The 57,671-nt window shown below is 74.3% G+C and carries 43 protein-coding genes (2 of these 43 only partly in view); 20 read left to right on the top strand and 23 right to left on the bottom strand.

The features are described 5' to 3' along the window. On the bottom strand, positions 1 to 851 hold the 5' end (the start) of the coding sequence (locus DEJ43_RS03850; protein WP_071891139.1) for a DEAD/DEAH box helicase. It extends 1,723 nt beyond the left edge of the window; only the first 851 of its 2,574 coding nucleotides appear in the window; it begins with the start codon at positions 849 to 851; the stop codon falls past the left edge of the window. A 70-nt stretch (positions 852 to 921) separates the two neighbouring features. Between DEJ43_RS03850 and DEJ43_RS03845 the strand changes: the two genes are divergently transcribed. Then, the gene (locus DEJ43_RS03845) at positions 922 to 1,713 is read left to right on the top strand and encodes a metal-dependent hydrolase (protein ID WP_015031998.1); all 792 of its coding nucleotides are present in this window, start codon (positions 922 to 924) and stop codon (positions 1,711 to 1,713) included. A gap of 64 nt (positions 1,714 to 1,777) precedes the next feature. Here the strand turns inward: DEJ43_RS03845 and DEJ43_RS03840 are convergent, their stop codons facing one another. Continuing rightward, positions 1,778 to 3,559, bottom strand: coding sequence for an ABC transporter ATP-binding protein (locus tag DEJ43_RS03840; protein WP_071891136.1), 1,782 nt, complete (start codon positions 3,557 to 3,559; stop codon positions 1,778 to 1,780). After that, positions 3,556 to 5,388 carry an ABC transporter transmembrane domain-containing protein gene (locus DEJ43_RS03835; protein ID WP_041662066.1) on the bottom strand — a complete coding sequence of 611 codons (1,833 nt, stop codon included), beginning with the start codon at positions 5,386 to 5,388 and terminating at the stop codon, positions 3,556 to 3,558. The genes DEJ43_RS03840 and DEJ43_RS03835 overlap by 4 nt, the downstream gene beginning before the upstream one ends. Before the next feature lie 277 nt (positions 5,389 to 5,665). Here DEJ43_RS03835 and DEJ43_RS03830 point away from each other — a divergent pair, with 277 nt between their 5' ends. Then, the gene (locus DEJ43_RS03830) at positions 5,666 to 7,282 is read left to right on the top strand and encodes a peptide-N4-asparagine amidase (RefSeq protein WP_041662065.1); all 1,617 of its coding nucleotides are present in this window, start codon (positions 5,666 to 5,668) and stop codon (positions 7,280 to 7,282) included. Positions 7,283 to 7,334: 52 nt separating this feature from the next. Here the strand turns inward: DEJ43_RS03830 and DEJ43_RS03825 are convergent, their stop codons facing one another. From DEJ43_RS03825 to DEJ43_RS03815, 3 genes are all read right to left on the bottom strand, one after another. Continuing rightward, positions 7,335 to 8,750 (bottom strand): Gfo/Idh/MocA family protein, encoded by a 1,416-nt coding sequence (locus DEJ43_RS03825; RefSeq protein WP_015031994.1) that lies wholly within the window; start codon positions 8,748 to 8,750, stop codon positions 7,335 to 7,337. Positions 8,751 to 8,982: 232 nt separating this feature from the next. Then, complete coding sequence (locus DEJ43_RS03820; RefSeq protein WP_015031993.1) at positions 8,983 to 11,907, bottom strand: FAD-binding and (Fe-S)-binding domain-containing protein; 2,925 nt, start codon at positions 11,905 to 11,907, stop codon at positions 8,983 to 8,985. Between the two features lie 40 nt (positions 11,908 to 11,947). Next, positions 11,948 to 12,436 (bottom strand): MarR family winged helix-turn-helix transcriptional regulator, encoded by a 489-nt coding sequence (locus DEJ43_RS03815; RefSeq protein ID WP_015031992.1) that lies wholly within the window; start codon positions 12,434 to 12,436, stop codon positions 11,948 to 11,950. A 90-nt stretch (positions 12,437 to 12,526) separates the two neighbouring features. Between DEJ43_RS03815 and DEJ43_RS03810 the strand changes: the two genes are divergently transcribed. Both DEJ43_RS03810 and mltG read left to right on the top strand, forming a co-directional pair. Beyond that, entirely contained in the window at positions 12,527 to 14,386 is a 1,860-nt protein-coding gene (locus tag DEJ43_RS03810) for an ABC transporter ATP-binding protein (protein WP_015031991.1), read from the top strand. A gap of 305 nt (positions 14,387 to 14,691) precedes the next feature. Beyond that, a complete protein-coding gene (gene mltG, locus DEJ43_RS03805; protein ID WP_071891131.1) occupies positions 14,692 to 15,549 on the top strand; it encodes an endolytic transglycosylase MltG in 858 nt (285 codons plus the stop codon). Between the two features lie 6 nt (positions 15,550 to 15,555). Here the strand turns inward: mltG and DEJ43_RS03800 are convergent, their stop codons facing one another. Genes DEJ43_RS03800 through DEJ43_RS03780 form a run of 5 tightly spaced genes read right to left on the bottom strand, consistent with a single transcriptional unit; the run spans position 15,556 to position 20,586 of the window. Further along, positions 15,556 to 16,686, bottom strand: a complete 1,131-nt coding sequence (locus tag DEJ43_RS03800; protein ID WP_078508599.1) for an NAD(P)-binding domain-containing protein — start codon at positions 16,684 to 16,686, stop codon at positions 15,556 to 15,558. Between the two features lie 56 nt (positions 16,687 to 16,742). Further along, positions 16,743 to 17,954 (bottom strand): LLM class flavin-dependent oxidoreductase, encoded by a 1,212-nt coding sequence (locus tag DEJ43_RS03795; protein ID WP_015031988.1) that lies wholly within the window; start codon positions 17,952 to 17,954, stop codon positions 16,743 to 16,745. After that, positions 17,951 to 19,018 carry an ABC transporter substrate-binding protein gene (locus DEJ43_RS03790; RefSeq protein WP_071891128.1) on the bottom strand — a complete coding sequence of 356 codons (1,068 nt, stop codon included), beginning with the start codon at positions 19,016 to 19,018 and terminating at the stop codon, positions 17,951 to 17,953. Before DEJ43_RS03790 ends, DEJ43_RS03795 begins: the two co-directional genes overlap by 4 nt. A gap of 3 nt (positions 19,019 to 19,021) precedes the next feature. Next, positions 19,022 to 19,753, bottom strand: coding sequence for an ABC transporter ATP-binding protein (locus DEJ43_RS03785; protein WP_041662061.1), 732 nt, complete (start codon positions 19,751 to 19,753; stop codon positions 19,022 to 19,024). Continuing rightward, entirely contained in the window at positions 19,726 to 20,586 is an 861-nt protein-coding gene (locus DEJ43_RS03780) for an ABC transporter permease (protein WP_015031985.1), read from the bottom strand. The genes DEJ43_RS03785 and DEJ43_RS03780 overlap by 28 nt, the downstream gene beginning before the upstream one ends. 518 nt (positions 20,587 to 21,104) lie before the next feature. Here DEJ43_RS03780 and DEJ43_RS03775 point away from each other — a divergent pair. From DEJ43_RS03775 to DEJ43_RS03755, 5 genes are all read left to right on the top strand, one after another. Continuing rightward, the gene (locus DEJ43_RS03775; protein WP_015031984.1) at positions 21,105 to 21,965 is read left to right on the top strand and encodes an ABC transporter ATP-binding protein; all 861 of its coding nucleotides are present in this window, start codon (positions 21,105 to 21,107) and stop codon (positions 21,963 to 21,965) included. Continuing rightward, complete coding sequence (locus DEJ43_RS03770; RefSeq protein ID WP_015031983.1) at positions 21,962 to 22,939, top strand: iron-siderophore ABC transporter substrate-binding protein; 978 nt, start codon at positions 21,962 to 21,964, stop codon at positions 22,937 to 22,939. Before DEJ43_RS03775 ends, DEJ43_RS03770 begins: the two co-directional genes overlap by 4 nt. A 4-nt stretch (positions 22,940 to 22,943) precedes the next feature. Further along, the gene (locus DEJ43_RS03765; RefSeq protein ID WP_015031982.1) at positions 22,944 to 25,010 is read left to right on the top strand and encodes an iron ABC transporter permease; all 2,067 of its coding nucleotides are present in this window, start codon (positions 22,944 to 22,946) and stop codon (positions 25,008 to 25,010) included. A gap of 115 nt (positions 25,011 to 25,125) precedes the next feature. Then, on the top strand, positions 25,126 to 25,674 hold the full coding sequence (locus DEJ43_RS03760; RefSeq protein WP_015031981.1) for a nitrobindin family protein: 549 nt from the start codon (positions 25,126 to 25,128) through the stop codon (positions 25,672 to 25,674). A gap of 4 nt (positions 25,675 to 25,678) precedes the next feature. Beyond that, positions 25,679 to 27,781 carry a prolyl oligopeptidase family serine peptidase gene (locus tag DEJ43_RS03755; RefSeq protein WP_015031980.1) on the top strand — a complete coding sequence of 701 codons (2,103 nt, stop codon included), beginning with the start codon at positions 25,679 to 25,681 and terminating at the stop codon, positions 27,779 to 27,781. Here DEJ43_RS03755 and DEJ43_RS03750 read toward each other — a convergent pair. Continuing rightward, entirely contained in the window at positions 27,729 to 28,712 is a 984-nt protein-coding gene (locus DEJ43_RS03750; RefSeq protein WP_015031979.1) for a helix-turn-helix domain-containing protein, read from the bottom strand. The genes DEJ43_RS03755 and DEJ43_RS03750 overlap by 53 nt on opposite strands. Before the next feature lie 148 nt (positions 28,713 to 28,860). Between DEJ43_RS03750 and DEJ43_RS03745 the strand changes: the two genes are divergently transcribed. The 6 genes from DEJ43_RS03745 to DEJ43_RS03720 all read left to right on the top strand — a co-directional run bounded on the left by DEJ43_RS03745 (position 28,861) and on the right by DEJ43_RS03720 (position 34,910). Beyond that, the gene (locus DEJ43_RS03745) at positions 28,861 to 30,273 is read left to right on the top strand and encodes an aminopeptidase P family protein (protein ID WP_015031978.1); all 1,413 of its coding nucleotides are present in this window, start codon (positions 28,861 to 28,863) and stop codon (positions 30,271 to 30,273) included. 168 nt (positions 30,274 to 30,441) lie between these two features. Then, on the top strand, positions 30,442 to 31,692 hold the full coding sequence (locus tag DEJ43_RS03740) for a sialidase family protein (protein ID WP_418361350.1): 1,251 nt from the start codon (positions 30,442 to 30,444) through the stop codon (positions 31,690 to 31,692). Positions 31,693 to 31,749: 57 nt separating this feature from the next. Next, a complete protein-coding gene (locus DEJ43_RS03735; RefSeq protein WP_015031976.1) occupies positions 31,750 to 33,081 on the top strand; it encodes a DUF418 domain-containing protein in 1,332 nt (443 codons plus the stop codon). A gap of 41 nt (positions 33,082 to 33,122) precedes the next feature. Further along, positions 33,123 to 33,563 carry a nuclear transport factor 2 family protein gene (locus tag DEJ43_RS03730; protein ID WP_015031975.1) on the top strand — a complete coding sequence of 147 codons (441 nt, stop codon included), beginning with the start codon at positions 33,123 to 33,125 and terminating at the stop codon, positions 33,561 to 33,563. 187 nt (positions 33,564 to 33,750) lie between these two features. After that, a complete protein-coding gene (locus tag DEJ43_RS03725) occupies positions 33,751 to 34,185 on the top strand; it encodes an STAS domain-containing protein (RefSeq protein WP_015031974.1) in 435 nt (144 codons plus the stop codon). Positions 34,186 to 34,241: 56 nt separating this feature from the next. Further along, positions 34,242 to 34,910, top strand: coding sequence for an isochorismatase family protein (locus DEJ43_RS03720; protein WP_015031973.1), 669 nt, complete (start codon positions 34,242 to 34,244; stop codon positions 34,908 to 34,910). Here the strand turns inward: DEJ43_RS03720 and DEJ43_RS03715 are convergent. Further along, positions 34,900 to 35,721, bottom strand: a complete 822-nt coding sequence (locus tag DEJ43_RS03715; RefSeq protein WP_078508857.1) for an NADPH-dependent F420 reductase — start codon at positions 35,719 to 35,721, stop codon at positions 34,900 to 34,902. The genes DEJ43_RS03720 and DEJ43_RS03715 overlap by 11 nt on opposite strands. Here DEJ43_RS03715 and DEJ43_RS03710 point away from each other — a divergent pair. Beyond that, a complete protein-coding gene (locus DEJ43_RS03710; protein ID WP_015031971.1) occupies positions 35,720 to 36,106 on the top strand; it encodes an STAS domain-containing protein in 387 nt (128 codons plus the stop codon). The genes DEJ43_RS03715 and DEJ43_RS03710 overlap by 2 nt on opposite strands. 183 nt (positions 36,107 to 36,289) lie before the next feature. Next, positions 36,290 to 36,637 carry an ArsR/SmtB family transcription factor gene (locus DEJ43_RS03705; protein ID WP_015031970.1) on the top strand — a complete coding sequence of 116 codons (348 nt, stop codon included), beginning with the start codon at positions 36,290 to 36,292 and terminating at the stop codon, positions 36,635 to 36,637. Positions 36,638 to 36,683: 46 nt separating this feature from the next. Here the strand turns inward: DEJ43_RS03705 and DEJ43_RS03700 are convergent, their stop codons facing one another. The 6 genes from DEJ43_RS03700 to DEJ43_RS03675 form a co-directional block, all read right to left on the bottom strand. After that, positions 36,684 to 37,931: a cytochrome P450 gene (locus tag DEJ43_RS03700; protein ID WP_015031969.1), complete on the bottom strand. Its 1,248-nt coding sequence runs from the start codon at positions 37,929 to 37,931 to the stop codon at positions 36,684 to 36,686. Continuing rightward, positions 37,928 to 39,565: an FAD-dependent monooxygenase gene (locus DEJ43_RS03695; RefSeq protein ID WP_015031968.1), complete on the bottom strand. Its 1,638-nt coding sequence runs from the start codon at positions 39,563 to 39,565 to the stop codon at positions 37,928 to 37,930. Before DEJ43_RS03695 ends, DEJ43_RS03700 begins: the two co-directional genes overlap by 4 nt. A gap of 2 nt (positions 39,566 to 39,567) precedes the next feature. Then, positions 39,568 to 42,774, bottom strand: a complete 3,207-nt coding sequence (locus DEJ43_RS03690) for a ferritin-like domain-containing protein (RefSeq protein ID WP_015031967.1) — start codon at positions 42,772 to 42,774, stop codon at positions 39,568 to 39,570. After that, on the bottom strand, positions 42,771 to 44,291 hold the full coding sequence (locus tag DEJ43_RS03685; RefSeq protein WP_015031966.1) for a flavin monoamine oxidase family protein: 1,521 nt from the start codon (positions 44,289 to 44,291) through the stop codon (positions 42,771 to 42,773). The genes DEJ43_RS03690 and DEJ43_RS03685 overlap by 4 nt, the downstream gene beginning before the upstream one ends. A 22-nt stretch (positions 44,292 to 44,313) precedes the next feature. After that, the gene (locus DEJ43_RS03680) at positions 44,314 to 45,981 is read right to left on the bottom strand and encodes an FAD-dependent monooxygenase (protein WP_145953692.1); all 1,668 of its coding nucleotides are present in this window, start codon (positions 45,979 to 45,981) and stop codon (positions 44,314 to 44,316) included. Positions 45,982 to 46,199: 218 nt separating this feature from the next. Beyond that, positions 46,200 to 47,105 (bottom strand): helix-turn-helix transcriptional regulator, encoded by a 906-nt coding sequence (locus DEJ43_RS03675; protein ID WP_078508595.1) that lies wholly within the window; start codon positions 47,103 to 47,105, stop codon positions 46,200 to 46,202. A 49-nt stretch (positions 47,106 to 47,154) separates the two neighbouring features. Here DEJ43_RS03675 and DEJ43_RS03670 point away from each other — a divergent pair, with 49 nt between their 5' ends. Beyond that, positions 47,155 to 47,589 (top strand): DUF2000 domain-containing protein, encoded by a 435-nt coding sequence (locus DEJ43_RS03670; RefSeq protein ID WP_041662057.1) that lies wholly within the window; start codon positions 47,155 to 47,157, stop codon positions 47,587 to 47,589. Positions 47,590 to 47,800: 211 nt separating this feature from the next. Continuing rightward, positions 47,801 to 50,998, top strand: a complete 3,198-nt coding sequence (locus tag DEJ43_RS03665) for a helix-turn-helix transcriptional regulator (RefSeq protein WP_015031962.1) — start codon at positions 47,801 to 47,803, stop codon at positions 50,996 to 50,998. On the opposite strand, the gene DEJ43_RS03660 is transcribed toward DEJ43_RS03665, so the two are convergent. Both DEJ43_RS03660 and DEJ43_RS03655 read right to left on the bottom strand, forming a co-directional pair. Next, positions 50,980 to 52,749: a serine/threonine-protein kinase gene (locus tag DEJ43_RS03660; RefSeq protein ID WP_069202194.1), complete on the bottom strand. Its 1,770-nt coding sequence runs from the start codon at positions 52,747 to 52,749 to the stop codon at positions 50,980 to 50,982. The genes DEJ43_RS03665 and DEJ43_RS03660 overlap by 19 nt on opposite strands. A 29-nt stretch (positions 52,750 to 52,778) precedes the next feature. Further along, on the bottom strand, positions 52,779 to 54,599 hold the full coding sequence (locus DEJ43_RS03655) for a hypothetical protein (RefSeq protein ID WP_145953691.1): 1,821 nt from the start codon (positions 54,597 to 54,599) through the stop codon (positions 52,779 to 52,781). 265 nt (positions 54,600 to 54,864) lie between these two features. Between DEJ43_RS03655 and DEJ43_RS03650 the strand changes: the two genes are divergently transcribed. Continuing rightward, positions 54,865 to 56,925: a SpoIIE family protein phosphatase gene (locus tag DEJ43_RS03650; protein ID WP_071891125.1), complete on the top strand. Its 2,061-nt coding sequence runs from the start codon at positions 54,865 to 54,867 to the stop codon at positions 56,923 to 56,925. A gap of 60 nt (positions 56,926 to 56,985) precedes the next feature. Here DEJ43_RS03650 and DEJ43_RS03645 read toward each other — a convergent pair whose 3' ends face one another. Together DEJ43_RS03645 and DEJ43_RS03640 are read right to left on the bottom strand one after the other, a co-directional pair. Continuing rightward, the gene (locus DEJ43_RS03645) at positions 56,986 to 57,381 is read right to left on the bottom strand and encodes a TOBE domain-containing protein (protein ID WP_015031957.1); all 396 of its coding nucleotides are present in this window, start codon (positions 57,379 to 57,381) and stop codon (positions 56,986 to 56,988) included. A 46-nt stretch (positions 57,382 to 57,427) separates the two neighbouring features. Then, positions 57,428 to 57,671, bottom strand: partial view of an Lrp/AsnC family transcriptional regulator gene (locus DEJ43_RS03640; RefSeq protein WP_015031956.1) — the 3' portion only. 236 nt of this gene lie beyond the right edge of the window; the window shows 244 of its 480 coding nt (coding positions 237-480); the start codon falls outside the window, past its right edge; it ends in the stop codon at positions 57,428 to 57,430.

Here is a 57,671-nt window from a genome sequence, read left to right as displayed (position 1 = left end):
TCGGCGATCTTGTCCTTCTCCTCGCGCGTGCACATGTTGATGCTCATCAGCGACTGGGCGCGCTCGACGGCCTGCGCCTGCGTGAAGTGCACGATGTAGACGGGCGCCTGCTTGGTCTCCAGGAGCTCCGTCAGGGTGTCGGTGATCGGGGTGAGCCGGTACTCGTACGAGAGCGGCACCGGCCGGGTCGCCGAGCGGACCACCGAGGTCGGCCGGCCCGTGCGCCGGGTCAGGTCCTTCTCGAACATCGACACGTCGCCGAGGGTCGCCGACATCAGGACGAACTGCGCCTGGGGCAGTTCCAGGATCGGGATCTGCCAGGCCCAGCCGCGGTCCTGCTCGGCGTAGAAGTGGAACTCGTCCATCACGACCTGGCCGATGTCGGCGTACTTGCCGTCCCGCAGCGCGATCGAGGCCAGCACCTCGGCCGTGCAGCAGATCACCGGGGCGTCCGCGTTCACGGAGGCGTCGCCGGTCAGCATGCCGACGTTCTCGGTGCCGAAGAGCTTGCACAGGTCGAAGAACTTCTCCGACACCAGGGCCTTGATCGGCGCGGTGTAGAAGGTCACCTGGTCGTTGGCGAGGGCGGTGAAGTGCGCACCCGCCGCGACCAGGGACTTGCCCGATCCGGTCGGCGTGGACAAGATCACGTTGGCCCCGGAGACGACCTCGATCAGCGCCTCTTCCTGGGCCGGGTAGAGCGTGATGCCCCGGTCCTCGGCCCAGGAGGAGAAGGCCTCGAAGAGGGCGTCGGGGTCGGCGGTCGGCGGCAGCTGATCGATAAGGGTCACGCCCCCATCTTGCCTGGATTCCGTCCGGATGAGGGAACCGGCCACCGGATCGAAGATCACGAACGATAGGCTCGTCCGTCGACCGGTCGTCAACTGAGCGCCGGCAGGGGAGAAACGGGGCGGGCCAACCATGATGGGACCGGCGCACTCGCTGTCCGGAGCGGCGGCCTGGCTGGGTGTCGGAGCGGCCGCGGCGGCCGCCGACCGCCCCATGCCGTGGCCGGTTCTCGTCGTCGGCGCGCTCATCTGCGCGGGCGCGGCCCTCGCTCCCGATCTGGACCACAAGTCGGCGACGATCTCGCGCGCCTTCGGACCGGTGTCCAAGGGCCTGTGCGAGATCGTCGACAAGCTGTCGTACGCCGTCTACAAGGCGACGAGGTCCTCCGCCGACCCCCGCAGGTCCGGCGGCCACCGCACCCTCACCCACACCTGGCTGTGGGCGGTCCTGATCGGCGTCGGAGCCTCCGTCGCGGCGGTCACCGGCGGCCGCTGGGCGGTGCTCGCGATCCTCTTCGTGCACCTGGTCCTGGCCGTCGAGGGCCTGCTGTGGCGGGCCGCCCGGATGTCCAGCGACGTCCTGGTCTGGCTGCTGGGCGCGACCAGCGCGTGGATCCTGGCCGGCGTCCTCGACAAGCCGGGCAACGGCTCCGACTGGTTCTTCACCGGCCCCGGCCAGGAGTACCTGTGGCTGGGCCTGCCGATCGTGCTCGGCGCCCTCGTCCACGACATCGGCGACGCCCTGACGGTCTCCGGCTGCCCGATCCTCTGGCCCATCCCCGTCGGCCGCAAGCGCTGGTACCCGATCGGCCCCCCGAAGGGCATGCGCTTCCGGGCCGGCAGCTGGGTCGAGCTGAAGGTCCTGATGCCCGCCTTCATGCTCCTGGGCGGCGCGGGCGGCGCCTCGGCCCTCGGGTTCTTCTAGGGCTGTCCCCGAACGGGCCGGGCCGGGGCGTCGCACGACGCCCCGGCCCGGCCCGTTCCGCGGGTCATCCGTGCCACGACCTCCACAGCGCCGCGTACGCCCCGTCCGCCGCCACCAGTTCCGTGTGGCTGCCGAGCTCGCTGATGCGGCCCGACTCGACCACCGCGATCAGATCGGCGTCGTGCGCGGTGTGCAGCCGGTGCGCGATGGCCACGACCGTGCGGCCGTCCAGGACCCGGCCGAGCGAGCGCTCCAGGTGCCGGGCCGCCCGCGGGTCCAGCAGCGAGGTCGCCTCGTCCAGGACCAGGGTGTGCGGGTCCGCGAGGACGAGCCGGGCCAGCGCGATCTGCTGGGCCTGCGCGGGGGTGAGCGACCGGCCGCCCGAGCCGACCTCGGTGTCCAGGCCCTCGTCGAGGCCCCGGGCCCAGACCTCCGCGTCCACCGCCGAGAGCGCCGCCCACAGCTCGGTGTCGGTCGCCCCGGTCCTGGCCAGGAGCAGGTTGTCCCGGAGCGAGCCCACGAAGACGTGGTGCTCCTGGTTGACCAGGGCCACGTGCTCGCGGACCCGCTCCGCGGGCATCCGCGCGAGCTCGGCGGCACCGAGGGTGACCGAGCCGGTGCGCGGGGCGTAGATGCCCGCGAGCAGCCGCCCGAGGGTGGACTTGCCGGCGCCCGAAGGGCCGACCAGGGCGACCCGGGTGCCGGGCGCCACCTTCAGGGACACCTCGTGCAGCACGTCGACGCCCTCGCGGTAGCCGAACCGGACCTCGTCCGCGCGCACGGCCCGGCCCTCCGGCCGTACCTCCGTGTCGCCCGCGTCCGGCTCGATGTCCCGGACGCCGACGAGCCGGGCCAGCGACACCTGCGCGACCTGGAGCTCGTCGTACCACCGGAGCACGATCCCGATCGGGTCGACCAGCATCTGCGCGAGCAGCGCGCCCGTGGTCAGCTGCCCCACGTCGATCCAGCCCTGGAGCACGAACACCCCGCCGAGCAGGAGCACCGAGCACAGCACCGTCGTGTGGGTGATGTTGACGACGGGGAAGAGAACCGAGCGCAGGAAGAGGGTGTACCGCTCCCACGCGACCCATTCGGAGATCCGCCGGTCCGACAGCGCGATCCGCCGCGCGCCGAGGCGGTGCGCCTCGACGGTGCGGCCCGCGTCGACCGTCTCGGCGAGGGCCCCGGCCACCGCCGCGTACCCCGCCGACTCCGAGCGGTACGCCGAGGGCGCCCGCCGGAAGTACCAGCGGCAGCCCACGATCAGCAGCGGAGCCGCGAGCAGCGCGGCCAGCGCGAGCGGCGGGGCCGTGACCGCGAGGCCGCCGAGCAGCAGTCCCGCCCACACGAAGCCGATGGCCAGCTGGGGCACGGCCTCGCGCATGGCGTTGGAGAGCCGGTCGACGTCCGTGGTGATCCGGGAGAGCAGATCGCCCGTGCCCGCCCGCTCCAGGACGCCCGGCGGCAGCCCGACCGCGCGGACCAGGAAGTCCTCCCGCAGGTCGGCGAGCATCTCCTCGCCGAGCATCGCGCCGCGCAGCCGGACCATCCGTACGAAGACGGTCTGGACGAGCAGCGCGGCCGCGAACAGGCCGACCGTGCGCTCCAGATGGAGCTCCCGCGCACCCGCGGCCAGCTCGTCCACCATCGAACCGAGCAGGTACGGGCCGGCCATCGAGGCGATCACGGCGATCGCGTTCACCCCGACGAGCAGCGCGAACGCCCGGCGGTGGCGGCTCAGCAGCGCCCGCACATAGGCGCGGACGGTCGCGTCCGCGGCGACGGGCAGCGTCGTCGCCGTCGTCGGGGCCGCCGGGTCGTACTCCGGTGCCGCCAGGCCGATCATGCCGATTCCCCTTCCAGTGCTTCGAGTTCGCCGACCGGACCGAGCCCGTCGACCGCGTCGGCGCGCGGCCGCGCCGCGGCGAGCTCCTCCTCGGTCTCGCGGGTGACCACCGCGCGGTAGCGGGGCTCCGTGGCGAGCAGCTCGCGATGGGTGCCGACCGCGACCGCCTGGCCCTCGTGGACCAGGACGACCCGCTCGGCGCGGTCCAGGAGCAGCGGCGAGGAGGCGAGGACCACGGTGGTCCTGGTCGCGCGCAGCTCGCTGACGCCGACGGCGACCCGGGCCTCCGTGTGCGCGTCGACCGCCGAGGTCGGCTCGTCGAGGACGAGCACCTCCGGGTCGGTCACCAGGGAGCGGGCGAGCGCCAGACGCTGGCGCTGGCCGCCGGAGAGCGACCGGCCCCGCTCGGTGATGCGGGTGCGCATCGGATCGCCGTCGGTGTCCACCGACGCCTGCGCGAGCGCGTCGAGGACGTCCTCGCAGCGGGCGGCCGCCAGGGCCTGCTCGGGGAGCACCACGCCGGAGCGGGGCACGTCGAGCAGCTCCTGGAGGGTGCCCGAGAGCAGGACCGGGTCCTTGTCCTGGACGAGGACGGCGGTCCGGGCGTCCTCCAGCGGCAGTTCGTCGAGCGGGACCCCGCCGAGCAGGACCGAGGTGTGGCCCTCGCCCGGTTCGGCCGGGTGGCCGCCGAGCCGGTCCGCCAGCCGCCCGGCGACGTCCGGGTCGCCGCAGACGACCGCGGTGAGGCGGCCGGCCGGAGCCAGCAGCCCGGTCAGCGGGTCGTACAGGTCGCCGGAGGCCTTGCGGTCCCCGTCCGCGGCGGTGGGGCCGTCCGTCCGGGCCAGGCCGAGGACCCGGGCGGCCCGCTTCGCGGACGGCCGCGAGAAGGAGTACGCCATGGCGATCTCCTCGAAGTTGCGCAGCGGGTGGTACGTGAGGGCCACCGCGCTGTAGACGGTGACCAGTTCACCGACGCCGATCCGGCCGTCGAGCGCGAGCCGCGCCCCGTACCCGGCGACGACGATGAGCAGGATGCCGGGCAGCACGACCTGGATCGCGGAGATCAGCGCCCACATGCGGGCACTGCGCACGGCGGCCCTGCGGACCTCCTGGGAGGCGGCGCGGTAGCGGCCGAGGAACAGTTCCTCGCCGCCGATGCCGCGCAGCACCCGCAGCCCGGCGACGGTGTCGGAGGCCAGCTCGGTGGCCTTGCCCGCCTTCTCGCGCTGGATGTCCGCCCTGCGGGTGGCGCGGGGGAGGAGCGGCAGTACGGCGAGGGCGAGGACCGGGACGCCGACGGCCACGACGATGCCCAGGGTGGGCAGGTAGACGACGAGGCCGACGCAGATGACGACGAGCACGACGGCGCCCGCGGCGAACCGCGACAGGGCCTCGACGAACCAGCCGATCTTCTCGACGTCGCCGGTGGAGACGGCGACGACCTCGCCCGCGGCGACCCGCCGGGTCAGGACGGAGCCCAGTTCGGCGGTCTTGCGGGCCAGGAGCTGCTGCACCCGGGCGGCGGCGGTGATCCAGTTGGTGACGGCGGTGCGGTGCAGCATCACGTCACCGGCCGCGATGGCCGCGCCGAAGGCGACGAGCAGGACCGCGGCGAGGCCGAGCCGCCCGCCGTCGTGGTCCACGACGGCCTGGACGGCGAGGCCGATGCCGATCGGGAGCGCGGCGATGCCCAGGTGGTGCAGGAGTCCCCACAGCATGGACTTCACCTGCCCGCCGAGCTGCTGACGGCCGAGCCAGACGAGGAACCGGGTGCCCGAGCGGACATCGGGGACCCCTGGGTCGGCGTAGGGAAGGTCTTGGATCTGCATGGCGTCCCAGGGTCTCCGGGTCTTGTCTGGGGGAAACGTCTTGTCCGGGCGAATCGTCTCGTCCGGGGGAAAGCGTCGTGTCCGGGGGAATCGCGCGCCGGGGGTGTGCGGCGGCCGGGGGTGCGACAGGGTGTGCGGCGGCTGGGGGAAACCGTGCAAGGTTCGCTTTTTCCCCCAGGGGGCGGCAATCGATTTTCCAGCCGGGGGAACAGATCGCGCCATGTCCGCTCATCGTCCTCTGGACCGCACGGAACGCGGCGCGGTTCACTCTCGCCCCATGAGATCACTCAAGATCATGAGCATGCTCAGCGGACTGGTGCTCGCCGCGGGCGCGCTCCTCACCGCCCACCCGGCCGCCGCCGACGGCCCGAACGGCCCCACGCCGCCGGCCGAGTTCACCAGCGACTGGCACGACCCGGTCACCGCCGCCCCGCCCGTCGAGACCCCCGGCACCCGCAGCTGCACGGTGACCCTCGCCGCCGCCCAGTTCCGCGACTTCACGCCCTACCAGGGCACTTACACCCCGCCGAAGGAGTGCGGCACCTCCTGGAACAAGGTCGTCCTGCGCCTCGAAGGCAGCGTGAAGGGCCGCCAGTACGACCGCCTCGGCCATCTCTCCGTCGGCGGCGTGGAGATCCTCCGCACCTCCACGCCACAGCCCTCGCCCGACGGCATCACCTGGTCGGTCGAGAAGGACGTCACCCGGTACCGCGACACCCTCAGCCGTCCCGGGCCCGTCGAGATGCTCATCGGCAATGTCGTGAACGAGACGTACACCGGCGTCCTGGACGTCCGCGTCACCCTGACCTTCCACACCGCCCGGGGCCGGGTGAAACCCGCCGCCGGTACGCCCGACCGGGTGATCCCGCTGGCCGGCTCCACCCTCACCACCCCGCGCAACACCGAACGCCTCCTCGCCGAGGTGTACGCCACCGGATCCGGCGGCGGCTGCGAGGAGTACTGGTACCTCTCCGTCCCCGACGCCGCCCCCTACTCCTGCCGGGCCACCGACGGCCCCCACCGGGAGGTCCGGGTCTCCGTCGACGGACGCCTCGCGGGCATCGCCGCCCCCTTCCCGACCGTCTGGACCGGCGGCTGGTCCAACCCCTTCCTCTGGTACGTCACCCCCGGCCCGCGCGCCTTCGACGTCCAGCCGATCGTCTACGACCTCACCCCCTTCGCCGCCCTCCTCAACGACGGCCGCGCCCACCGCGTCGAGGTCACCGTCGCCGGGGTGCCCGCCGGACAGACCGGCTGGTCCACCCCGACCAACGTGCTGCTCTGGCAGGACGCGGGCAGCCGGGTCGTGACCGGCGGACTCGACCGCCACGAGGAGACCGCCCCGCGCAACTCCTCCGTCCACACCCCCGGCACCGGCGGCTCCCTCCACCGCCTCGACACCGACGCCGCGCACCGGCTCACCGTCACCGGACACCTGAACACCTCGCACGGCCGGATCACCACCACCGTCGACCGGTCCGTCGGCCACACTTCGGTCCACCGCTGGGGCGAGGGCGAGAACCCGGACGCCTTCACCGCGCGCTGGACCGACCGGGAGACCGTGACCAGCGGCCGGACCGTCACCCGCGCCGACCGCACGTACACCATGGACGGCGAGACGACCGTCGGCGCGGGCGACCGGCTGCGGACGGTGCTCACCCTCGGGGACCGCGCCGACACCGGCGTCCTGCGCGACGGCCGGCTCCGCTCCTGGTCGCGGCTGGACGACACGTACACCGGGGACGCCACGTACACCTCCGGAGTCCCGCGCGACCAGCGGCACGCGGTCGGCACCACCACCGAGCGCTACCGGCTGTACGGCTCCGAAGGCTGCTACGACCGGACCCTGACGACCGTCCAGGGCACGCTGACCGGGGACCTGCGGCGCTGCTGAACACGAGGGTGCCCGGCCCCCTTACGCGAGGGCCGGGCACCGTCCCGCCGGCTCAGGCGGGCTTCACCGAGTCCACGCCCGAGCGGGCCTTGCGCCACTCGCCGCGGGTGAAGTCGGGGATCTCCTGCGGAGCGCCGTTCGCCTTGATCGAGGCGTGGCTGAGCGGCACCGGCGCCGTCCAGGTGGCGGCGTCGTACACGTCGAAGTCCGGCGGCAGCCCGAGCTGCATGCACTGCATCAGGCGGTACACCATGATGTAGTCCATGCCGCCGTGCCCGCCCGGCGGATTGGCGTGCTCCTTCCAGAGCCAGTGGTCGAACTCGCCGGCGTACGCCGCGAAGTCGCCCCACCGGTCGTCCTTGTGGTCCGGCTCCAGGTAGATCCGCTCCGGATAGTCCTCGAAGACCCCGCGCGTCCCGCCCAGGCTGTTGATCCTGCTGTACGGGTGCGGGGTGGACACGTCGTGCTCCAGCCGGATCACCCGGCCCTTGGCCGTCTGGACCAGGCTGATCGTCCGGTCGCTGCCGATGTACGACTCCTTCCAGCTCGGGTCGCCGGGCGGCATGTGCTCCTCGCGGTACTCGGCGAGACCGAGCGCCGGGGTGCCGAAACTGCTGATGCTGACCGCCCGGTCGCCCCGATTGACGTCCATGTAGTTGGCGACCGGCCCGAAGCCGTGGTTGGGATAGAGGTCGCCCCGCAGCTGCGTGTGCCACCGCCGGCGCCAGGGGCCCTCGTAGTACGTCGGGGAGAACATCAGCGCGCGCAGGTCGTGGTTGTACGCCCCCGCTCCGTGCAGCAGCCGGCCGAACTTGCCCGCGTGCGCCATCCGCAGCACCCGCATCTCGTTCCGGCCGTAACAGCAGTTCTCCAGCTGCATGCAGTGGCGGCGGGTCTGCTCCGAGAGGTCGACCAGCTCCCACAGCTCGTCGAGCCGCATGGCGACCGGACACTCCACGCCGACGTGCTTGCCGGCCAGCATGGCGGCGCGGGCGATCGGGAAGTGGCTGTCCCAGGGCGTGGCCACGTGCACGAAGTCGACGTCGGAGCGGGCGCAGAGGTTCTCGTAGTCGTCCTCGCCGTGGGTGTAGACGGCGGGGGCGGGCTGTCCGGCGGCCACCACCTTCGCCGCGGCCCGCTCGGCCTTCTCCCGCACCGGATCGCAGACGGCGACCACCCGGACCCAGGGCAGGGCGAGGTACAGGCCGATCATGCTGCCGCCGCGGTTGCCGAGGCCGATGAGCCCGACCCGGACGGTGGACCGGCCGGCGAAGGGGACCCCGGCCATGGTGGCCCCCTTGCGCCGCGGGGCCGCCGCGGCCGTGGACGGCGCCTCGGCCGGGGCCGCGGCGGCGGCCTCGGCGGTCACGCTGCCGAGGGCGCCGATGCCGAGGCCCGTCCCGGCGGCCGCGGCGGTGGTCCTGAGGACCTTGCGGCGGCTCGGGGTGTGCGGTGACTGCTCGTTCATGGAACCTCCCGGAGCTGTGTGCACGGCTGTTTCATGAATCCCGCACAGGACCCTGGCCCCGGTGGCCGATGGTGCGCAAGGGCGCCGATAGGACTCTCGCGACGGGTGGTTGGACTTTACTGTTCCGGATCTCGCGCGGAGCCGTGCCGGGCGACGACCGTCACCCGAACGTACGAAAGCCCCTCACCACCCGGGGTGAGGGGCCGTCAGAAAAGCGTGCGCCGACAGGCGGTCAGGGGCGGGTCGCCCGCTCCAGCGCGAGGAGCACCGAGCCGTAGCCGCGGCCCGTGGCCCGGTCCATGCCGATCTCGCACATCCGATTGGCCGAGAAGTGCGCGTCGAACGGACGGGCCGTCACCTCGGCCGCCTCACGGGCGGTCGCCGACGCGGTCAGCTCCGGGTGCAGCATCCCCCGGTCGCCCGCGAAGGCGCAGCAGCCCGCGTCGACGGGAACGACGACCTCGTCCGCGCAGGCCCGCGCGAGCTCCGTCAGCTTCTCCTCGTCGCCCAGGTGCCGCATCGAGCAGGTCGGATGGACCACCGCGGAGCCGACCCGGCGGCGCACGTCCAGCCGGGGGAGCAGCTCGTCCGCCGCCCACACCAGCGAGTCGAGGACGGTCAGCTCCGCGTGCAGCGCCCGGTTGTCCTCGGTCAGATACGGCACGACCTCGTGCGCGATGCCGAGCGTGCACGAGGAGGCGTCCACGACCAGCGGCAGCGTCCCGCCCGCGGTCCATCCCCAGGCGGCCTCCACGATCCGGTTCGCCATCACCTCGTTCCCGCGCTCGTACCCCTTGGAGTGCCAGATCGTCGCGCAGCACGTTCCGGCCACGTCGTCCGGGATCCACACCGGCTTGCCCGCCCGCGCCGAGACCGCGACCACGGCCTCGGGCAGCGAGGGGCCCCGCCCGCCGTCCGGACCGCCGAAGATCCGGTTCACACAGGCCGGGTAGTAGACGGCGACCGCCGCCGGGCGGTGGGTGCGCGGCAGCCGCCGCGCCGCCGCGCCCGGAATCTCCGGCAGCCACTCCGGCACGAGGTCGGTGCTGACCGCACGGCGGGCCAGGCCCGTCACGGACTCCAGGACCCGGTCGCCGATCCGGTCCGCCGCGGCGACCGCGAGCCGCGCCGAGGCCTCCGCCGCCCGGAAGTTCTTCGCGGCCAGGGCGGCGACCCGCTCCTGGCCGGGGGTGTGCCGCTCGTGCCGGAACTCCTTCATCAGCGCGCCCGTGTCGATCCCCACCGGGCAGGCCAGCTTGCAGGTGGAGTCACCGGCGCAGGTGTCCACGGCGTCGTAGCCGTACGACTCCAGGAGCCGGGTCTCGACCGCGGAGCCGTCGTTCTGCCGCATCATCTCCCGGCGCAGCACGATCCGCTGGCGCGGAGTGGTCGTCAGGTCCTGGCTGGGGCAGGTCGGTTCGCAGAAGCCGCACTCGATGCAGGGGTCGGCGATCCGCTCCACCGTCGGGATCGTCTTCAGGCCGCGCAGATGGGCGTACGGGTCGCGGTCGAGGACGATCCGCGGGGCGAGCACCCCGTCGGGGTCGACGGCCTCCTTGACCCGCCACATCAGGTCGGTCGCCTTGGTCCCCCACTCCAGCTCCAGGAAGGGCGCGATGTTCCGGCCGGTGGCGTGCTCCGCCTTCAGCGAGCCGTCGAACCGCTCCACGGTCAGCTTGCAGAACTCGGCCATGAAGGCCGCGTACCGCTCGACGTCGGCGGGGTCGCCCGCGTCGAAGGCGAGCAGGAAGTGGAGGTTGCCGTGGGCGGCGTGACCGGCCACGGCCGCGTCGAAGCCGTGCCGGGACTGGAGGTCGAGCAGCGCCTCGCAGGCCTCCGCGAGCCGGGCCGGGGGCACCGCGAAGTCCTCGGTGATCAGGGTCGTACCGGAGGGGCGCGAGCCGCCGACCGCCGTGACGAAGGCCTTGCGGGCCTTCCAGTAGCCGGCGATCCGCCCCGGGTCCGTGGTGAACGCGTTCTCCACGGAGGGCACCGGGGCCACCAGGTCGAGCCCGTCGAGCACCTCCCGCGCCGCCCGCTCGTACGCCGCGCGTGCCTCCGCGTCGGGGGCCCGGAACTCGACCAGCAGCGCCGCCGTCTCCTTGGGCAGCTCCGCCCAGTCCGCGGGGACGCCCGCCACGTTCACCGAGGCCCGCAGGGTGTTGCCGTCCATCAGCTCGACGGCCAGCGCCCCGGCGTCGTTGAACCGGGGCACGGCCTCCGCCGCCGCCGGCAGGGAGGGGAAGAACAGCAGGGCGGAGGAGACCTCGCGGTCCAGCGGCAGGGTGTCGAAGACGACCTCCGAGATGAAGCCGAAGGTGCCCTCGGAGCCGACCATGAGACCGCGCAGGATGCGCACCGGGGTGTCGCCGTCGAGGAACGCGTCGAGCCGGTAGCCGTTGGTGTTCTTGATGGCGTACTTGGCGCGGATCCGCTCGGTCAGCTCGCGGTCCGCCTCGATCTCCGCCTTGAGCCGCATCAGCTCCGCGCACAGCCTGGGCTCGGCGTGCGCCAGCTCCTCGTCGGCCGCCGGGTCGGCCGTGTCGACCACGGTCCCGCTCGGCAGCACGAAGGTGAGCGAGGAGACGGTCCGGTACGAGTTCCTCGTCGTCCCGGCCGTCATCCCCGAGGCGTTGTTGGCGACGACCCCGCCGATCGTGCAGGCGATGGCGCTGGCCGGATCGGGCCCCAGGACCCGCCCGTACGGGGCGAGCGCGGCGTTGGCCCGTACGACGGTGGTGCCGGGGCGGATCCTCGCGCGCGTGCCGCCGTCCAGGACCTCGACGCCCGCCCAGTGGCGGCGGACGTCGACCAGGATGTCCTCGCCCTGGGCCTGCCCGTTGAGGCTGGTCCCGGCGGCCCGGAAGACCACCTCGCGGCCCTTGCCGTGCGCGTACGACAGGACCGTGGAGATGTCGTCGATGTCCTCGGCGACCACCACGACCTGCGGGACGAAGCGGTACGGGCTGGCGTCCGAGGCGTACCGGACGAGGTCGGAGATCGTGGAGAGGACCTTCCCGGGGCCCAGCAGCTCGGTGAGCTCCTCGCGCAGCCGCCTCGACGTGCCCCGCGCCTGGAGCTCCGGCACGCGGTCCGGCGCCGGAGTCCGCTTCGTACCGGGACGGAGGGCCTGCGGGTTCGGCTCGAACAGCGGCATGTCGCGGCTCCCCTTCGGCGTGGACGCGGGCCCGGGGAGGTCAGCAGCCGGCCTCCGGGCCGGGGTCGACCAGGGCGGTCAGCAGACCTCCGAGTTCCTCGCGCTGTGCGGCGGTCAATGGGGCAAGGATGTCCTCTGCGGCCGCCCGGCGCGCGCTGCGCAGCTCCCGCAGCGTGGCGCGGCCCGCGTCGGTGAGCTCGATCCGCACCACCCGCCGGTTGTGCGGATCGGGCACCCTGCGCACCCGGTCGACGGCTTCGAGGCCGTCGACGAGACTGGTGACCGCGCGCGGTACGACCTCCAGCCGGGCGGCCAGGTCCGCCATCCGGGGCGGCTCCCCGAAGTACGCGACCGTGCGCAGCAGCCGTGACTGGGCGGGGGTGATGCCGACCGGCTCCAGGTGGCGCTTCTGGATGCGGTGCAGGCGCCGGGTGAGGCGCAGCAGCTGCTCGGCGAGGAGGCCGTCGGCGCCCTCGGTGTCGGGTTCCCCCGAACGGCCGGGTCCGGTCGGGACGGCGGAGGTGCTCATGCGGGAACAATATCAGGATCTTGTTCATTGTGAGTATAGGTAACAATGAGCTAAGCTCTCATCGACATAGCCGAACCCTCGAAGGAGCCCATGCGCCCCCACGACCAGTCCGACTGGACGCCCCCGCCGCGCGATCCCCGCCAGCCGAAGGAGCCCGCGCAGCTGCGGCGCATCCTGCGGCTCTTCCGCCCCTACCGTGCCCGCCTGCTGCTCGTCGGCCTCCTGGTCGGCGCCGCCTCGCTCGTCACGGTCGCCTCGCCGTTCCTGCTCAAGGAGATCCTGGACACCGCGATCCCCCAGGGCCGCACCGTGCTGCTCAGCCTGCTCGCCCTCGGTATGATCGCCACCGCCGTGCTGACCAGCGTCTTCGGCGTGCTCCAGACCCTGATCTCCACCACCGTCGGCCAGCGCGTCATGCACGACCTGCGCACCGGGGTCTACGAGCAGCTCCAGCGGATGCCCCTGGCGTTCTTCACCCGCACCCGGACCGGCGAGGTCCAGTCCCGCATCGCCAACGACATCGGCGGCATGCAGGCGACGGTCACCTCCACGGCCACCTCCCTCGTCTCCAACCTCACCGCCGTCGTCGCGACCGTCGCCGCGATGCTCGCCCTCGAATGGCGGCTCACCCTCGTCTCGCTGCTCCTGCTGCCGGTCTTCGTCTGGATCAGCCGCCGCGTGGGCAACGAGCGCAAGCGGATCACCACCCAGCGGCAGAAGCAGATGGCCGCCATGGCCGCCACCGTCACCGAGTCCCTCTCGGTCAGCGGCATCCTGCTCGGCCGCACCATGGGCCGCGCCGACTCGCTGACCAAGTCCTTCGCCGAGGAGTCCGAGCGCCTCGTCGACCTCGAAGTGCGCTCCTCCATGGCCGGACGGTGGCGGATGTCCACCATCGGCATCGTCATGGCCGCCATGCCCGCGCTCATCTACTGGGCCGCCGGCATCGCCCTCGGCGCCGGCGGGGCCGCGATCTCGCTCGGCACCCTCGTCGCCTTCGTCTCGCTCCAGCAGGGCCTCTTCCGGCCCGCCGTCAGCCTGCTCTCCACCGGGGTGCAGATGCAGACCTCCCTCGCGCTCTTCCAGCGCATCTTCGAGTACCTCGACCTGCCGGTCGACATCACCGAGCCCGACGAGCCGGTCCGGCTGCCGGTGATCCGCGGCGAGGTCGCCTTCGAGAAGGTCGAGTTCCGGTACGACCCCCAGGGCACCGGCCGCCCGACCCTGGACGCCGTCGACCTGACCGTCCCCGCCGGGGGCAGCCTGGCCGTCGTCGGCCCCACCGGCTCCGGCAAGTCCACCCTCAGCTACCTCGTGCCCCGGCTGTACGACGTCACCGGCGGCCGCGTCACCCTCGACGGGGTCGACGTGCGCGACCTGGACTTCGACACCCTCGCCCGGGCGGTCGGGGTGGTCTCCCAGGAGACCTACCTCTTCCACGCCTCCGTCGCCGACAACCTCCGCTTCGCCAAGCCGGACGCCACCGACGAGGAGATCGAGGCCGCCGCCCGCGCCGCCCAGATCCACGAGCACATCGCCTCGCTCCCCGAGGGGTACGACACCCTGGTCGGCGAGCGCGGCTACCGCTTCTCGGGCGGCGAGAAGCAGCGCCTGGCCATCGCCCGGACCATCCTGCGGGACCCGCCGGTGCTGATCCTCGACGAGGCGACGAGCGCCCTCGACACCCGTACGGAGCACGCCGTGCAGCAGGCCATCGACGCGCTGTCGGCCGGCCGCACCACCATCACCATCGCCCACCGGCTCTCCACCGTCCGCGACGCCGACCAGATCGTCGTCCTGGAGGCGGGCCGGATCGCCGAGCGCGGGACGCATGAGGAACTGCTCGCCCGGGACGGGCGGTACGCGGCCCTGGTCCGGCGGGACGCGCGGACCGCCGCGTCCGCCACCGAACAGGCGAACGTGGGAGCGGTTGTTCCCCAGAACGTGTGATCGTTCCCGGAATCGTTGCTCAACTCCCGTGCGGCGTCGGAAGATTGCGGTGCGCGATCGAAGGGCTGCAGACCGTGACCGCGCGGTCCCACTGAAGCATCAGTCCCACTGATGTACCTGTACGAGGAGAAGCACCACCATGAACGTCATCACCAACCTGCTCGCCGGCGTCGTCCACTTCCTGGGCTGGCTCGTCTGACGATCGCAGTGCCCGGCGCCGCCGGTTCCCCGTCCCAGGGGACCGGCGGCGCCGCCGTGTGCGCGGGCTCCCCGGATTCACGGACCCGGCGGGTTAGCGTGCGGCCATGACGTACCGGCCGCCGTCACCGTACGCACCCCCGCGCCGCCGCCCCCGGCTCACCCGGCGCGGCCGCCTGGCGCTCCTCGTCGGAGCCGCCCTCGCCGTGGCCGTCGCCATCGCCGTCCCGCTCCTCCTGACCCGCGGCGAACCGGCCGCCGAGAAGCCCCGCATGCTCCTCGTCCCCGAGGGCTGGCGCGCCGGCCAGGTCTACACGGCCGTCGACCGGATGCTCGGCCTTCCCGAGGGCACCGCGCGCAAGGCCGCGACGGCACCCGGCACCGCCCTCCCGCTGCCCGCCGCCGCCGGGGGCAACCCGGAGGGGTACCTCTTCCCGGCGACGTATCCCGTGCTCGACGCCACCACGCCGGACGCACTCCTGCGCTTCATGGTCGACACCGCGGGAAAGCGCTTCGGCGCCGCGCGGATCGCCGAAGGGGCACGGGCGCACGGCATGAGCGTCTACGAGACGGTGACCGCGGCCAGCATCGTCCAGGCCGAGGCCGACAACCCCGAGGACATGGCGAAGGTCGCCCGGGTCGTCCACAACCGGCTCGCCCGGGGCATGGCCCTCCAGATGGACTCCACCCTCAACTACGCGCTCGGCCGCAGCACCGTGGACACCTCGTACGAGGACACGCGGACGGCGAGCCCGTACAACACCTACGAACGCAAGGGCCTGCCGCCGACGCCGATCGGCAACCCGGGGGACGAGGCCCTGGACGCGGTGATCCGCCCCGCGGACGGCGACTGGCTCTACTTCGTCACGGTCGCCCCGGGCGACACCCGCTTCACCGCGGACTACGCGGCCCACCAGCAGAATGTCGCCGAGTTCAACGCGAACCGCAGCGCGGCGAAGAGCTGACCCCCGTCACACCGTGACGACGGCCGCCGGTGCCGCGGCCGGTCCGTGACGCAGCAGGCGCCGGATGTCGGAGACGGCCGCCCGCCCGGCCCGGTTGGCGCCGATCGTCGAGGCCGAGGGCCCGTAGCCGACGAGGTGGACGCGCTCGTCCCGTACGGCCCGCGTCCCCTCGACGCGGATGCCGCCGCCCGGCTCGCGCAGCCGCAGCGGGGCCAGGTGGTCGATCGCCGCCCGGAAGCCGGTCGCCCACAGGATCACGTCGACGTCGACGGACCGGCCGTCGTCCCAGGCCACACCCGTCGGGGTGATCCGGTCGAACATCGGCAGGCGGTCCAGGACACCCCGCGCGCGGGCCGCGCGGATGGCGTCGTTGAGGGGGAGCCCGGTGACGGAGACGACGCTCTGCGGCGGCAGCCCCCGCCGTACCCGCTCCTCCACGAGGGCGACCGCGGCCCGGCCCTCCATCTCCCCGAAGGGGCCTTCACGGAAGACCGGTTCGCGGCGGGTCACCCAGAACGTCTCGGCGGCGACGTCCGCGATCTCCATGAGGTGCTGCGTGCCGGAGGCCCCGCCGCCGACCACGAGCACCCGCTTCCCGGCGAACCCGGCGGGCCCCGGGTATCCGGCGGTGTGCAGCTGACGGCCCCGGAAGGTCTCCTGGCCCGGGTAGCGCGGCCAGAACGGCCGGTCCCAGGTGCCGGTGGCGTTGACGAGGGCGCGGGTGGCGTAGTCGCCCTCCGAGGTCTCGACGAGCAGCCGCCCGCCCTCGCCCTCGCGCACGGCGGTGACGTCGACGGGCCGGTGGACCCGCAGGTCGAAGGTCTGCTCGTAGCTGTCGAAGTAGCCGCCGATCACCTCCGACGAGGGACGCGCGGGGTCGGCGCCGGTCAGCTCCATCCCGGGCAGCGCGTGCATCCCGTGGACCTTGCCGTACGTCAGCGAGGGCCACCGGAACTGCCAGGCGCCGCCGGGCCGCGGGGCGTGATCGAGCACCACGAAGTCCCGGTCGGGCTCAAGCCCGGCCCGGCGCAGGTGAAAGGCGGCCGAGAGCCCGGCCTGCCCGGCCCCGATGACCACCACGTCCACCGAGCCGCCGCGCGCCCCGGACCCGACCTCTTCGACCCCGTAATCGTTCACGGTTCTACCAACCGAGGCGGGGGCGCGGATCTTCCCGCACCCCCGCCAGCGGCGGCCTACCGTCCGCCCGCCACAAGCAGCGGCGCACCGCCGGGCGCGGAGGCCGGACGGCCGTTCGCCGCCGGGACGCCGAGCAGCGGCGAGGGCACGGAATCCGGCAGCAGACCACGCGCCGCCAGCTCCGGGCGGACGCCCTCGCCGAACCAGTACGCCTCCTCCAGGTGCGGGTAGCCGGAGAGCACGAAGTGCTCCACGCCCAGGTCGTGGTACTCCTCGATCCGGTCGGCGACCTCCGCGTGACTGCCGACCAGCGCGGTGCCCGCACCACCCCGGACCAGGCCCACCCCCGCCCACAGGTTCGGCGCGATCTCCAGCTCGTCGCGGCCCAGCGAACCGCCCCGGTGCAGCGCCAGCATCCGCTGCTGGCCGACCGACTCGCTGCGGCCCAGCACGCGCTGCGCGGCGGCGACCGTCTCGGCGTCGAGATCGGACAGCAGCCGGTCGGCCGTCGCCCAGGCCTCGCGCGCCGAGTCGCGGGAGATCGTGTGCAGCCGGACGCCGAAGCGGACGGTCCTGCCGCGCTCCTCCGCGAGCCCCCGGATCCAGTCGATCTTCTCCTTCACCTGCCAGGGCGGCTCGCCCCAGGTCAGATAGACGTCCGCGTGCTCCGCCGCCACCGGCCCGGCCGCCGCCGACGAGCCGCCGAAGAAGATCTCGGGCAGCGGGTCCGGCGGCAGCGCCGTGAGCCCGCCCTCGATCCGGAAGTGCTCGCCCTCGTGGTCGAACGGGCGGCCGCCCCACACCCCGCGCACCACCGACAGGAACTCGGACGTGCGCGCGTACCGCAGGTCGTGGTCCAGGTGGTCGCCGAAGCGGCGCTGCTCGGCCGAATCGCCCCCGGTCACGACGTTGAGGAGGAGACGGCCCCGGGTGATCCGCTGGTACGTGGACGCCATCTGCGCCGCGAGCACCGGGGAGATCACCCCCGGCCGGAACGCCACCAGGAACTTGAGCCGCTCGGTGTGCTGGGCGAGCGCGACCGTCGTCAGCCAGGCGTCCTCGCACCAGGTCCCGGTCGGGGTCAGCACGGCTTCGAAGCCCAGCTGTTCGGCCGCCTTGGCGATCTGCGTCAGATAGTCGATGTCGGGCGCGCGCACCCCGGACACGGCCCGGTCGCGGGTGATCCCGCCGTCCGTGTAGGCGTGCCGGTCGACGAGGGTCCGGCCGTCGCCGCCGGTCGGCAGGAACCAGTGCAGATGGACGGTCATGAGGAGGCCTTTCCGTAGCTGCGCGCCGGAGTGGTCGACGGCGGCAGGTCCTTGTTGAAGCGGGTGTCGACGAAGTCGGCGAAGCGGATGGTGCGGGGGACGAGCCCCAGGGCGGCGAAGGTGTCGGCGATCTTCTGCTCGGAGGCGACGGCCGCGTCGTCGAGGGCGACCGGGATGCGGGTGCCGTTGCTGCGCTTCACGGCGGCGAGCGCCACCTCGTACGGCAGTCCGGTCTCCTTCGCCCAGACCTTCGCCCACTCCTCGGGGTGGTCGAACACCCAGCCCTGGGCGCGCCGGAGCCGCTCGACGAAGTCGCCGACGGCCTTCGCCTTCGCCGGGTCGGCGAGCGCCGAAGGGGAGGCGACCTGGAAGCCGAGGCCGTTGACGAGCCCGCGTCCGTCGGTGAGGACGCGGCCCTTGCCGCTCAGCAGGACCTGGGAGGTGTACGGGTCCCAGGCCGCCCAGGCGTCCACCTTGCCGCTGGTGAACGCGGCCAGGGCGTCCGCCGGCTGGAGCAGGGTCACCCGGACGTCGGCCGGCTTCAGGCCGGCCTTCGCGAGCGAGGCGACCAGCTGGAAGTGGGCGGAGCTCCCCTGGGCGACGGCGACCTTCCGCCCCTTCAGGTCGCCCACGGTCCGCACCGGCGAGTCCGGGGCGACGAGGATGGCCTCCCCGGCGGAGTCGCCGTGGGTCGCCGAGACGACGGTGATCTTCGATCCGGCGGCCGCGGCGAAGACGGGCGGGGTGTTGCCGACGGAACCGATGTCGACGGCCTTGGCGTTGACCGCTTCGAGCAGCGGCGGACCGGAGGTGAACGTCGACCAGGCGATCCGGTACGGAAGGTCGTCCAGTTCACCGGCGGCCCGCAGCAGGGCCTCGGCGCCGCCCTTCTGGTCGCCGACGTTCAGGACCAGGGAGCCCTTGCCGTCGGTGTTCGACGCCTGGCCGGCGGCGGAGACGCCGGAGCAGGCCGAGGCGAGGAGCGCGAGCGGGAGCAGCAGGGCGGCGGCGGACAGCCGGAGGCGTTTCACGGAGAGGTCTCCTCGGAGCAGGTGGGGGCGCATGATTCAGGCCGCCTTCTCGGCGAACTCGCCTTCGGCGACGCCCAGTTCGGCGAGCAGGCGGGTACGGAGCGCGGCGAGCGCGGGATCGCCGGGGGAGCGGGGCCGATCGAGGTCGACCGCCGTGTCGTACGCGATGACGCCGTCCCGCATCACGAGCACCCGGTCCGCGAGCAGCAGCGCCTCGTCGACGTCGTGGGTGACGAGCAGGACGGTGCACCCACGCCGCCGCCACAACTCGGCCACCAGGCGCTGGGCCTTGATCCGGGTCAGCGCGTCCAGCGCGCCGAACGGCTCGTCGAGCAGCAGCAGGTCCGGGTCCCGTACCAAGGCCCGGGCGAGGGAGGCGCGTTGGGCCTCGCCGCCGGAGAGGGTCTTAGGCCAGGCGCCCGACCGGTGGCTGAGACCGACCTCCTCAAGGGCCCGCTCCGCCACCGCCCGGCCGGGCTTCCCCGGCAGTCCGAGCAGGACGTTGCGCCAGACCCGCTTCCACGGCATGAGCCGGGGCGCCTGGAAGGCGACGGCCCGGCGGCGCGGGACGAGGACCGTGCCGGAGATCTCCCGGTCGAGACCGGCGAGGACCCGCAGGAGGGTGGACTTGCCGCAGCCGCTGTGGCCGAGCAGGGCGGTGAACTGCCCTGCGGCCAGGGTCAGATCGAGTCCGTCGACGACCGGACGCCCGTCGAAGGAGCGGGTGAGACCGCGGACGGTCACTGCCCGGTGAAGGTCGGTCGCCATTGCAGCAGCAGCCTTTCGAGAGTGCGGACGAGGGCGTCGGCGAGCAGGCCGAGGAAGGCGTACACGACCAGGCAGACGACGATCACGTCGGTGCGGAAGAACTCCCGCGCCTGGTTCATGAGGAAGCCGATGCCGGCGTCGGCGTTGATGGACTCGCCGAAGACCAGCGCCAGCCACGCCGTGGCGAGGGAGTAGCGCAGTCCGGTCATGGCGCCGGGGAGCGCGCCGGGCAGCACGACGTGCCGGACGAGACCCCGACGCCCGAGCCCCAGGGACCGCCCCGCTTCCACGAGTTGGGCGTCGACGCCGCGGATTCCGGCGTACACGTTCAGATAGAGGTGGAAGGCGACGCCGAGCGCGATGAGGGCCACCTTGGGCGCCTCGCCGATGCCCAGCCAGATGATGAGGAGCGGGATCAGGCCGACCCAGGGCACGGTGCGCAGCATCTGCACCGGGGCGTCCACGAGGTCCTCGCCGAGCCGGGAGAGTCCCGAGAGCAGGGCGAGCGCGATCCCGACGACCCCGCCGATGAGCAGTCCGGCCGCGACGCGCCGCAGGGAGACGCCCATGGCGGTGGGCAGGGTCCCGTCCCCGATCAGCTCCGCGCCGGCCCGGGCGATCGTCCCCGGCGAGGCCAGGGCATCGGCCGGCAGGACTCCCGTCGCGCTGAGGGTCTGCCAGAGGGCGAGGAGGAGGACGGGGCCCACGGTGCGGCGCAGCCAGCGGGGAACGGTGAGGCCGCGGCCGGCGCCCCGATCGGGGGTGAGCGCCTCGACATCCGGCAAAGGCGATATGTCGGGCGGGGAGTGGGGTGGGGCGTGGTCGACGGTCATGGCGGAACTCCGGGGATGCGGGACGGGGAGGGCGGGCGGGTACGCGTCGTGGACCGTCGGCGGCGCGGGGGCGGGTCCGGGTGCACGGCGGTCGGAGCGTGGGAAGGGGTACGCCGACGGCAGGCGCCCGTGGATGCGGACGCACGGCGTCAGGGAGGCGAAGAGCCCGGAGGAGGCGGGGGTGCGCCGAGGAGGCGGAGGTGCCTCAGCGAGGCGCGAGCGCCTCGGGAGGATGAGGGGGCGTCAGCGGCCGCGGCGACACGCGGCGGAGGCCACCCGCAGCAGGTCGATGTGACCGCGCGTGGTGAGCAGGGCTGTACGCAACATGGCCGCGAAGGTAGCGGTGGCCGCGTGACAGGTCAACGGCGTCTCGGAGCGTGGACGGGCGCGCGCGGCGGGAGGGAGGTGCGGGGAGCGCAAGAAGAAGGCATGGACGTGACCTTGGCCGGATTCCGTCTTGCCTCCCGATCGGACCCCCCACTTTCGCTGCTCGGTAAGGTTAGGCTAACCTCTGCGGCGTGCAAGCAGGTGAAGAGACCGCCGCGACTCTCCGTCCCCCCGGTCATGAACTCTCGGCCACGGGCGTCACCGTGGCGTACGAAGGCGTCGACGTCGTCCACGACGCCGCCATGACACTGCGCCCCGGCGAAGTGACCGTCCTGGTCGGACCGAACGGCAGCGGCAAGTCGACGCTGCTGCGCACCCTCGCACGGCTCCAGCAGCCGCGTACCGCCACGCTCGTCCTCGACGGCGCCACCGACTGCCTCGCGCTGAGCCCCCGTGAGTTCTCGCGCCACGTCGCCCTGCTCACCCAGGGACGCCCCACCCCCAGCGGCCTGACCGTTCGGGACCTGGTCGAATTCGGCCGCTACCCCTACCGGGGCCGCTGGGGCAAGGCAGACCCGGAAGGGCCGGCCGCCGTCGACCGCGCGCTCGCCCTCACCGGCGTCACCGAACTCGCGGGACGCGGCGCCGAGCACCTCTCCGGCGGCCAGCTCCAGCGCGTCTGGCTGGCCGGCTGCCTCGCGCAGCAGACGGGCGTACTGCTGCTCGACGAACCGACCACCTACCTCGACCTGCGCTACCAGGTCGAACTCCTCGACCTCATGCGTGACCTGGCGGACGACCACGGCATCGCCGTCGGCGCCGTCCTCCACGACCTCGACCAGGCGGCCGCCGTCGCCGACCGGATCGTCCTGCTCGACACGGGACGCGTCGTCGCCGACGGCAGCCCCTCCGACGTCCTCACACCGGAGCGGCTGACCGACACGTACGGCATCCGCATCGAGGTCGACACCGATCCCCTCACCGGCCGGCTGCGCACCCGTGCGATGGGCCGGCACCACTCGCGAAGCGAAAGGCTCAGCACCACCTCATGAGACGCCTCCTCCTCACCACGGCGGCCGCCACCACCGCCGCCCTCGCCCTCACCGCCTGCGGCACCACCGAGCCCGCCGCCGACGACGCGAAGAAGAGCACCGAGCGCATCACCCTCACCGATGCCACGGGCACCAAGGTCGAGCTCGACGGCCCCGCCAAGAAGGTCGTCGGCACCGAGTGGAACGTCGTCGAGCACCTCATCGAGCTCGGTGTCGACCCGGTGGGCGTCTCCGACGTCAAGGGCTACAAGACCTGGGACACGGCCGTTCCGCTGAAGAACGAGCCCAAGGACATCGGCACCCGCGGCGAGCCGAGCATGGACACCGTCGCGGCCCTCAAGCCCGACCTCATCCTCGCCACCTCCGACCTGCCGCCGGCCGCCGTCAAGCAGCTGCGCAAGATCGCCCCGGTGCTCGAGGTGAAGGCCGCCGACGCCGCCGACCCGATCGGCCGGATGACGCAGAACCTCGACCTGATCGCCAAGGCCACCGGCACCACGGACAAGGCCGCCGCGCTCAAGAAGCAGTTCGAGGCCAAGCTGGCGGAAGGCGCCAAGGCGCTCGCCGACGCGAAGCTCGCCGGTGCGAAGTACGCCTTCGCCGACGGCTACGTCGTCTCCAACCAGGTCTCGATCCGCCCCTACACCAGCGGTTCGCTGATCGGCGCGGTCAACGAGAAGCTCGGCCTGAAGAACGCCTGGACCGTCAAGGGCGACCCCGCCTACGGCCTCGGCGCCACCGACGTCGAAGGCCTCACCAAGCTCGGTGACGTCCAGTTCGCCTACATCGGCAACGACGGCGACGCCTCCAGCAACCCGTTCGCCGGCGTCCTCGCCAAGGACAAGGTGTGGACCTCCCTGCCGTTCGTCAAGAAGGGCGACGTCCACCGACTGCCCGACGGCGTCTGGATGTTCGGCGGCCCCGGCTCCATGAGCAAGTACGTCGACTCCGTCGTCGCCGCCCTGACGAAGTAGCACCATGGCCGTCACCGCAACCACCCCCGCCACCCGTCCGCCGGCGGCCACGTCCCGGACGGGCGCGGCCCCGGTGACGGCCGCTCTCCTCCTTCTCGTCGCCGCCCTCGCGATCGTGGACCTCACCCAGGGCACGGCCGCGGTCGGCGCCCCCGAGGTGTGGAAGGCACTCACCGGCCGGGCCGACCCGGCCGACGCGTCCGTCGTCATCGCCTCCCGGCTGCCCCGAGCGGCCGCGGGGCTGCTCGTCGGCGCCGTCCTCGGCATGGCGGGCGCCGCCCTGCAGGCCGTCAGCCGCAACGTCCTCGCCTCGCCCGACACCCTCGCGGTCAACGCGGGCTCCTACTTCGCGCTCAGCGTGGTCACCGTCACCGGTGTCTCGCTGCCCCTGATCGCCTCCTCGGGCGTCGCCTTCATCGGCGGCCTCGCCGCGGCCGCCGTCGTCCTCGGCCTCTCCGGCCTCGGCACCGGCACCGTCCGGCTCGTCCTCGCGGGCAGCGCCCTCACCCTCGGCCTCACCGCGCTCACCGAGGGCCTGCTCCTGCTGTTCCCCCTGCAGACCGACGGCATCCGCCACTGGAACCAGGGCAGCATCGCCCAGAACGGCTTCGACGGCGTCCTCCAGATGCTGCCGATCGCCGTCGCCGGACTCGTCGGACTGCTGCTCCTCGCCCGCCGGATCGACGCCCTCGCCCTCGGCGACGACGCCGCCCGCGGCCTCGGCGTCCCCGTCCGCGCCACCCGGCTGACCGCCGTCGTCCTCGCCGCGCTGCTCTCCACGGCCGCGGTCACCCTCGCCGGCCCCATCGGCTTCGTCGGCCTGTGCGCGCCCGCGCTCGTCCGGCCGCTCGCCCGCAGGTTCCGCGGCTTCACCCGGACCCGGGGCGGCCTGCCCGTCGCGGGCCTCGTCGGCGCGGCCCTGGTACTCGGCTCCGACGTCGTCCTGCGCGTCCTCGTCCCTTCGGACGTGGCCGTCGCCGTCCCGACCGGGGTCGTCACCAGCCTCGTCGGCGCGCTCTTCCTCGTCGTCATGGCGACCCGGTCCCGCGACACCGCGGCGGCCGACGCGCCCGACCGGCTGCGGATCCGCGGCCGGGGCGTCTTCCTCGCCACCACCGCCGCCCTGGTCGTCGTCCTGGTCGGCGTGGTCGTCGCGGCCCTGCTCCTCGGCGACGCCAAGCTGCTGCTCGGCGACGTCCTGAACTGGGCCCAGGGCAAGGCGGGCCGGACCACCGCGTTCGTCCTGGAGACGCGCGTCCCCCGCGTCCTCGCCGCCCTGCTCGCGGGCTCCGCGCTCGCCCTGGCCGGCACCCTCGTCCAGGCCGTGACCCGCAACCCGCTCGCCGAACCCGGCATCCTGGGCGTCTCCAACGGAGCCGCGCTCGGCGCGGTCCTGCTCGTCACCACCGTGCCGGCCGCCGGATCGTGGGGCGTGGCCGGCGCCGCCTTCGCCGGCGCCGCCGTCAGCTCCGTCCTCGTCTTCGGCCTCGCCGCGAAGGGCGGCTTCCGGCAGAACAGGCTCGTCCTCGTCGGCTTCGGCGTCGCCACCGGGGCATCGGCCCTGATCAGCCTGCTGGTGATCCTCACCGACCCGTTCAACGCGATCAAGGCGCTGACCTGGCTCTCGGGCTCCACGTACGGGCGGACCCTGCCCGACGTCGTGCCGCTGGCCGCGGTCCTCACCGTGGGCGTGGTCGTCGCGGCCGCCCGGCGCACCGAACTCGACCTGGTGTCACTCGACGAGGACACCCCGCGCCTCCTCGGCCTCCACCTGGGCCGCGGCCGCCTGGGCTTCCTCGCCCTCGCCGTCCTGCTCAGCGCCACCGCCGTCGCCGCCGCCGGCACCATCGGCTTCGTCGGCCTCGTCGCCCCGCACGCGGCCCGCGCCCTCGTCGGCCGGCAGCACGCGCGCGTGGTGCCCGTCGCGGTGCTCCTCGGCGCCGTCCTGGTGTGCACCGCCGACCTCGTCGGCCGCACGGTGATCGCCCCGGCCCAGCTCGGCGCGGGCGTGATGACCGCGATCGTCGGCACCCCGTACTTCCTGTACCTGCTGGTACGGACGCGGCGCTAGAGCTGTCCGGCGGATCAGGGTCGGACGGGCCCAGCCGGGTGTCTCGGCCGTCGGGCCGGAGGGCGGACGACCTAAGCTGCCCTCCGGCAGAGGACCCGACCCAGGAGCACTCACGATGACCGACCGCGAACGGCAGCACCCGTACCCCGACGCCCTCCGGCCGGACGCCGCACCCGCGCCGCACGAGCTGCTCGCGCCGGTGACCGGGCTGCTCGGCACCTGGACCGGTACGGGACGGGGCGAGTACCCGACGCTCGCCGAGGACTTCACGTACGCCCAGGAGGTCACCTTCAGCCACGACGGCCGGCCCTTCCTGCACTACGAGGCGCGCGCCTGGCTGACCGGCGCCGACGGCGCCCCGCTGCGCCCGGCGGCCCGTGAGAGCGGCTGGTGGCGGCTCAAGCCGGAGGGGCTGATCGAGGCGCTGATCACCCAGCCCACCGGGATCGCCGAGATCATGGTCGGCCGGGTGGAGGACGGCGCGGTCGACCTCACCACCCACACGGTCGCGCTGGCCCCCACGGCCAAGCACGTCGAGGCCACCCGCCGCCGCTACACCCTGACGGACGGCGACACCCTCGACTTCGTCCACGACCTGGCGGCCGTCGGACAGCGGCTGCAGCACCACCTTTCGGCACGACTGCGACGCGAGGACGGGAAGTAGCACCATGCGGAACGCGAGCGAGGACGACCCGTACCTGTGGCTGGAGGACATCTCGGGCGAGGCCGCGCTCGCATGGGTGGCCGAGCGGAACGCCGAGACGGCCGGGGCGGTGACCGCGGACGACGGCTTCGGTCCGCTGAAGGCCCGGCTGCGGGAGGTGCTCGACGCCTCCGACCGCATTCCCTACACCGTGCGGCGCGGCGCGTACCTCTACAACTTCTGGCGTGACGCCGGGCATGTGCGCGGGCTGTGGCGGCGCACGACCCTGGAGTCGTACCGGCAGGACGAGCCCGACTGGGAGGTGCTGCTCGACGTCGACGCGCTGGCCGAGGCCGAGGGCGAGAAGTGGGTCTGGGACGGGGCGAACGTCCGCCGCCCGGACTTCGACCGCGCCCTCGTCCGGCTCTCGCGCGACGGCGGGGACGCCGTCGTGGTGCGCGAATTCGACCTCGGGACCCGGGAGTTCGTCGCCGACGGCTTCCGGCTGCCCGAGGCGAAGACCCGGATCGGCTGGGCCGGACCCGACACCGTCCTCGTCGGGACGGACCTGGGACCGGACTCGCTGACCGACTCCGGCTATCCGCGCACCGTGCGCCGCTGGCGGCGCGGGACACCCGTCGAGGCGTCCGAGCTCGTCTACGAGGGCGAGCGGGCGGACGTCGCCGCCTGGGGCTACCGGGACTCCACGCCCGGCTTCGAGCGGGAGTTCGTCGGGCGCTCGCCGGACTTCTTCCGGAGCGAGACCCACCTGCTGCGGCCCGACGGCACCCGCGTACGGATCGACGTACCGGACGACGCCGACGCCTACGCCCACCGGCAGTACCTGATCGTCACCCTGAAGTCCCCCTGGCTCGGGCAGCCGACCGGCTCCCTCCTCGCCTTCGGCTTCGACGCCTTCCTGGCCGGCGACCGCACACCCGAGGTGCTGTTCACCCCCGACGCGCGGACCGCCCTCGCCGGGCACACCTGGACCCGCAACCACCTCATCCTGGAGACCATGCGGGACGTCAGCACCCGGATCGAGGTGCTCACGCCCGCCGCCGAGGGCGGCTGGACCCGGGAGCCGCTCGTCGGGGTCCCCGAACTCTCCGCCGTCAGCGTCGTCGACACCGACCCGGACGAGTCCGACGAGTACTTCCTCGACGTGTCCGGGTTCCTCCAGCCCTCCACCCTCCACCTCGGCCGGATCGGCGCCGGGACCGAGGTGCTCAAGCAGGCCCCGCACCGCTTCGACACCACCGGCCTCACCGTCGGGCAGCACTTCGCGACCTCCGCCGACGGCACCCGCGTGCCGTACTTCGTCATCGGCCCCGACCGCACCACCACGCCCGGCCCGGGCCCCGCGCTGCTCTACGGCTACGGCGGGTTCGAGGTGTCCCTCACCCCGTCGTACGCGGCGGTGACCGGCCGCGCGTGGCTGGAGCGCGGCGGCACCTACGTCATCGCGAACATCCGCGGCGGCGGCGAGTACGGCCCCGACTGGCACCAGGCCGCGCTCGGCGCCGAACGCCCCCGGGCCTTCGAGGACTTCGCCGCCGTCGCGAAGGACCTCGTCGCGCGCGGCATCACCACCCCCGCCATGCTGGGCGCGAAGGGCGGCAGCAACGGCGGACTCCTCATGGGCGCGATGCTCACCCGCCACCCGGAGCTGTTCGGCGCGATCGTCGCCCAGGTGCCGCTGCTCGACATGACCCGCTTCCACAAGCTGCTCGCGGGCGCCTCCTGGATCGCCGAGTACGGCGACCCGGACGACCCCGCCGACCGCCCCCACCTCGCCGCGATCTCCCCGTACCACCTGCTGGCGGCGGACCGGCCCTATCCGCCGGTCCTCCTCATGACGTCGACCCGCGACGATCGCGTCCACCCCGGACACGCCCGGAAGACGGCCGCCCGGCTGCGGGAACTCGGCCACCGGGTGCTCTTCTACGAGAACACCGGCGGGGGCCACGCGGGCGCCGGAGACAACGAACAGGCCGCCCACAACAGCGCGCTCGTCCACACCTATCTGTGGCAGCAGCTCGCGGCCCCCGGGTCGCCGACCGTCCCCGGCCCGCTCACAGCCAGCCCGAGCGCTGTGCCTGCAGCGCCATCTGGAACCGGCTTGTAGCACCCAGGCGGGCCATCAGGACCTGCACGCGGCGGAAGAGCGTCCGACGGCTGACCCCGAGCTCCCGGGCGATCACCTCGTCGCCCGCCCCCGCCGCGAGCAGCCGCAGCAGCCGGCGGTCGGCGGGCAGCAGCCCCGCCGGCCGCGCCGAACGGCCGTGGAACGGCAGCGCGTTCTGCCAGGCCTGTTCGAACAGCGCCACCAGCGCGGACAGCAGCCCGCACGGCTGCACGACCAGCATCGTGTTGTACACGTCGGTCTCCCTGATCGACAGGGCGACCAGCGCGTACGCGTCGTCGATGATCACCAGCTTGACCGGCACCGACGGCAGCACCCGCGCCTGCTCCCCGGCCTCGATGCAGGGCTCGATGGAGTTCTCCAGCTGCCCCGGGTGCTCCAGCGACTCCCGCGAGTAGACGACCCGCTGCGTCACCCCGCGCGCCAGCGTCGCCAGCGCGTCCTCCGTGGCGCCGTCCAGCGGGAAGTACGGCGGTGAGTCCAGCTGCCGGATCTGCTCCCGGGCGCTCGTCCACGCCTGGCGCATCCGGAGCCCGATGGCGTCCCCCGTGACGACCTCCACCAGCGGGTCCTGGTATCCGGTGAGCCGCTGCCGGCGGAACGCGTCGAACGCGCCGCCGACGGTGATCCGGGACTCGTCGAGCTCGGCGGCCCGCCGCCGCCCGAGGATCTCCAGGCCGGCGGCCGGCGGCACCGGCGCCACCGTGTCCCGCCCCGCCTCGGCGGCGCTCGCGAGCCCCGAAGCGACCAGCTCCCCGTACGCGGCCGCCAGCTCGGCCCCCGCCAAACCGGCCGCCGCGCCGACATCGGCCAGCGGCGCGGGCCCGAGCTCCAGGAGCGAGCGGTAGACCCGCACCGCCTCCGGGCCGATGCCCAGGAGTCGCAGGGCCTCGCCGAGTCTCTCGTTCGCCATGCGTCGATTATCGGCTCCGCCGCGCCCGCCCGTGTCCGATCCGTGCCAGTGGCGGTCTTCGGCAACCGGGGCGCTCCCGGCGCAGTACCGTCCGGGAGCCGTCGCACCACGGCGTTACCAGGCACTCATCCGGAAGAAGGAGCAGGACGTGGCGAAGGGTCGCAAGAACGGCCTCTACGAAGGCGTCTCCGAGGAACTCTCCCGCCTCATGCGCACCGGCTGGGCGAACAGCGAGCGGCGCGGGACCGAGCCCGCCGAGCAGGCGCCGTACGCGGCCGCCCGCCGCGCCGCGCTCTCCGCGCGCTTCCCCGGCGAACGGCTCGTCATCCCCTCCGGCAACCTGAAGACCCGCTCCAACGACGACACGTACCCCTTCCGCCCGTACACCGGCTATGTGCACATGACCGGCGACCAGGCCCGCGACGGGGCCCTGGTGCTCGAACCCCGCGCGGACGGCGGCCACGACGCCTACTGCTACCAGTTGCCCCGCGACAGCCGGGAGAACGACGAGTTCTGGATCGGCTACACCGCCGAACTGTGGATGGGCCGCCGCCGCACCCTCGCCGAGTCCGAGATCCTCCTCGGACTGCCCTGCCGCGACGTCCGCGGCGCCGCCGCCGACCTGGCCGCCGTCACCGGCGTGCCCACCCGGATCGTCCGCGGCCACGACCCCGCCCTCGAAGCCGCCGTCAGCACCGACGAGGACCGCGACGACGAGCTGGAGGAGGCGCTCTCCGAACTGCGGCTCGTCAAGGACGCCTGGGAACTCGGCGAGATGCGCAAGGCCGTCGATTCCACCGTCCGCGGCTTCACCGACTGCGTGGGCGAGCTCTCCCGGGCCGTCGCCTCCTCCGAGCGCTGGATCGAGGGCACCTTCTTCCGCCGGGCCCGTCTGGAGGGCAACGCCGTCGGCTACGGCTCCATCTGCGCCGCCGGCGAGCACGCCACGATCATGCACTGGACGGACAACGACGGCCCGGTCCGCCCCGGCGAACTCCTCCTCCTCGACGCCGGCGTGGAGACCCACTCCCTCTACACCGCCGACGTCACCCGCACCCTGCCCATCAGCGGCACCTTCACCCCGGTCCAGCGCCAGGTGTACGACGCGGTGTACGAGGCGCAGGAGGCCGGCATGGCCGCGGTGAAGCCGGGCGCCCCGTACCGCGACTTCCACGAGGCGTCCCAGCGGCACCTGACGGCGCGCCTCGTCGAGTGGGGCTTCATCGAGGGCCCGGTCGACCGCGCGTACGCCCTCGGTCTCCAGCGCCGCTTCACCATGGCCGGCACCGGCCACATGCTCGGCCTCGACGTCCACGACTGCGCGCAGGCCCGCACGGCGGAGTACGTCGACGGCGTCCTCGAACCGGGCATGGTGCTCACCGTCGAGCCCGGGCTCTACTTCCAGCCCGACGACCTCACCGTGCCGGAGGAGTGGCGCGGCATCGGCGTCCGCATCGAGGACGACCTCGTGGTCACCGAGGACGGCCACGAGAACCTGTCGGCGGGACTCCCGCGCTCCTCGTCCGAGGTGGAGGCGTGGATGGCGGAGTTCGCGGGCTGACACCCCGCAGGCAGCCGCGCCGCGCGGCCACGGCTCGTACCTCCGCGGATTTCGCCTCCGCGCGGTCCGGTGTTGTCCGGGTGTTCAGGCCGTGGTCTCCCACGGAGGTGATCTTCGGCCGGTGAGCCGCGACGCGCCGGAGCGGCGGCGGAACGGCAGGGGGCACCCGTGGGGCGTGGAGCCGTGGGAGCGGCGGCGGCAGCCGTCGTCGTGGCGGCGGGGCTGCTCGTCGCGGGGCTGACGGAACCATCGGGACGGGGGGAGCCGGCGCCCGGCCGTGCGGGGCCGGGCGCCGGCTGCACGACCTCCGTCCCGTTCACCGCGGGGGCCGGCGGGTACGTCGGCTACCGCATCCCGGCCGTCGTGCGGACCCCGGCCGGCACGGTGCTGGCCTTCGCCGAGGGACGGGCGGCCGGCGGCGGTGACAGCGGCGCCATCGACATCGTCGTGCGGCGGTCGGAGGACGGCGGCTGCACCTGGGAGCCCCAGCGGATCGCCGCCGACGGCCGGGGCGACACCCGTGGCAACCCCGCCCCGGTGGTGGACCCGCGCACCGGCGACGTGGTCCTCGTCAGCTCCTTCAACGGCGCCGAGGCGACGGAGAGCCGGATCCTCGCCGGCCAGGTCCCGGCGGCGCGCGGCCGCCGGGTCTTCGTGCAGCGCAGCGCCGACGACGGCCGGACGTTCTCGGCGCCGAGGGAGATCACGGCCCAGGTGAAACGGCCCGGCTGGCGCTGGTACGCCACCGGGCCCGGCCACGCCGTGACCCTCCGCCACGGCCCGCACGCGGGGCGGCTGGTCGTCCCCGCCAACCACTCGGCGGCGCCGCCCGAAGGCTCGGCCGACACCGGCCGCGAACCCCGGTACTACGGGGCCCACGCGCTCTACAGCGACGACGGCGGCAGGTCCTGGCGCCTCGGCTTCGTCGACGACACCTACGACGGGCAGGTCAACGCCAACGAGTCGGCCGTGGCGGAACTCCCCGACGGCAGGCTGTACTTCAGCGCACGCGACCAGCTGGGGAACGGCCCGGGCAACCGCGCGGACACCACGTCCGGCGACGGCGGCCTGAGCATCGAGCGCCCCTTCGCGCCGCAACCCGCCCTGGACGCCGTGCCCGTGGTGCAGGGCAGTCTCCTGTACGTGGGCGGGCCGGGCGGCACGCTGCTGTTCTCGGCCCCGTCGGTCCCGGACGCCCGGGTCGCACCGGCCCTCTGGAGCAGCCGCGACGGCGGGCTGACCTTCACGAGGACGCTGACCGTGTCCGGGCGGAAGGGCGCGTACTCGGACCTGGTCCAGCTGGACGGGGAGACGATCGGACTGCTTCACGAGACGGGGACGAAGAGCCCGTACGAGACGCTGGAGTTCCGGCGCGTTCCGCTGGCGGCGGTGACCGGCCCGGGCGGCGGCCCGGCCTGACGGCCCGTCCGCGATCGATACGATCATGTGTCGATCGAGAAGTACGGGGGGAAGAAAATGACGCTGTCAGCGGCGGCGGAACCGGGTGCCGACGACGGGCCGGTCGGACGTGCGGGAAGTGCCGGCGGTGCCGGTGGTGCCGGAGAGGGCGGCGGCGAACGGCCGGGCGCGCGGCTCGCGCAGGTCGACGCCCTGCGCGGCTTCGCCCTGCTGGGGATCCTGCTCGTCAACATCGGCTTCCAGGCGTCGGCGTACCACGGGGTCGGCCTGGCGGAGCCCGGCTTCGACTCGCCGCTCGACGGCGCGGTCCGGTGGTTCGTCGCGCTGTTCTTCGAGTCGAAGTTCTTCCTGCTCTTCTCGTTCCTCTTCGGCTACAGCTTCACCCTCCAGCTGGCCTCCGCCGAGCGGGACGGCGTCCGCTTCGCCCCGCGCTTCCTGCGGCGTCTCACAGGCCTCTTCGTCCTCGGGGTGCTGCACGCCGTCCTGCTGTTCTCCGGTGACATCCTCACCACGTACGCGCTCCTCGGCCTGATCCTGTTCGCGGCCCGCCGGGTCCGCCCTCGCGCCGCCGTCCGCACCGCCGTGATCCTGCTGACCGTGACCGCCTCCCTCTACCTCCTGCTCGCGGCGGGCGTGTTCCTGATGGGCGGGGCGGACGTCCCCGACGCGGGTGCGGCGGCGGAGGCCGAGCGGGCCACGCAGGCGCTGCGCGGCGGTCCCGGCTCGGTGATCGGCCAGCACCTCGCGGAGCTCTCCGAGTTCGTGTTCGCGCTGATCTTCCTCCAGGCACCGGCCAGCCTCGCGGCCTTCTTCCTCGGCCTCGCGGCCGGGCGGGCGCGTGCCCTCGGCGACCTCGCCCGCCACCGCGCGACCCTGGTCCGGCTCCAGTGGGCGGGCTTCACGGTGGGACTCCTCGGGGCCGGCGTGTACGCCTGGGGGAACCTGGCGGACGCGGGGGACGCGTTCCAGATCCTCGCCATCGGGATCGACCTGCTCACCGCGCCGCTGCTCTCTGCGGCGTACGGCGCCACGGTGCTCCGGCTCACCCAGGGGCGGTTCGGCCGGCGGACGGTGGCCCTGCTCGGCCCGGTCGGCAGCATGACGCTGACCGGCTACCTCACCCAGTCCCTCGTGTGCGCCCTGCTGTTCACCGGGTACGGGGCGGGCCTCGTCGGCCGGGTGCCGCCGGCGGGCGTCCTGGCGATCGCCCTCGCGCTCTTCGCCGCGCAGGTCGTGGCGAGCCGGTGGTGGCTCCGCAGGTACCGGAGCGGCCCGGTCGAGTGGGCGCTGCGCGCCTGGACGACGCTGAGCGTCCCGCCGCTGCGCCGGGAGGCCCAGGACGGACGGCCTGGACGTGGGGCCTGGACGCGGCCCGGAGGATGCGGTTAGCTGCAAGTGCACCTAATCAACAAGTTGCATAGGAGCCTGCCGTGCACCCCTTCCGCAAGGCCGTCGAGGCCATGGACCACGCCGCCGTCGAGGCGCTCCTCGCCGAGGACGTCGTCTTCACCAGCCCGGTGGCCTTCCGGCCGTACCCCGGCAAGGCCATCACGGCGGCGATCCTGCGCGCGGTCATGCGCGTCTTCTCCGACTTCCGCTACGTACGGGAGATCGCGAGCGCGGACGGCCGGGACCACGCCCTCGTCTTCACGGCGAAGGTCGGCGACATGGAGATCAACGGCTGCGACTTCCTCCACATGGACGAGGAGGGCAAGATCGACGACTTCATGGTCATGGTCCGGCCCCTGTCCGCCGCGCAGGCCCTGTCCGCCGCCATGGGCGCCCAGTTCGACCGCGTCAAGGCGGAGGCCTTCGGCGGAGCCGAGGCGTCGGCCGGGTCGGCGGGGACGCCCGCCGACGGCGAGCGGTGAGCGACGGCTGAGGACGGCGGGGGAGCGGCGGCGCTCGTACGCGGACGTGGAGATCGGGCGTACGGTCGAGATCGGACGGCCCGGCCGTTCACCGATTCAGGTGACAGCGGCCAAGGCGAAACGTCCCTCCCGGCGGCGGGGCGGCCACGCTCGAAGCGACACATGGAGCCACCCTGTGGAGCGTCCGATGCAGCTGATCCCCCGTCATGACCCGTACCTCGTCGTCCGCTCGACCGGCGGTGACACCGTCGCCGTCCTCCGCGGTGAGCTCGACCTCGTCCTCGTACGGCACCTGCGGCCCGAGCTGGACGCCCTCGTCCGGGAGTCCGACGCCCTGACCGTCGACATCCGGCGCCTCACCTTCTGCGACGCCACCGGACTCGGCCTCCTCGCCCACTGTGCCGGACGCACCCGCCAGAACGGCGCGCGCTGGCGGCTCGTCTGCGACCAGCCGTGGATCCTCCGGCTCATCCGCCTGACGGCCCTCGACGAACTCCTGCGCCCGGAACCCCCGCGCCCCGACGACGCCGAGTCTCAGCCCGGCCCGCCGGACCCGCTGGACCCCCGCCTGTCCGAGCCCGGCGTCACCAGGCCCGTCTCGTGGGCGGCGAACCCCGACTGACGGCCGGCGGGCCGAATTCCGTGGCGGCGGGGGCGTGCGAGAACGATGATGTCCGGATGAGCAGCCCGCGCACCGAGACCGCCCCGCACGCCGTGACCACCTCGTCCGCCGAGACCGCGCCGCACGGCGCGACCGCCCCGCCCGCCCCTCCCGTCGACGCGCTGATCGTCGTGGACGTGCAGTCCGCGTTCGTCACCGGGGACGGGGCCGTGCCCGCCGCCGAGCGGCTGGTGGACCGGACGACGGACCTGATCGCGCGGGCGCGCCGGGACGGGGCGCTCGTCGTCCACCTGCAGAACGACGGACCGCCCGGCGCGGAGGACGAACCCCACACGCCGGGCTGGGAGTTGCACCACCCCGTCGAGCCCGGCCCCAGGGAGACGGTGATCCGCAAACCGTACGACGACGGCTTCGAGGAGACCGCGCTGGGCGTGGTCCTCGCGGACGCGGGAGTCCGGGCGGTCGCCGTCTGCGGTGTGATGTCGGAGATGTGCGTCCACGCGACGGCCCGTACGGCGCTGGCGCGCGGCTACCGGGTGGTCGTCCCGCACGACGCCCACGCGACCCAGGACGTCCCGGCCGTGCCCGGCGTCAGCGAGGCCGTTCCGGCGGCGGTGGTCTCCCGGGTCGCGGCGTACGCCCTCGGGAGCGACGCGGAGGTCACCGTACGGGCGGCCGACGTGACGTTCACGAAGCCCGCCGGGGAGCGGTGGCTCAGCCCCTGAAGTCCGCCGGACGCTCGGGGGAGGCCTCGGCGAGGGCCTTCGTCACGGCCTCCACGCCTTCCCGGAGGCCGTAGACGGGCGTGCCGGGCTGCTGGCGCCAGGACTCGTCGATCCCGCCCGCGTCCACCGTGTCGAAGCCCAGTTCGTCGATGAGGGCACGCACCTTCCGCTTGGCCGCGTCGTCGTCGCCCGCGACGGGCAGCGCGAGCTGGCCGGGGTCGCCGGCGGGCAGCGGTCGGTCCAGGATGTCCTGCGCGTACGTGCCGTTGAAGGCCTTGACCACCGGGTGGCCGAGGTGGCCCTCGGTCCAGCGGCTCTCGGTGAGACCGTCGTCCTCGATGGCGGCGATCCGGCCGTCCCGCTGGGGGTAGTAGTTGTTGGTGTCGATCACGACGAAGCCGTCGGCGGCGCCGTCGAGGACACCCGCCGGAAGGTCCGGGACGTTCTTGAGCGGGACGGTGACGACGACGACCTCGGCGCCGCGCGCCGCCTCGGTTGCCGCGACCGCGGTGGCGCCCGTCTCCTCGGCCAGCGCCGCGAGCGTCTCGGGGCCCCGGGAGTTGGCCACGGACACGTCGTGACCGAGGGCGGCGAGGCGACGGGTCAGATTGCCGCCGATGTTGCCGGCGCCGATGATGCCGATCTTCATGGTGCTTCCTTCTGTCCGTTCCTGCTGTGTGCAGCGGTTGCTCGTTGCAGCTCCTCGGTCCGCCGGTTTGTTCCTGCCCACGCGATCGGATAATTGCAAAATTCTGCAATTCGCTACATCCTGGTCGGGCCGTGCCCGTGCGAGAAGGATGGCGACCCGCATGACCATCGAATGGCGCTACACCGTCCAGCAGGACCTGGGCGTACTGTCCTTGGCCGGGTTCCTCGGAGCCGACGCCGTGGGACGGTTCACCGGGGCCGTGGGATGGGCGGTCGCGCGCGGCACGGGACCCGTCGTGCTCGACCTGACCCGGCTGCGGGGCTGGTCGGCGGGCGGGCAGCTCGCCGTGGCCGAGGCCGCCCTCCGGCTGCGGTCCGCCGGCCGGACCCTCGAACTCGCCGCGATCCCCGCCGACGGCTCCCTCGTGCCGGGCGGCGACGGCGCCCCGATGCCCGTCCACCCCGACCTCGCCGCCGCGCTCGCCGCGCACCGCGGCGCGGGCGCGGAGCAGCGGGCCTGGCGCAGCGACGCGTGGCCGACCGCCTGAGCTTTCGGAGGATTCCGGCCGCCGGACCGTCCAACTGCCGTACCGTCCGAGGGGGTTCCGGGCGGGGCCGGGCCGTCGCGCCGCGGGTGAGTGCGGCGCGGGTTGTGCCGTCCGCCCCGGCAGGCGCGAGGATGGGGGCATGGTGCTGAGGGCTGGGACGACGGGACGCGCGGGGTGGGTGCGATGAGCGCGCCGCTCTACCAACTGAAGGCGGAGTTCTTCAAGACGCTGGGGCACCCCGTCCGCATCCGCGTCCTGGAACTGCTGAGCGAGCGGGAGCACGGGGTCGCCGAGATGCTCCGCGACACTCGGGTCGAACCGGCCTACCTTTCCCAGCAGTTGGCCGTCCTGCGCCGGGCGAACCTGGTCGTCGCCCGACGGGAGGGCACGGCCGTCTACTACGCACTGACGAGCCACCAGGTGGCCGACCTGCTGCGGACCGCCCGCACGATCCTCTGCGGCGTTCTGACGAACCAGACGGAACTCCTCGCGGCCCTCCACACCACACCGCCCCGGGAACCGGCACCCTGAGCCACGGTGACCGCCGGGGGTGCGGGAATCCTCCCCGAGCAGGGGGTCAGGGACGCTCCCGCGAGGTCAGCGTCAGGCGGGACGGGCCGTGGAACACCCAGTCCGGGGCGTACTCCACCTCCACCCGTGGACGGGCGCCGGTCCGGAGCGCCGGCAGCCGTTCCAGCAGGAGCCCCAGGCCGATCTCCGCCTCCGCGCGTGCCAGCGCCGCCCCCACGCAGTAGTGGATGCCCAGACCGAACGCGCAGTGCCGGCCGGTGTCCCGGCGGATGTCCAGCCGGTCGGGGTCCGGGAAGCGGGCCGGGTCGCGGTGGGCCGAACCCAGCACCAGCTGGACCCGGTCGCCCCGGCGGACCGCTCGGCCGGCGAGCTCCGCGTCCCGCCGCGCCCACCGCGTGACCATCTGCACGGGTGGGTCGTGGCGCAGGAACTCGTCCACGGCGTTCGGCAACAGGCCCGGGTCCGCGCGCAGTTCCTCCGCCACCTCCGGCCGCGCCAGCAGCGCGAGCACCGCCTTGCCCAGCAGGCCCGTCGTCGTCTCGTGCCCGGCCGTCAGGAGGTGGACGCAGGTCGACGTCAGCGCGGTCGTCCCCAGCGAGGGGTCCTCGGCGCCGGCCGCCGCCAGCGCCGAGAGCAGGTCCCCCCGGTCCTCCGAGCGGCGCGCCGCCAGCTCCGCCCGGAAGTACGCGTCAAGGTGCGCCGCCGCGCGGTCGGCCCGTGCGAGCGCGGCCGGCGACCGGTCGCCCCTGGTCCCGCCGGACCGCTGGAGGGCGAGCGCCTCCTCCCGGAACCACGGCCACCGACCGGGGTCGACCCCGAGCAGCCCCGCCACGACCAGCAGCGGGAACGGGGCGGCGAAGCCCTCGACCAGTTCGACCACGGGCCGCCGCGCGAGGGGCCGTACGAGTTCCTCCGCGATCTCCCGTACGCGGGGACGCAAGGCCCGTACGGCCGGAGCGCTCAGCGGCGGGGCCACCTGGGCGCGCAGCCGCGTGTGCCGGGGCGGGTCCAGGAAGACGAGCCAGTTCTCGACGATCCGGCGCAGCGTCCCGTATCCCTCGGGGATCGGCGCCGCGCTCGCCGCCGACGGCGACGCCCGGCCGAAGCCCCGGTCCGTGAGGACCCGCGCGACCTCCGCGTACCCGAAGACGTACCAGGTGGTCGGCCCTGCCCGGTCGGTCGGCCGCCCCGGATGCACCGAACCGGCCTCCCGGTACCGCCGGTAGACCGGGTACGGGTCGGCCAGGTCGAGCCCCACCGGATCGAACACCCCCACCCCGCCCGCCCCGTTCATCCCGCGTCCCCCGACCCGGTCGCCGTCGCGCCCGCCCCGCGGACCAGGTCCGCCAGCCGCGTCGGGTCGGGCGGTGCGGTGTGGCCCCGCCAGGCCACGTGGCCGTCCGGGCGGACGAGGACCAGGGGGCGGTCGTAGCGCCGGGTCACCTCGGGGGTGTCGCAGTGCTCCACCCGCAGGGGCACCCGGCGGTCGCCGAAGGCCCGTACGAGTCCGTCCGTCAGCGGGGCGCGGGCGCCGACGCGGAGCAGCACGAACTCCCCGCCGAAGAGGTCGAGGGTCGACCGCCCGGGTGCCAGCCACGCGTGCGGGGCCCGGGCGCCCGGCACTGCCGACCGGTTCCATGCCGGCTCGGCCCGGGGCCCCTCGGGCGGGCCCGGCTCCGCGGCCTTCTCGTCCGCGGCGACCGGCGCGACGACCGGCGACGCGTACCGGTGGGCGAAGTGCGCGTCGGGCGCGTCGAATTCGCGGCCCGGGTCCGACTCCGCGATCTCCCGCGAGAGCGCGGCCCGCGCCCGCTCCCCCTCGGGTGTCGGGTCGCACAGCGCCCCGGAGAGCCGCCGGTCGAGGGTGCGGCGCAGATTGCGGTGGCTCTCCTCCAGGCTCCGCAGGGCCACCGGCCGCCGCTCGCTCTCATAGGAGTCGAGGAGGCCGGGTCCGGCCCAGCCCGCGAGCTCCGCGGCCAGCTTCCACCCCAGGTCCGCCGCGTCCCCCACTCCCGTCGCGAGCCCGAACCCGCCCGAGGGCGACAGCGTGTGCGCCGCGTCCCCGGCGAGGAGGACCCGCCCGGCGCGGTAGCGCGAGGCCACCCGGTGGGTCAGGTGCCAGGTCGTGTCCGACAGCACCTCGAACGGCACGTCCGGCGCCACGGCCCGCCGTACGGACTTCGCCGCTTCGGCGGGCCCGGCCGGACACGTCAGCCGGTACAGGCCCCGGCCGTCGATGGCCCGCAGGGGGTAGCGGAGCCCGCCCGGTTCGGTCACGAAGTGGACCAGGGCGGCGCGCGGACCGAGGCGCTCCGCGAGCTCGGGCGCCCGGAACAGGATGTTGCGCAGGACGCGGGTCCGGTGCCGCTCGGGCGCGTCGATGCCGCAGGCCTTCCGCACCCGCGACGACACCCCGTCGCAGCCCACCAGATAGCGGGCGTGCACCGTCGTCCGTACCCCCGCCCCGTCCACCAGCCCGGCGCTCACCCGGTCCGGGAGCCGGGTGAACCCGAGGAGCCGGGTGCCCAGACGCACCGGACCCGCCGGATGGACGCCGACGCGCTCGGTGAGCAGCGGCGCCAGCCAGTGCTGCGGGCAGACCGCCTCGGGTTCCGGCGTGTACGGGAGCGGCGGCCGCCCACCGGCCGTCCCGAGCGGCACCCGGTGCAGCTCGTGCCCGCCGACGGCGGTCACCCAGGCCACGTCCAGGGTGTGGTCGGCCGGCCAGCCCGCACCCCGGATGGCGTCCGCGACCCCCCAGCGCCGGAAGGCCTCCATCGCGCGCGGGCCGATCGTCGACACCTTGGGGTGGGTGACCCGCCCGTCCCCGGCCTCCGCGAGCACGAAGTCCACACCCCGGTGGGCCAGATCGAGCGCGAGCGCGAGCCCGACCGGCCCGCCGCCCACGATCAGCACCTCGGTCTCCATGGTCACCTGCCCCCTTCCTGCGCGAAGCGCTCCGCGTACCAGGCCATCAGTTCCGGCACGTGCTCCGGCACGCCCTCGCACTCCCGGGCCATCGCCGCGAGGTGCCGGAAGCGCATCGCGAACCCGCGCCGGGCCACATCGGGTCGCGCGATGTACGCCGGAGGTTCCTCCAGTTCGAAGGAGGGGCCCGCGGTGCGGCCCCGCCACCCCGACTCCATGGGCATCAGCTGCTCGGCGAGCGGCCGCATCATCCCCGTCATCACGTCGATCGCGGCGTTCATCAGCTTCGAGCGGCGCAGGCTCGCGTCGGGGCTCTCGCCGAAGTGCTGGACGATCAGCTGGAGCATCATGAAGTAGCAGCGGTTGAACAGCCGCATCACCTGGCGTGCGTGCGGATCGCTCACCGCCGCCCGGCCCGGATGCCCGGGGTCGAGCGTCGGATTGCGCAGCGAGGGGTACGCGGGCTGCCACGGCGTCCCCTCCCCGTGCGGCCCGTCGGCCCGCTCCGTCATCAGCAGTTCCGCGAGCCGGACGAAGGTGTCGTGGTGGGAATCCGAGCCGTCCTTCTCGATGTCGAGGACGCCGCCCTCGCCCTGCTCGGTCACGAAGTCCACGGCGAACAGCGCGCTCGACAGGTCGTCCACCTCCAGCTGGTAGTCCGGATGGACGGCGTTGACCGCGCCGCCGATGAACAGGTGGTGCTCGCCGCCGCCCCGGCCCCGGTCGACCATGAACAGGTCGGGGACCCGGGTCAGGCCCTCCCGGATGCCCGCGTACAGCTCGCTCGGCGATCCGAACGGGGTGGGCCCGTCCCCGCCGCCCGTGCCGCCCGCGAGCCGCTCGGGCCGCTCGATGGCGATGAACCGCTGGAGGCTTCCCAGGTGCAGCGGCTCCAGGGCGAAGTCCAGCGGCAGCGGCAGCCGGCCCGGCGTCCCGAAGTCGATCTCCGGGACGTGGAAGGACTCTCCCATCGCCATCAGGATGTTGTTGACGACGAGGAAGTGCATCATCTCCTCGCGGGCCACGTCGAAGAGGCTGTCCCGGACGCCCTTGGCCAGGGTCTCGCCGCCGTCCCCGCAGGCGAGCCGGAGCTGGCGCGGTGTCCACACCCCGCTGCGCACGTACTCGAAGCCCGTGCCGTGGGTGGGCACCGAGTAGCCGGCGTAGAGGTACTGGAGCGAGGAGGCCAGCTCCACCGCCACCGCCTGCCACAACGCCGACCGCAGCTGCGCCCGCGTGGTGATCCTGGGCTGCGACCGGACCGGTGAGGGGACGGCGGCCGGTGGCACGGCCGTCGCCGCGCTCCGCGCACGCAGGTACTTGAGGAGCAGCCGCGCCTTCGGCAGCGACAGGTCGCGGGTCGGCGGCATGTAGTACGTCCTGTCCTTGTTCGCCGGATCGCACATCTGCCAGATGAGCTTCGCGTACGTGTCGACCTTGCAGCGGTCCTCCAGGCTGAACACCTCGTCCCGCATGAACGGGAACAGCTGCTCGTAGTACGCGAACACCTCGCGGTGCAGCAGCTCGAAGGTCACGTCCTGCTGGAGGACGGCGTCCAGCGCCCAGTCGTCGGGCAGCACCCGGACGGCCGCCGAGCCGGCCCACGGCCAGAAGTCCAGGGCGTCGGCGTGGTCGTAGCAGGCCTCGGCCGAGCCGGGGGCCGCCGGATCGGTGGGCGGCACTTCCTCCGGCCGCGCGGCGAGGAGCAAACGGGCCGTTCCCGCCCGGGCCCCGGAGACGGTGAACCAGCCGCGCCCGCGCCCGTCCGTGGCCAGCCGGCAGGAGGCCCCCGCCGTCCCCGTCCCGTCCGTCACGGGCTTCTCCCCGGCGGTCCGGCCCGCCCGGAGCCGTACCACCTCCACGTCCCCGCAGCGGGCCTCCGGCGCCGAGGCGACCGGATCCAGCGGCAGGGCACGCGGATTGGGGTACTGGCGGACGACGACGGTGTCGAGCGGCGCGGGGCGGCCCCGCAGGAAGGTCCGCACCGGGACCTCGACCGCGTGCTCGTCGCCCCGCTCGGCGTCCGGGTGCTCCAGGATCAGACAGGCCTCGTCGGTCAGCACGACGGTCTCCCGTTCCCGCAGCAGCACCGTGGCCGCCCCGGTGCCGTGCGCCGCCCGCACCAGGACCAGGCCCTCCTGCTCGGCCCGGCTCACCGCCTCGGGCGAGTCCGCCGGCACGGAGACCACCGTCCCGCCCCCGGACGGGCCGTCGGGCACGCCGTCGGGCAGGACGGCGACCAGCAGGTCCGAGCGGGCGGTCCGCAGCTCCACGACACCGGGCTCCCGCCCCGCGTCCGGGGGCCGGTTCCCTTCTGTGAAGGGCCAATTGAAGGACACGCCGGCGGGGGAGACCCGAACGGTGCACGGGTTCCCGCGCGCGTCACCGATCCGCCCGTGCGGGACGAGGAGCCGGCCCGCCGGATGGGTGCGCGGCTCGTCAGGGTGCCAGGGCGCGACCGTGCCCCGCAGCTGCCACACGCCGGGGGCGTCCGGCGCGGCCGGCTCCCCCTCCGTGACCCGCCGCTCCAGGGTGAACTGGACGAGCAGACCGCCGCCCTCCCGGACCTCGGCGGCCGCCCGCAGGGCCCGCACGGCGGGGGAGTCCGCCGAACCGGCCGGCCACTCCAGGGCCTCCCCGGCCTCGATCGCGAACTGGTGCAGCGTCCGGCACACCGGCGTGAAGCCGTGCCACCGGGGCGGCATGAAACCGGTCACGTCCCCCACGCACAGATACCCGGCGTCGTGCGAACGTCCCTCCCGCCCGAAGGCGAACTGCCCGCCCATCACCGTCGTCGTCCACGCGGACGCGGGGTCGACGTCGAAGACCCGGGCCCGGTTCACCGTCGTCCCCAGATAGGGGTTGTAGTGCCCCCACAGGTCGACGGCCCGGCCCACCACCGGGTCCGCCGTGTCCACGGCGGACCCGTCGACCCGCTGCACACCGGTCACCCGGGCGTCGAAGAGGAAGTGGCCGTTCCCGGAGAAGTGCTCGCCGCGCGCGCCGTGCGCGGCGAGGTGCTCGTGGTACTCCCCGGCGGGCCCGTCCACCCCGAAGGGGGCCACGCGCCCGGACTGTCCGGGGCCGGGGGAGGCGCCCCTGAGGGCCGTGTTGCCCGCCAGGTCCACCAGGCCGCCGCGCGGCCCCGTGGGAAGCCGCGTCACGGCCGTTCCCCCGAAGTACAGCCGGGGCAGATCGAAGACGCTCACGCCGCCTCCAGTCCGGCCGGCTCCACGACGCCACGGCCCGGCGCGTGCCGGGCGATCAGCGTCACCGCTTCGAGCGCCGACTCCACCGCGCCCTCGATCCACGCCGGTTCGCTCGCGCAGTGCTCCCCGGCGAAGAACATCCGGTGCTGCGGCCGCACCGCCCGCCGCCGCTGCTCCTCGCACGCCGCCGCGTCCTGCCCCCACCGGATCGTGCACCCGCCCGCCGTCCACGGATGCCCGCCCCAGGCGAGACTCGCCACGCCCCGCACCATCCCCCGGCGCAGCAACTGCGGGTGCATCCGCCCTAGTTCCTCCACCACCGTCCGGTGCCGCTGCGCGGGCGGCATGGCGCCGAGGTGCTCCGCGTCCTCGCCGATCGTGTAGCTCGCGAGCAGCGCCGCGCCCAGCGAGGGATCCGTGGTCCCCTCGGCCTCGGAGGGCGGGTAGTAGGTCTGCCGGATGCGGCCCCCGCTGAACGACGCGCCGCCACGGATGCCCTCGCGCTCCCAGAACGGCTCGCGGACGTGGACGGCGACCTTCGTCGCCGGGCAGTAGTCCACCTCCCGCACCACCGCGAGCTTGTCGTCGTCGAAACCGGTGAGCGTCAGACTCCGCAGCACGGAGAACGGCACCGTGCACAGCACGTAGTCGCAGCGCCGCACGGCCGGCGACGGGCCGCCCCCGAGCCGTACGAGGACGTGGTCGGGAGCCACCTCGAAGCCCGACACCCGCTGGCCCAGCCAGATCGGCCCCCGGATCCGGGCCGCGAGCCGCTGCGCCAGCTGGTCCATGCCGCAGGCGAGCCGCACCAGTTCGGGACTCGTCTCGGTGAGGATGTCGTCGAGGAAGCTGTTCAGCCGGTCGCCGCACCCGGCCCGGATCCCCGGGTGCGCGGCGAACAGACCGTGCACGTCGATCCGGTCCTTGGCGTGGCCGAGGAGGTGCGGAGAGAGGTCGACCTCCTCGACCAGATCGAGCAGGTTACGGGCGAGGTCGGCGCGGAGCCCGGTGCGCAGCCCCGGCGGCGCGACGGCGTCGACCACCGCCGCGAGCCACGCCCCGAACACGACGGTCTCCTCGCGGTACGGCGCACCCGGCAGCGAGGCACGGACGTCGGCGATCAGGGCGCGGGGCGCGTCCCGGAGCCGTACGTGCCCCGTGCTGGTCGCCAGGAAGGCGTTCTCCTCGGACAGCAGGGTGGTGAACGGGCGCACCTGGTCGGCGAGGCCCAGGTGCTCCACGTAGTGCATCGTCCGGTGGTGTCCGGTGGGGATGCGCATGGCGCCCAGCTCCACGAACGGCGCGCCCTCGGCAGCGCCGAAGCGGTGCGTGTGGACGCGGCCCCCCAGCCTGCGACTGCCTTCGATGACCTCGACGCGGAAGCCGAGCCGCTCCAGCTCGTAGGCGGCGACCAGGCCGGCCATCCCGGCGCCCACGACGCTGACCGTGCTGTTGGCGCGGGTCCGCCGCCGGGCGCGCGGCACGGGGCGGGACTGCATGACGGTGGTGGTCTGCATGACGGTCCGACTCCCGATCGGTTCAGTGCGCACGGTGTGGGCGGATCGGCCGGGACTCCCGTACGGCCCCGGGGCCGTCGGCGGCGAGCACCGCCAGGTAGTCACGGAGCAGGGCGGTACGGGCGAGCGGGGCGACCAGGCCCACGTATCCGTCGGGCCGCACCAGGCGCAGGTCGTCGGGGTGCCCGAGGCGGGCGGCCTCGGCGCCGTCCCAGGGGGTCACGGCCAGGACGCGGACCGGGGCGGGGAATGTGGCGCAGGCCTCCCGGAGCCGGTCGAGGACCCCGGGGTGGGCGCGGGCGGCGTGCAGGACCAGGGTCCACCGCTCGTACCCGAGGAGGGTGTGCAGCCGGGTCGGCGCCGGGTCCGTGGGATCCACGGGGCAGGTGGTGACGGTGACGTCGGGCATCCGGTCACCCGCGCGGGGCCCGGTACGGTGGCGTCGGCCCGGGCGGTGCCAGGAGAGCGCGCCGCCCGCGTGGCTCCGGCCGAGGTCGCTCAGCCGCAGGTCGAGGCGGCGCTGGAAGCCCCGCCGGGCGAGCGCGGCGGGCACGGTGGCCGTGAACGCCCGATAGCCCAGTGGGGGCAGCGGCAGCTCCATGAAGTTGAACCGCATCTCGCGGATGTACCGCACGGCGAGCAGCCGTTGCTCGTCGCTGTAGGTGTCGAGGAGCTCCTCGCGCGCGTGCCCGTGGTGCACGGCGGCGAGCTTCCAGGCGAGGTTGTGGGCGCCGAGGATGCCGACGTTCATGCCGTGTCCGCCGACCGGCGCCCAGGCGTGGGCCGCGTCGCCGGCGAGCAGCCCGCGCCCGCAGCGGAGCCGGGCCGCGACCCGGTCGCTGAACCGTGCGCGGTTCAGCCAGGGCACCTCGGTGGGGCCGAGGCGCAGTTCCGGCATCCGGGCGGTGTCCGCGACCAGGTCCCGCAGTTCGCCGAGGGTGGGGGCGGCGGCCAGCGAGGGATCGGGGTCGTCCCGGAAGCAGAAGAAGCGGTAGCCGCCGCCCGGCAGCGGGAACACGAGCAGCGAGCGGTGCGGGGCAAGGAAGATGTGTCCCCGGCCCGGCTCGTGGCCCAGTGACCAGGTGGGGCGGGCGTTGCCCTGGACGACCTGGAGCCCGGTCCTCCGGCGCCCCTCGAAGGGGATGCCGAGCCGGTCCCTGACCACGCTCGCGGTGCCCTCGCAGCCGACGATCCACGGCGCCGCGGCGGACTCGACGGAGCCGTCCTCGTGCCGCAGGGTGAACTCGGCCCGGTCGTCGTGCACCTTGACGTCCGTCACCTCGGTGTTCCACTCGACGTGGGTGCCGAGCCGGGCCAGCTCCTCGCAGAGCAGCCGCTCGATGTCGTGCTGCTCGATGTTGAGCGGACGGGCGTGGGCCGAACGCGCCCAGCCGGTGGTGAGTTCGCCGAGGGCGCGGCCGCGGGCGTGGATGGTCACCACGTCCAGCTCGACGCCGTGGCGCCGGAGCGTCTCGCCGACCCCCAGGGCGTCGAGCGCCTCCCGGGCCCGCGCCCAGAGCACCAGGGCCCGGGCCTCGTGCTTGGTCGCGGGGGCCTTGTCGACGATCCGGACCCGCAGCGCGAGCCGGCGCAGCCCGATCGCCAGCGTCAGCCCGACCGGGCCCGCCCCGACCACACACACGTCCACGTCACCGTCGCCGTGCCCGTCCGTGCCACTTCCTGTCCCCACCCGTGTCACCCGCTTCGTCGTCGACGTTCCCGGTATTCAGCGTGCGGGCGGAAGATCACCTTCAACAGGGCGTGCGGCGGGGCGCGGGGATCACGACGACCAGGGAAGATGACTACCTGTGCATCATCTGGTCCGTTTGAGTGACGACGGCGGGATTCGGTCGACCTGGGCACTGAGAGTGACCACCTTTGGCCGGATCATCACGCTGCGATGCGAAATCAGCCCCGGGAGCCGGACTGCCGGAGCCCCTCGAAACGCTCGCGGAGGTCCGCCGGAGAGTTCCTGACGCCACCGAAGTGGCCAGTACTCGACACGGACGCCTCCGTGCCCCCGCCGCCCCGCGCGAAACGCCCGGGAGTCGTGCCCACGAGCCGCTTGAACGAGCGGCTCAGATGCGACTGGTCGTAGAAGCCCGTCGCCACCGCGACCTCCCCGGCCGGGTGCCCGTCGAGCAGCAGCCCGCGGGCCCGTTCGAGCCGGCGGGCCGTGAGGTACTGGTGCGGGGCGATGCCGAAGGTCCGGCTGAACGCCCGTACCAGATGCGCGGGATGGGCGTGCAGGAGCCCCGCGGCCTCGTCCAGGGTCACGCCGTCGAGCAGCCGCGCGTCGAGGAGCTCGCGCAGCCGGTGGGCCACCCCGGGACCGGCCGACCGGGCGTCCGTGACCGCCCCGGGCCGCAGATGGGTCCGCAGCCGTTCCCGTACGAGGGCGAGGCGGCTCTGCGCCTCCAGGGCGCCGCCCGGGTCCGCGAGCGCGGCGTGCAGCTGTCCGACGCGGCGGCGGAGCAGCGGATCGACCAGGTCGGGTCCGTCCACCGCCGCGCCGATGAAACTCTCGTCCAGCTGGGTCAGGTCAAGGTAGAGGACCCGCTTGCGGAAGCCCTGCGGGGTGGCGGGAGAGCCGTTGTGCGGCACTTGCGGCGGCAGCAGGGACACCGTGTCGCCCGGAGTGCCGTGCTCCCGCCGGTTCAGGTCGTAACGGACGGCGCCGTCGTCCACGATGAGCAGGGTCCACACGTCGTGCACGTGCATCGGATAGGCGTGCTCGGTGAAGTGCGCGTGGAACACCTCGACGACCCCGGGGACGTGCGGGCGCCACGCCGAAACCTCCTGCCGGGCCACCATGCAAGGAATGTACAAGACGCTCCCGTGGGGTGATCGGCAGTCTCAGGGCATGACCACCACCGACGCCGCCCCCGTGCGGTTCGACACCAAGATCGCCGTACTCCTGCGGGACGACCTGGAGACCTGGCAGCGCCTGAACGTGACCGCGTTCCTGGTCAGCGGCCTCGGCACGGACCTGCCCGAGGTGATCGGCGAACCGTACGCCGACGCCGACGGCACCCCCTACCTGCCGATGTTCCGCCAGCCCGTCCTCGTCTTCGAGGGCTCGAAGGAGACGCTGACGGCGGCGCACGCCCGCGCCCTCACCCGCGCCCTGCCGAGGGCGGTCTTCACCACCGACCTCTTCACCACCGGCAACGACCGCGACAACCGCGCCGCCGTACGAGCCGTGGGACGCGACGGCCTGGACCTCGCGGGCCTCGCCGTGTACGGCCCGCGCAACGCGGTCGACAAGGTACTGAAGGGCGCCCGGATGCATCCCTGAGGGGTACGCCGGGGGGTGACGCGGCGCCGCCGTCACGGTGCGGCACCTGGCGCCCTGAAGCCCGTCTCAGGTTTCCGGACCCGCGCGTTCAAGGCCGTCTCGACCGGACGGCGCCGTTGTCGGTGGCGTGCCGTACAACTGTTGGTGCGCGAGAGTACGACCGAGCGACGTGCCGTACGGGCGGCCACGGACCACGCGAGGGGGACTGCAGGTGGACACTTCCGCGGATCCGGGGTGCGCCGACCGTGCGCCCCTCGCCGGACGGGCCGGGGAACTCGCCCGGCTCGACGCGCTGCTGCGCGGGCGCGGGACCGGGGCCGGGGGAGCGGGCGGACCGGTGGCCGTGGACGTGACCGGCGAGCCGGGCATCGGAAAGACCCGGCTCCTCACCGAGTTCGCGAACCGGGCGCGGCGGGCCGGAGTCACCGTCCTGCGCGGCCGCGCGACCCCTCCCGACCCGCATCCGGGCCCGTCCTTCCACCCCTTCACCGACGCCTTCGCCGACCTGGACCCCGGCGATCGCACCCTCTTCCCGGAGCTGGCCGAGCGGGCGGAGGAGGCGGGCGCGGGCGGCGGCCCGTGGGCCACCGACCCGGGTAGCGAACCCGAACCGCACCACGACCGCGCGACCTCCGAAGCGACCCGGACCTCCCGTCGCCCCGGCGCGCACCGGGACGACGACCAGATCCGCCGCGTCGCGGCGGCGCTGGGACGGTTCGCGGGGCCTGCGCCCGCGCCGGAGCGGGATCCCGAGGTGGCGGGGTCCGCGCCGAAGCGGGAGCCCGAAGTGGCGGGGCCCGCGTCCGAGCGGGAGCACGAGGTGGCGGCGGCCGACCAGGGCCGGACCGCCGTCGCCGCGCGCGGGCTCGTGATTGTGCTCGACGACTTCCACGGGGCCGACCCCGCCTCCGTCGCGCTCGTCGACCACCTCCTCAGGCACCCCCTCCGCGCCCCCGTCCTGCTGGTGCTCGCCCGCCGCGAGCGCCAGACCCCACCCGCGCTCGCCTCGGTCCTCGCCCGCGCCGCCGACGCCGGAGCTCTCACCCGGCTCGCCCTCGGACCGCTGACTCCGGAGGAGTGCGCCGAAGGACTCACCCCCGGGCTGACGCGGCGGCAGGCCGGCGAGGTCCACGCCCTCGGCCTCGGCAACCCGCTCTACCACCGGGCCCTCGCCCATGCCCGTACGCACCGGGAGGAGGCCCCGGGCGCCGGGCCGGTCGCCGTGCTCCTCGCCGAACTGTCCCCCCTCCGCCCCCTGGAACGGGCGGTCGTCGACTCCCTCGCCGTCCTCGACGGCCGCGCCACCACCGCACTGCTTGCCGCGGTCGCCCACCCCGCCAACGAGGCCGCCTTCGACGCGGCCCTGGGCGAGCTGAGCCGTCGTGACCTCGTCCGGGGCGGCGAGGACGGACGGGTCCTCGTGCTGCGCCACCCGGCGCTCGCGGAACTCCTCCGAGGCACCCTCGCCCCGTGGCGCAGGCGGGAGCTGCACCGGCGCGCCGCCGACGCCCTCGCGCGGGCCGGGGCGCCCGTCACCGAGCGGGCGCCGCACCTCGTGCGTGCCGCGACCGCCTGGGACCCGGTCGTCGGCGCCGAACTGACCGAGGCCGCCGAGCGGATCGGAGCGGCCGACCCCGGGCGCGCCGCCGACTGGCTCGCGGCCGTCCTCGGCCTCCTCCCCGACACCGCCGAACACCGCGCCACCTGGCGTGATCTGACGCTCCGCCGGGCTCGGGCCCTCGGGTCGGCCGGCCGCGTGGCGGAGAGCCGCGACCTGCTCCACCACCTCATCGACGCCTGCGACACCGACGCCACCGATGCCACCGGCGACACCGACGGCACGGACGAGACGCGTACCTCGGCCGTCCTCCTCTGCGCGTTCATGGAGCGCCACCTCGGCCGTTACCCCGAGGCCGACGCGCTGCTCCGCAGGGAACTGGAGCGCACCCCCGGCCCCCGCCCCGACCTGCGGACCTGGCTGGTCGTCGAATGGGGCTGCCGGGCCCTGTTCGCCGCCCGGTATCCCGAGGTCAGGCCCGTCCTCGCCGACACCCTCGCCGAGGCCCGCCGGCGGGGCGACGACGCGGGCGCGGCGGAGGTCCTGACCCTCGCCGCGCTCGGGGAGGCGTACGAGGGGGAGACCACGGCCGCCCGCGTCCACGCGGCGGAGGCGGCCGCCCTCACCGGCACCTTCACCGACGGCGAACTTGCCGATCACGCCGAGTCGTTGGTACGACTCAGCTGGACCGAGGTCTTCCTGGAGCAGTACGGCACCGCCGAGCGCCACGCCACCCGGGGCATCGCGATGGCCCGGCGCGCCGGACGCCCCTTCGCGCTCTCGCAGCTCCTCCTCTGCTCGGCGTACGTGCACTTCCTGACCGGCAGGGTCGGCGCCGCGCTCGACCTGGCCGACGAGTCCCTCGCCGTCGCCCGCACCCTCGGCGGCGCCGAACTCGTCGGCTTCAGCGGGGCGATCCGCGCCGTGGTCCTGCTGCACGCCCGTCCGCTCGGCGACCCGGAGGCACTCGCCGCCGCCGAGGAGGCCGCCGCCACCGTGGGCACCGCCGAAGGCTGGTGGGCCACCCAGGCCCGCTGCCTGCTCGGCTACTGCGTTCCGCTCGGCGAGGACCCCCACCGGGTGCGGGAGGTGCTCGTGCGGGCGGGCGGCGACCGGAACCTGTCCCGGCTCCAGCCGTCACTGCGCCCCGGCTACCTCGAACTCCTCGCCGGAGCGGCGCTGGCCACCGGCGACCTCGCGGAGGCCGAGCGGGTCGCCCGGCGGGCGCTCGCGGAGGCGGAACCGCTCGGGCTGCCCGCCCAGCGTGCCGCCGCGCTGCGGGCCTGGGGGCAGGTTCTCGCGCGCCGCGGCGAACCGGTCGCCGCGGCGGAGGCGTTGACCGAGGCGGTGCGGGAGAGCGCCCGCTCCGGTGCCACCGTCCGCGAGGCCCACAGTCTGCTCCTCGCCGCGCCGTACGTACGAGCGGCGGGAGACGGCACCGCGGCCGCCGCGCTGTGGCGCAGAGGCCGCCGGCTGGCCGCCGACGGCGGCGCCCGTCTCCTCGCCGACGTGGCCGACCACACCTGGCCCGGCACCCGGCCCGCCCCTGAAGGGGGCGTGGCCGGAGGGCGGCTCGCCGTCCTCACCCCACGGGAACGCGAGATCTCGGTCCTGGTCGCCGAAGGGCTCACCAACCAGGCCGTGGCCGAACGGCTCTGCCTGAGCCCGCGCACGGTCGAGAGCCATGTCGCCCGGGTCTACCGCAAGACGGGTGTGGAGACCCGGGCCGGACTCGCCTCCCTCGTGGTCAGGGACGGCGTGGTCAGGGACGGCGTCGGCGGCGTCGGGATCGGCGGAGGCGTCGGTGGAGTCGGTGGAGGCGTCGGTGGGGGTTACTTCTCGCGGGGGTAGGTCGCCGTCACCCGGCCCTTCTGGTCCGCGCTGAGGTAGGCGGAGCCGTACGTGTCGGACAGGTAGACGCTCATGCCCGCCTTGGTCCCGAAGATCGTGGAGGCGGGGGTGAGGACGAGGTAGCGACTGGTCGGCTTGTCGACACCCAGCTCCTTCTCCGCCCGTTTCATGAGGGCCGGTACGGCGTCCCAGTCGAAGTCGTCCAGATCGGCCGGGACCGCACCGGGGAAGGCGGTGCCGGATCCCTGGCGTTCGGCGACGTCCTTGCCCCGGTAGATGTAGCGGTCGTACAGCTTGCTGCTGCCCTTGACGACGGCTTCGGCGACCGCGTAGTCCGGGTACACGACGAAGCTGGTCACCTTGTCCCCGCCCGAGGCCGCCTTGATGGCGGCGACGGCGGCCCGCACCCCGTCGGGCGTCAGCAGATCGCGCCGCACCGGGTCCCCGTCCTTCGACGGCGGCGTCGTGACGGGGGCGGTCGTCACCTTGGGCCGCTGGGCGACCGGTCCCTGCTGGGACGGGGGAGCGCTGCTCGCGCCGCCGCCCGGATCGCCCGGCCGCCAGTCCCAGTTCATGGCGGCGACCGGAATGCCGACGGCGAGCACCACCACGACGGCGGAACCGAGGAACCGAGCGGTACGGCTCCGCCGGCGCCTCTCGCCGGGACGGGAGGACGGGGCGCCGACCGAGGGCGCGGTCGCCGCAAACGCGCCGGAACCCGCGCCAGGAACCGCCCCGTGCGCCGCCGGACCCGCCGGACCCGTCGGTGCCGTCGAAACCGGGGCACCCGCAGGCGGTGTCGGAGCTGGGGCGGCCGCCGCCCCCGAAGGAGGCGCCAGCCGGAAGGACGTCGCCTCGCCGTCGTCCCCGCCCCCGGCATCGGCCACGACGCCCGGGCCCGCCGCTCCCGTCACACCCGGCGCCCCGTCCCGCACGGCATCCGTACGCGCACCCGCGTCCGGCCCGGCGACGGACGCGAGCGCGCGGTCGAGTTCCTCCGCCGTCGGGCGGGCCGCGGGGTCACGGACGAGCAGCGCGGTCAGGACGCCGGTCAGCGCGCCCGCCCGCCGCGGCGGCGGGACGTCGTCGGAGAGGACGGCCGCCAGCGTCGCGAGGGTGTTCTCCCGGCGCAGCGGATGGTGGCCCTCCACCGCCACGTACAGCACCATGCCGAGCGACCACAGGTCGGCGGCCGGACCGCTGCCACCGCCGCCGCGGATCCGCTCGGGCGCCATGTAGTCCGGGGACCCGATGATGGAGCCGGAGGCCGTGAGGACGGTGGACTCGCGGATCGCCGCGATGCCGAAGTCGGTGAGCACGGGGCGCCCGTCGGGGCGCAGCAGGACGTTGGGCGGCTTCACGTCGCGGTGCTCGATGTCCCGGGCGTGGGCGGCCCGCAGCGCCGAGAGCAGCTCGCGGCCGAGACCCGCGGCCTCGGCGGGCGTCATCGTGCCCCGGTCGAGCCGGTCCTGGAGGGACCCGCCGGTGACCAGTTCCATCACCAGCCACGGGTACGTGCCCTCGCCGGCGTCCACGATGTGGTGGATCGTCACCACGTTGGGGTGGTCGATGCGGGCGAGGGCGCGCGCCTCGCGCAGGACGCGCTCGCGCAGGGTCCGGGCGCTCTCGACGTCGTGCTCGGCGAGGGCGGGGTCCGGCGGGCGTACCTCCTTGAGCGCCACGTCACGGTGGAGGGCCAGGTCGCGGGCGCGCCAGACCGTTCCCATCCCGCCGCCCCCCAGCCGCTCCATGAGCTCGAAGCGGCCGTCGATCACTCTGCTCACACGCACCCCTGTACTCGGGTCCCCGGGGCGGTGGTGGCCCACGGCCATGCCCCGCCCACTTCGCCGTACACGTTCACCTGGTAGCGCCCCGGCGGCCCGAACGGCTCCGGGAGGTCGTACACCCCCTGCCAAGGACCGCCCACCCCCGAGCCCCCACCCGCCGCGGACTCCGACTCCGACTCCGTCGCCGGTCGGGCCGTAGCCGAAGTGGCTGAAGTGGCCGTGGCCGTAGCCGAACTGGCCGCAGTGGCCGTCTCGGTTTCGGTCGGGGCGCCGGGGTCGACCGTACCGCCCGCGCCGGCGGCCTCCGACAGCCCCCGCCACTCCCGCACCGCCCGTTCGGGCGACCCGGCCAGGGCGAGCGCGTACGCGGTCCGGTGGCTCAGCTCCTCGCGGTGCCGCCGCTCGTCCCACCGCCCGGCCTCGGCGGCCGCGAGCGCGTACTCGCGGGCCGCCCCAGCGGGTTCGCCGAGGCCGAGCGCACACTGCGCGAGCCAGGCCCTGACCCGTACGCGCGCGGCGGCGTCGCCCTCCGCCGTGAACCCGTCCAGGGCACGGGCGAGCAGCTCGGAGGCCTCGCCGTACCGGCCGCGTTCCGCGAGCGCCACCCCGAGCCGGAGGCGGGCGACGGCCCCGACATGGACGTCGCCGACGGGCCCGTCGGCATGACGGACGGCCTCCGCGAGCAGCGCCACCATCTCCTCCTCGGGGTCCCGCGCCCCCGTGGCCGTTCGTCCCGGCCCGCCGTCCACCTCGACCGTCCGGGCGAGGGCCAGGCAGAGAAGTGCCCGGTCGGCAGCCCGGAGCGGGGTGTCCGGCGCGCCGGCGGCGAGCGCGGCCCGCAGGAGGGCGCGGGCCTCCTCGTGGGCGCCGGTGGCCCGCAGGGCGGCGGCGAGGAGGAGTTCGTGCGGGGTGGCAGGCCAGGGCAGGTCTCCGGCGCGGTGCTCGGCGAGCGCGGCCCTGAGGTGGACGAGCGCGGCGGCCGGGTCGTCGGGCGCGGTGATCCGGCCGAGCAGTGCGCGGGTGTCGGCGAGCACGCCGAGGACGGCGGGGTCGGCCCGGTAAGGCGCGGCGAAAGCGATCAGCCGGGTGAGCTCCGCGCGCAGGGCGTCCGCCTCGGCCGCCGGGTCGGGCGCCGTGTCCAGCAGATCGGCGCGGGCCCGGCCGCGCAGCAGATGGACCGTGGCGGTCTCGGCTGCATCCGCCTGCCCGATCGCGTGGAGGGCGGTGGCCCGTCCGCACAGTTCCGTGAGCCGGGCGCAGGCCGTCGCGCCGACCTCGGGTCCCGCGACGAGCGCCCGGGCCCGTGAGACCAGCGCCTTGCCCCGCTGTCCGGCCTGTTCGTGCAGGTCGGCGGCCCGGAAGAAGAGGGGGCCCGCGGCGGGCCCGGCCGCGCCCCGGCAGTCGAGCGCCGTGGCGTCCAGGGCGTCCGCGTGGTCGCCGGGGGTGAGGCTGCCGCCCGCGCGCCGCAGGGCGACGGCGGCCAGCTCCCAGGCGCTTCCCGCCCCGGGGTGCCCGTGGGCGGAGAGCCGCCGCGCCCGGTGCAGCAGCTCGTGCGGATCGTCGGGCTCGCCGGTGCGCGCGCCGGCGCCGTCGGCAGCCTCAGGACCAGTGCCCCTACCGATGCCGGCACCGACCCCGGCCCCCGTACCGGCGCCATCGCCACCCGTACCGGCACCGACCCCGGCCCCCGTACCGGCACCGGCCCCCACACCCCCACCCGTACCGTCACCGCCACCGTCTCGCTCCCCACCCCCCGACCCACGGTCGTACGGGCGCGCACCGAGGCGGAACTCGTCGGGGGAGCGGCTGCTCATGCGGGGTGCTCCGGGGGTGGGGGGACGCGTGAACACAGAGGTCGGACCGACTCTGGCAGCCGCGCGCCGCCCGCACATCCGTAGAACTACGGAAACCCGCAGGCCCGAGGCGCGCTCCCGCCGGGGCCCCGCCGCCCGCGCCGCCCCCCCAGAGTTCGCCCCATCGATCGGCCGCACTGCGCAGAGCCCGGCCCCGGCTCCTCGGCTAGGGTGATTCGACAGGGAATGCGCCCCCCGGGGCCGGGCCGATGCGTAGGTCGATGCGTTGGAGACTCACGAGTCGTCGAGCAGGGTTCCGCAGCCGCCCCGTGCGGCCGTCGGGGACGCGGGCGTGCTCCGCGAGCTGCTGCCGATCGCCCTGTGGCGGGAGGACGCCGAGGGGCACATCGTCGAGTGGTCCCTCGCCGCGCAGGACCTCCTCGGGCACCGCCCCGAGCACGTGCTCGGCCGGCTCGCCACCCCGCTGCTCGTGCCCGACGCCAACCGCGAACTCGCCGAGCGGCTCACCCTCCGGGTCCAGGCGGGCGAGACCATGGTCGGCACGCTGCCCGTCCGGCACCGCGACGGACACACGATCGCGATGGAGATGTGGATCGTGCCGGCCGCCGACCCGGCGGGCCGGCCGGGGGCGATGCTCATCGCGGTGGAGACCTCCGAGGTCCTGCGCATGCGGGAGAACCTGGCGGCGATGGAGAGCCTCTTCACCCAGTCGCCGATCGGTCTCGCCCTGCTCGGCCCCGACCTGCGGTTCCTGCGCGTCAACGACGCCCTGGCCCGGATGAACGGCGTGGCGGCGGCCGAGCACGTCGGCCGCCGCCTCACCGAGGTCGTGCCCGGGGTCAACGCCGCCTCCCTGGAGTCCCTGATGCGGCAGGTCATGGACAGCGGGCACGCCGTCGTCGACGCCCGCCGGGTCGGCCGTACCCCCGCCGACCCCGAGCGCGACCACATCTGGTCCTGCTCGTACGCCCCGCTCATCGACCGGACCGACCGGCGCTCCCTCGGTCTCATCGCCTCCCTCGTCGACATCACCGAGAGCCAGGAGGCGCACATCGAGGTCGAGCGGGCCCGCCACCGCTTCGCCCTGCTCGCCGAGGCCGGGGCCCGGATCGGCACCACCCTGGACCTGCGGCAGACCGCCGAGGAGACGGTACGTTTCCTGGTGCCGCAGCTCGCCGACTCGGCCGACGTCCAGATGCTGGAGGCCGTCCTCGCCCCCGACGACCCGGTCGCCTCCACGCGCGGCGTGCTCCGGCGGCTCGCCGCCCGCTTCCCGGACCCCACCTCGCCCACGTCCCTGCTGGCCCCGGGCCAGACCTTCCAGATCCCGCTGGACTCCGTGTACGAACAGGTCGTCGCGCACGGACGGCCCACGAACCTCTACACCACCGACCTCCCGGCCCTCTTCACCGACCCACGCACCGAGGCGCTCCGCACCTATTTCGCCACCCGCATCGGCTCGGCGCGGCTCGTCCCCATGGTCGCGAGGGGGAAGGTGCTCGGCGCGGTCACGGTGACCCGGCTGCGGACCCGCGAGCCCTTCGACGCGCAGGACTGCGTCCTCATCGACGAGGTGGTGGCCCGCGCCGCCCTCAACATCGACAACGCCCGCCTCTACACGACCCAGCGGGAGGCAGCGCTCACCCTCCAGCGCAGCCTCACCAACAGCGCGCTGCCCGCCGTGACCGGACTCGAGCTCACCGGGCGGTACCTGCCCGCGAGCGCCCACGACGTCGGCGGCGACTGGTTCGACGTCATCGCCCTGCCCGGCGGCCGGACCGGTCTCGTCATCGGCGACGTGATGGGGCACGGCATCCACGCGGCGGCCGTCATGGGCCAACTCCGCACGGCGGTACGGACCCTGGCCCGCCACGACATCCCGCCGGCGCGGATGCTCAGCTCGCTCGACGCCGTCGTCGCCGACCTCGGCGAGGACACGATGGCGACGTGTCTGTACGCCGTCCACGACCCGGCCACCGGCGGCTGGGTCATCGCCCGCGCCGGCCATCCACCGCCCGCCGTGGCCACCCCGGACGGGACGATCACCTTCCTCGACGGGCCGCCGGGAACCCCGCTCGGCACCGGCGCGCACGACTTCGGCACGGAGGAGGTCGCCCTGCCGAAGGGCGGGCTGCTCGTGCTCTACACGGACGGCCTCATCGAGGCCCGCGACCGCGACCTCGACGAGGGGATGCGGCAGCTCGCCCGGGCGCTCCGGCCCCTGGACCGGCCTCTGGACGTGCTGTGCGACGAGATCCTGGAACAGCTCCTCGCGGCGCCCGCGCAGGACGACGTGGCCATGCTCCTCGCCCGTACGACCGGCTGAACCACCCCCGCCGGGAAGGGAAGTGCCGTCGGCGCGACGCTTCCGGGCGGCGCGGGGTGCTCAGGTGCGGTCGATGTGCACGCTCGTCGACTTCACGCGGGCGGTGGCCTGCATCCCGACCTCGAGACCCAGCTCCTCCACCGCCTCCCGGGTGAGGAGCGACACCAGCCGGTGCGGACCGGCCTGGATCTCCACCTGCGCGGCGACGTCACCGAGCTTGACCGCGGTCACGATGCCGGGGAAGGCGTTGCGCGCGGAGGTGTACGCGGCCTCCTCGTCGCCCTGGCCGTTCGCGGCGATCTCGACGGAGAAGGCGGCGAGGGCGCGGCCGTCGATGACCCGTCGCCCGTTGTCGTCGCGGTGGGTCTCGACGCGCCCGGCGTCGGCCCAGCGGCGGGCGGTGTCGGGGCTGACGCCGAGGAGACGGGCCGCCTGACCGATCGTGTAGGACTGCATGCGCGTCACGTTAGGCCGTACGGTCCCCGATCTCCAACGGGTGGCCTCAGCCGGGGCCCGGGCCCCGCCCGACCGCCTCGACCAGCGGCAGCAGCCGGTGCGCCACCCGCTCGCGCAGCGCGATCTCGGTGCGGGTGCGGACCACCCCGGGCAGCTGGATGAGCCGCTGGATGACGTCCTCAAGATGACCGGCGTCGCGGGCCACCACCCGGGTGAGCAGATCGCCCCCGCCGGTGATCGAGAAGGCCTCCACGATCTCCGGCACCGCCGCGAGCGCGTCACCGACCTCG

Source organism: Streptomyces venezuelae ATCC 10712 (genome assembly GCF_008639165.1).
GTDB lineage: Bacteria > Actinomycetota > Actinomycetes > Streptomycetales > Streptomycetaceae > Streptomyces > Streptomyces venezuelae.
This window is presented reverse-complemented; position numbering and strand designations above follow the sequence as displayed.

Excerpts from the sequence above, each read along its gene's own strand:
- DEJ43_RS03660 (WP_069202194.1), bottom strand. The coding sequence starts at position 52,749 with ATGGAGCGGCTGGGGGGCGGCGGGATGGGAACGGTCTGGCGCGCCCGC.
- DEJ43_RS03670 (WP_041662057.1), top strand. The coding sequence starts at position 47,155 with ATGACCACCACCGACGCCGCCCCCGTGCGGTTCGACACCAAGATCGCC.
- DEJ43_RS03765 (WP_015031982.1), top strand. The coding sequence starts at position 22,944 with ATGGCCGTCACCGCAACCACCCCCGCCACCCGTCCGCCGGCGGCCACG.
- DEJ43_RS03760 (WP_015031981.1), top strand. The coding sequence starts at position 25,126 with ATGACCGACCGCGAACGGCAGCACCCGTACCCCGACGCCCTCCGGCCG.
- DEJ43_RS03770 (WP_015031983.1), top strand. The coding sequence starts at position 21,962 with ATGAGACGCCTCCTCCTCACCACGGCGGCCGCCACCACCGCCGCCCTC.
- DEJ43_RS03675 (WP_078508595.1), bottom strand. The coding sequence starts at position 47,105 with ATGGTGGCCCGGCAGGAGGTTTCGGCGTGGCGCCCGCACGTCCCCGGG.
- DEJ43_RS03845 (WP_015031998.1), top strand. The coding sequence starts at position 922 with ATGATGGGACCGGCGCACTCGCTGTCCGGAGCGGCGGCCTGGCTGGGT.
- DEJ43_RS03655 (WP_145953691.1), bottom strand. The coding sequence starts at position 54,599 with ATGAGCAGCCGCTCCCCCGACGAGTTCCGCCTCGGTGCGCGCCCGTAC.
- DEJ43_RS03835 (WP_041662066.1), bottom strand. The coding sequence starts at position 5,388 with ATGCAGATCCAAGACCTTCCCTACGCCGACCCAGGGGTCCCCGATGTC.
- DEJ43_RS03840 (WP_071891136.1), bottom strand. The coding sequence starts at position 3,559 with ATGATCGGCCTGGCGGCACCGGAGTACGACCCGGCGGCCCCGACGACG.
- DEJ43_RS03785 (WP_041662061.1), bottom strand. The coding sequence starts at position 19,753 with ATGGCGACCGACCTTCACCGGGCAGTGACCGTCCGCGGTCTCACCCGC.
- DEJ43_RS03750 (WP_015031979.1), bottom strand. The coding sequence starts at position 28,712 with ATGGCGAACGAGAGACTCGGCGAGGCCCTGCGACTCCTGGGCATCGGC.
- DEJ43_RS03725 (WP_015031974.1), top strand. The coding sequence starts at position 33,751 with ATGCAGCTGATCCCCCGTCATGACCCGTACCTCGTCGTCCGCTCGACC.
- DEJ43_RS03700 (WP_015031969.1), bottom strand. The coding sequence starts at position 37,931 with ATGAACGGGGCGGGCGGGGTGGGGGTGTTCGATCCGGTGGGGCTCGAC.
- DEJ43_RS03790 (WP_071891128.1), bottom strand. The coding sequence starts at position 19,018 with ATGCGCCCCCACCTGCTCCGAGGAGACCTCTCCGTGAAACGCCTCCGG.
- mltG (WP_071891131.1), top strand. The coding sequence starts at position 14,692 with ATGACGTACCGGCCGCCGTCACCGTACGCACCCCCGCGCCGCCGCCCC.
- DEJ43_RS03710 (WP_015031971.1), top strand. The coding sequence starts at position 35,720 with ATGACCATCGAATGGCGCTACACCGTCCAGCAGGACCTGGGCGTACTG.
- DEJ43_RS03685 (WP_015031966.1), bottom strand. The coding sequence starts at position 44,291 with ATGCAGACCACCACCGTCATGCAGTCCCGCCCCGTGCCGCGCGCCCGG.
- DEJ43_RS03795 (WP_015031988.1), bottom strand. The coding sequence starts at position 17,954 with ATGACCGTCCATCTGCACTGGTTCCTGCCGACCGGCGGCGACGGCCGG.
- DEJ43_RS03715 (WP_078508857.1), bottom strand. The coding sequence starts at position 35,721 with ATGCGGGTCGCCATCCTTCTCGCACGGGCACGGCCCGACCAGGATGTA.
- DEJ43_RS03735 (WP_015031976.1), top strand. The coding sequence starts at position 31,750 with ATGACGCTGTCAGCGGCGGCGGAACCGGGTGCCGACGACGGGCCGGTC.
- DEJ43_RS03705 (WP_015031970.1), top strand. The coding sequence starts at position 36,290 with ATGAGCGCGCCGCTCTACCAACTGAAGGCGGAGTTCTTCAAGACGCTG.
- DEJ43_RS03755 (WP_015031980.1), top strand. The coding sequence starts at position 25,679 with ATGCGGAACGCGAGCGAGGACGACCCGTACCTGTGGCTGGAGGACATC.
- DEJ43_RS03695 (WP_015031968.1), bottom strand. The coding sequence starts at position 39,565 with ATGGAGACCGAGGTGCTGATCGTGGGCGGCGGGCCGGTCGGGCTCGCG.
- DEJ43_RS03810 (WP_015031991.1), top strand. The coding sequence starts at position 12,527 with ATGCGCCCCCACGACCAGTCCGACTGGACGCCCCCGCCGCGCGATCCC.
- DEJ43_RS03720 (WP_015031973.1), top strand. The coding sequence starts at position 34,242 with ATGAGCAGCCCGCGCACCGAGACCGCCCCGCACGCCGTGACCACCTCG.
- DEJ43_RS03825 (WP_015031994.1), bottom strand. The coding sequence starts at position 8,750 with ATGAACGAGCAGTCACCGCACACCCCGAGCCGCCGCAAGGTCCTCAGG.
- DEJ43_RS03645 (WP_015031957.1), bottom strand. The coding sequence starts at position 57,381 with ATGCAGTCCTACACGATCGGTCAGGCGGCCCGTCTCCTCGGCGTCAGC.
- DEJ43_RS03815 (WP_015031992.1), bottom strand. The coding sequence starts at position 12,436 with ATGAGCACCTCCGCCGTCCCGACCGGACCCGGCCGTTCGGGGGAACCC.
- DEJ43_RS03780 (WP_015031985.1), bottom strand. The coding sequence starts at position 20,586 with ATGACCGTCGACCACGCCCCACCCCACTCCCCGCCCGACATATCGCCT.
- DEJ43_RS03820 (WP_015031993.1), bottom strand. The coding sequence starts at position 11,907 with ATGCCGCTGTTCGAGCCGAACCCGCAGGCCCTCCGTCCCGGTACGAAG.
- DEJ43_RS03830 (WP_041662065.1), top strand. The coding sequence starts at position 5,666 with ATGAGATCACTCAAGATCATGAGCATGCTCAGCGGACTGGTGCTCGCC.